Raw genomic sequence first — 57671 nt, forward strand, 5'->3', positions numbered from 1 at the left:
CAGCTGGCGATTAAATTTGGAGATCGGCTTCCACTTGATTTAACCCGGAACACTGATGAATAAAACAAACCAGACAGAGTTCAGCTTACACTCCCTAAGCAATAGCGGTTTAAGTACCAACTTGAACCGCTATTTCTTTCAATTAAAGTATATTGTAACCTGAAAAGTAGTTGCATTGAATCCGCTTCTGCTCATACATGAGACCGTTAGATAATTTCCAATCCCTCCATAAACCGCCCTATAACCAGCGTTTCAACTCGGACATGGTTGTTTATTGTCATTATTTATATATCATAGTGTTGTAGAACGTCCAACTTTTATTAAATTATTTGACAAAAAATAGCCATGCTAGTTAAACGCCAAACCGTTATGTGCCTTTCTTTTTATTGCAATATTCAGCTCTTCTTTTTAGTTTCATTTGTAAACCATAACGAAACCAATTTAATATGCCCAGTATCACCGTAAAAAATATTCCGGATGAAATTTATGACAAGGTACGACAGCAGGCTCAGGCCCATCACCGCAGTATCAACAGTGAAATAATTGCTTGCCTGGAAAAAACCGTACAGGCACGGAGCATTTCACCGAGTGATATTCTGAATGAAGCTCGCAGGCTAAGAAAAAAAGCTAAAGGAAGCCTCTCTTCCAAGGAGATTGAAGAAGCTATCAACCAAGGGCGACCATGATTGTTGTTGATACTAACATTCTCGCTCATTTTTGGCTTCCCTCAGATTCAACAGAGCTTTGCGACTCATTATACCAGCAGGATCCTGAATGGGTAGCTCCCATTCTGTGGAGAAGTGAATTTCGAAATGTGGTTTCGCTGTATCTCAGAAAGGATTTGATTAATTTGGCAGAAGCTCTTCTTATAGTTGAAAAAGCAGAGCTTCAAATGAAAAATAATCAGTTTCAAGTAAACTCAGTTCAAGTACTTCATCATGTGAGCGAGTCAACATGCTCATCATACGACTGCGAATTTATCAGTTTGGCCGAAGATCTTGATCTCGAACTGATAACCTTGGACAAACAGTTGCTAAGTGAGTTTCCTAACTTGGCAAAATATCCTGATCAAATAATCAACACTTAAGGTCCCGGCACATAACAAGCGCTTCAACGGGGACAGGCCTCGCCCCCTCTTGCTCTCCTATCGTTTTTTAGTTAGTATTTCAGTTGTAATCAACTTCAACACGTTGGGGCCTGTCCGTTATGCGCTGGGTCGTTATAGGGCTAATGTAATATCAAAACCTTAAACATCTTGAGCATTGGGTGATGTTGAATCTTTGATATGAACTCCAATTTCTTCTTACTATACTTATTGAAGATAATATTAATGAATATGTAAGAAATAAGGACGTACTCAATTTCATCAATGATTTGCTTGTGGCTTGTGCTGGCCATAATGTCAACCGATAGACTAATAACAAAAAATGATAACCATTGACAACTATTTGGATAGCCATTATATACACCGGAGTAATTGGTTAAGAGCAACTGTTCTTGGAGCAAATGACGGTATAATCTCTATTTCAAGTCTTGCTATCGGAGTAGCAACAGCCAGTGTAACAAGAGATCCAATTTTATTAGCAACCTTGGCAGGTCTCGTTGCCGGAGCATTATCTATGGCCGCCGGAGAATATGTATCTGTTAGTTCACAAACTGACATTGAGAAAGCTGATATTGAACGGGAAAAACAAGAACTTGAAGAAATGCCCGAAGCTGAAATGAAAGTTTTGGCACAGATTTATGAAAGAAGGGGCCTTAAGAAAGAGACTTCATTACAAGTAGCAAAAGAATTAACCGAAGCAGATGCACTAGGGACGCACACTCGTGACGAATTAGGAATCAATGAAATAAGTCAAGCGAAACCAATTCAAGCAGCCTTAGCATCAGGTGCTGCATTTACAGCTGGTGGGCTTTTACCTTTAATTGTTACACTTTTTGCACCTGTTTCACAAATAGAGTTTTTTCTATACGGGTTTACTATTCTATCTCTCATTATTCTTGGTGCTGTATCAGCAAAGACTGGTGGTTCAAGTATTAGTAAAGCGGTGGCAAGAATTGTAATCTGGGGAACCATTGCAATGGGTTTATCCGCATTGGTTGGTTACATTTTTGGTGTCAATGTTTAATTTAACAAGTATTGTATGAATGCAATGCGAACTGAACTATTCTAATGAACAACTTTACTACTTTTAATCTTTGTGGTAAGCTGACAATTAATCGCACGGGGAAACGCATTACACTTATGCTTGTCTGTTAACTTCTGATTTTCTTACATAAAGCGCCCTATAACCCGCCTTTAGATTATCGCGGACACGCTCGCCAGGACTTGCCACTTTTCTGGCTTTTTAGTTCTTCGTTCATTATTTAATAAATCAACAATCATTCGCGTGCAGCTTATGCGAAATGTCGTTATGCAGCCCCCTAGCTTAGGTTCTACATCACACTATGAGTTTAATCATGCGACAAATCTATCTTATTATTCTTTTAGTCTTTCTCACTTCGGGAATCGCCCGCCTATCCTCAAGCCACAGGTGAATAAGGTGACAATGCCTCTACTGCACGACCGGTCGTCGTACCGGTCGGAGAAGGAGACGTGACTGTGGCCGAAAGTAGGACCCGCCTTCAGTTTAAATTGGGTTCCGTTTCGTACGGTGCACTGCTTGACACTGGGAAACCGGGTGATGTCTCCAACCTCAGCCAAAATGGTCCAAGCGCCTACTTTTCCCAGCCCTGGCACCGCCATGAGTCGCTCAGCAGCTTCATCAAAAGTAGCTTGCTGTTCAATTTCTTATTCGATCCGGTGGATATGCTGTTGCAGCTGGCTGAGTTGGGCAACCAGCATCCGAGCCTGCAGCTTTGCTGCCGGAGGCAGCTGTGGTTGGAGCCAGTTGCACAGCTTATCGAGATACCGCCATTGTGATTCGCTGATCTGCACGTTGTACTTGATGGCCTGGCCCCATAACGTGGACTGTATCTTACCCCGCCACTGGATTTATTGGCTAAAAGAAGTTCTCCGCTTTAATTACATTAATTGTCAATAAGGCCAAGCCGTTTAAACGCCAAACCGTTATATGGCTTGGCAATACTTCAATTAATGGAAATTGTCTTATTTGCCCTGTGGTAAAGTCGTAATTCCCCCATGCGAATGGTTTATCCAGCTGATATAATTAAAACGTCCGATTTCTTTGAAGCAATGATAATCTAAATTGAATAAAATAGTATGAGAAAACTAATTGCTGCAATCAATACGACACTTGACGGGATTTGCGACCATACAGCAGGAATTCCAGATGAAGAAATACATCAGCATTATACAGAATTATTAAGACAGGGAGACGCAATTCTGTATGGCAGGACCACGTATGAACTTATGGAGTTTTGGCGAACCCTGTTGGAAAATCCTTCCGAAGAAAAATCAATGAATGACTTTGCTAAGGCTATAGACCAAATTCCGAAAATAGTTTTCTCCCGGACGCTTAAAAATGTAGATTGGGAAAGTGCAACCATAGCAAAGGGTGATTTAAAAGGAACAGTTTTAGAACTCAAGCAACAATCAGGTAAAGACATTTTTGTTGGCAGCCCGAGTTTAATTATACAGCTAATGAAACTTAATTTGATTGATGAATACCAATTTTGTGTTCATCCTGTTGTTGCAGGAAGCGGTTTGCCATTATTTGAAAATATAAACGACAGGACTATTCTTAAACTCATAAAGACTAAAACCTTTAGTAGTGGTGCAGTAACACTTAACTATGAACCGACAAACAAAAAAACAACGAACAGCTAACATTGTATAATACATTCTCACGCAAGTCCCGCCATATAACCCATGTATGGCCTCCAAAGTCAACAGGCAATACCCCTTCTGAGCAAAAGAACTATTCCCTCACCTGGTGTTATTTTTTTCGATACCCATTCCATGGAGCTTGCTACAGGCCGTATTCAACAGCGGTTGACAGCATCGCAGGCTGCACCGCCGGTTTTTGTGAAAGACCACCTTCCCCTCTACTGTCCAGGATACAGATGCAGGTAAATCTTGCGTGTAGATCAACACTTTCGTAGTAAATTAATAAACAGAACAAAGAAAATGAATTAACATCACAAATAAGCTTGTTTTATAAACCAATTCAGCCTGGTGATGTAACGTATAGGGAATTCCTGCCTGAAATCCAGCTCCAGCCGTTTATTTATCCAAAAAATAATTTACAATTTATATTGAAACAATCGGTTTAATATTCTATATTACTTCCATCATGCCAAGACAAAAAGAGTTTGATTACGAAGAAAAATTGAAATGTGCACGAAATCTGTTCTGGGATAAGGGCTATAAAGCTACTTCCATGAATGAATTGGTGGATGCTCTGGAGATCAACCGGAGTAGTTTATACCACACCTATGGCAACAAGCATGAGCTGTTTCTGAAATCTCTTGACAGGTATATTCAAAAAAAGGAAGAAGAATACCGAAAGGCTGCAAAGAAAAGCAAGGACCCAATGAAGGCCGTAGAGAATGTTGTTCAGTCTGTGCTGAAAAGTGTATTGGAAGATGAGAAAACATGTCTTGTCGTCAATTCTACTTTTGAACTTGCACGCACTGACAAGGCTGTAAAGCAGCGGCTTACCAGGCAGACAGTGTCATCCGTAAAACTGTTTCAGGAATTACTGGAAATGGCAAAGGAAAATGGTGAACTCAAAACAGACAGGGAGTCCGGGGTATTGGCACACTTTATCGTGATGAATATAACCTCAATCTGGGCGACGCATATCTTATTTGGTGACGAACAATTAACGACTCAAATGACTGATTTTTTACTGGAAACCATAAAAGGATAATTTTTTTGCCCATTTTGAAACGATCGGTTTAAAACAAAAATATAACTGTATTTAACCCCATAAACCTTAAAATAGAAAATGAGCAAACTAAAAAATAAGGTAGCCATTGTTACAGGTGCTTCGAAAGGAATAGGAGCTTCTATTGCCAAACTCTTGCTTCCGAGGATTCAGCGTGGATTACGGGAGATAAAATATCTGTATCAGGCGGTATTTATGGTCTGTAAAAATGTAAACTCATTAAACAGCCCTGCCAAAAGGTAGCTTGGTAACTAAAGAAAACATATCAATTCAATTTTTTTCAAAACAAACAATAAGTTAACTAAATAAATAATGAAACAAATAAACAACGGAACCTTACAGAAGCCGATCGGGTCAGGATTTGGCGCAACATCAACGGCAGGTGATGTCATTAAAGGAATAGATCTTACAGGAAAAACAGCAATCGTCACAGGCGGTTACTCAGGCATTGGTTTAGAAACCACTAAAACACTTGCGGCAGCAGGAGCCACCGTCATTGTGCCTGCAAGACCCATTGAAAAGGCAAAGGCGCAGGAAAATTTGGCGGGAATTGCAAACATTGAGCTGGAAGAAATTGACTTAATGGACTACGTTTCTGTGAATAGATTTGCAGAACGGTTTTTAGCCTCAGGCAGACCGTTGCATTTACTTGTCAATAATGCAGGAATTATGTTTGTTCCGTTACGCAGAGATAGTCGCGGAATAGAATCGCAATTGGTAACTAACTATTTGGCACCCTTTCAACTTACGGCAAAATTATGGGGTGCCCTGAAAAAAGCCAATGGGGCGAGAGTAGTTAATGTATCTTCCCAGGGACACCAGTTTGCACCATTGGATTTTGATGATCCGAATTTTGAAAACCGTGAATATGAGACGTTATCGGGTTATGGGCAATCAAAAACTGCTGTCAATCTGTTTACACTTGAGTTGGATAATCGTGCTAAAGCATTTGGTGTAAGAGCCTATTCCGTACACCCAGGCAATACTGCAGGAACAGATTTGGCAAAAGAGGCTTCTGTGGAATTGCTCCAACAAATTGGCTTATTAGACGATGAAGGCAATATGATACCAGAAGTTGCTGCATCATTAAAAACCATTCCACAAGGTGCGGCAACAACAATTTGGTGTGCCACAAGCCCGTTGCTAAACGACATTGGCGGCGTGTATTGTGAAGATGCAGATATTGCTGAATTAGCTTCAGGAGAGGGAGTATCAGCAGGTGTAAAACCCTATTCGTTAGATGAAGCCAGTGCCAAACGCTTGTGGAAATTAAGCGAAGAAATGACCGGCGTTACATTTCACCCTTAACTGATAGATGGATTCATTTTGAAGACGAACTCACCATACAAAGAAGGCTTGCCCATGAACGTGATCGGTATCATTGGTGCAGGTGAGGTGGGCAGCCAGATTGCTCGTGCAGCAATTGCAAACGGGTACGAGGTTGTTATAGCCAATTCACGGGCCCCAGAGACGTTAAAGGGCCTCATTGAGGAGCTCGGTCCTTCAGCACGCGCCGCTACGGCGGCCGGGGCTGCAGAGGCTGGTGATTTTGTTGTCATTGCCGTTCCCCTCAAGCTGGATAATGACATGCCTGTGGAACAGCTCGCGGGCAAGATCGTGCTGGATACAAATAATTATATGCCCTGGCGGGATGGCCATTTCCCCATGATTGATTCGGGTGAAAAGACCGTTCATGAGCTCCGCCAGGAGCAACTTCCTGATTCGAAGGTAGCGAAGGCCTTCACCCACATCCAGGCTCCCCGGTTCTTTATTTCAGGTAGCCCGGCCGGCACCCCCGACCGCCATGCACTGTCGGTCTCAAGCGACTTTCCGAAAGCCGTTGAGCTCGTGTCCCGGTTATATGATCAGTTTGGGTTTGATACTGTCGACAACAGCCCGCTCAGCGAATCATGGCGCAGCGGCCCCGGTCAGCCGGCTTGGATGGCGCACAAGCACCAGACCCGAACCCAACTGATGGCTAATCTTGCCAAGGCACGGCGGCGAACCATCCGGGTGTGAGTATAGCATCAATTTTAATAACAAGAATTTAAAAATTTTGCCTATATCAATTATAACTTACTTGTTACTATGGAAGAGTTTATAGAATATGTTTTACAATTTGGTGATTTGAATCAGCAGCAAATAGATTTAATCACCAGGAAGGGCACTGAGTTAGACCTTCCCAAGGGCGATTATTTTTCGGAAGCGGGAAAAGTTCCAAGGCAAGTGGGTTTTATTGTTGAAGGTGTGTTTCGGATCTGCTATTACAATAACAAAGGCGAAGAAATTACCCGCCATTTTCTCGATGAAAACAATTTAATGGTGGATTATCTTAATTTTAAGGCAAATACCGCGGCTTCCGAATATCTGCAAGCCGTTACCGATTGCAGGCTCATTGTTTTTTCCAAGTCCAATTGGGAAGAAATTTCAGATACCATTGTTGGCTTCGATCAAATCATGGATAAAATGTTTCAAAAGTGCTTGATTCAAAAACTGAGAAAAAGCCCGGAAATTTCACAGGATGCTACCACACGCTATCTGGAATTTATGGAAACCTATCCCTCGCTTACTAATCGTATCCCATTAGCTTTTATCGCGTCCTACTTGGGAGTTACGCAACAATCATTGAGTAGGATAAGAAAAAATATCCGATAGCGTACTTTTTACCATATGGTAACTGATTTCATTTGAGCATTTAGTACGTTTGCTGTGTCATCAAATGTTAATGAAAAGAATGAATAGCAATGAAATCAGTATTAATAACAGGAGCAAACAGAGGTATTGGCCTGGAAACAGCAAAACAACTTTCCCAAAAAGGATTGTTTGTTTATTTGGGTAGTCGCGATCTTCAAAAAGGAAAGGCTGCCGTAAAAGAATTGAATGACAAGGGCTTTCAAAATGTCAAGGCTGTTAACATAGATGTAACCAAGCCTGAAACTATTATTTCTGCCAAAAACACCATTGAAAAAGAACAAGCACAGTTAGATGTTCTGATAAACAATGCCGGTATCAGCGGAACGGTACCGCAACATGCGCTCGAAACAAGTATTGATAATTTCGAAGACGTATTTGAGGTCAATTTATATGGGGTTGTAAGGGTCACACAGACGTTTATTGATTTATTGAAAAAATCACCAGAGCCAAGAATTGTAAACGTAACTTCCAGTGTAGGTTCCCTTACGCTTCAAAGCGACCCCAACTGGCAAGCATATGACGATGCAAAATTAGCGGTTTATGCTTCGTCCAAATCGGCCCTGAATATGTACACGGTTCATTTGGCTTACGAGCTGCAGGATACGGCTTTCAGAATAAATGCCGTTTGCCCCGGTTATACCAAAACCGCTTTCACGAATTATAACGGAGGCGAGGTTGAAGTGGCCGGCAAACGCATTATAAAATATGCCTTGATTGACCAAAACGGACCTACGGGCAAATTCTTCAGTGAAGAATACAATGAAACAGGGGAATGTCCCTGGTAGAAAAAGCATATAACAACGAATAATAGAGGTTTAGATACGAACCTAAATCGCTATTATATTTTAACGACGGAATTATTAAATTAAATGGAACGTCCTATCGATATATTTACGGAAGGACATTTTAGAATTATCGGTTGTTTTACAGGCCACAGAAGAAGCCGAACAACTGATGGATGCCAATGAATTTGAGGTAAATCCAACACCAGTTCTGAGTCTTGTTTCTGATTCATCCTGTTCGGCCTACGATTGTGAATTTGTGGCATTGGCAGATGATTTAAATGTCCGGCTGGTCACATTTAAAAAAAATATCCGTGAATTTCCTAAAATAGCTATTAGCCCAGAAGAATTTGTCACATAAATCTAACAAAAGCGGTATAATCCGCCTTTAGATTACTCCTAAGATAAAAACAAAATATGTTAGTGGTATAATCCGCTATTGGACCCGCCGGTGCGGGATAGATAACCCGCTATCTTTCGAGCTATCATGCTTATAAGTCCCCGGCAGGTTTCCAGACCAGAAGGCACTAATTAGAATGTAAGCCTCAAGAACTTATAAAGGTAATAGTGGCTGGTCCTATCCAGTGAGCGGGAAACCTTCACTAATTAAAATAGGGGAAAATTTCATGGAAGCCTGCATAGTACTTTTGAATTACCAAACTATTCAGTCAGTGCAAATTTTCAGCATTATAGAATAAAACCGATCATATGAGTTGTCACGAAAAAATAAATTATGTAGAATTTCCTTCTGGTGATTTATTGGCTACAAAGAAATTCTTCAAGGAGGTCTTTGAGTGGTCATTTGAAGACTATGGGCCAGAATATACTTCCTTTTCAAATTCCGGATTAGACGGTGGTTTTTTTAAATCTTCAAAACATGCAACCACAGAGAATGGCTCCGCCTTAATTGTATTATACAGTAACGATCTGGAAGCTACACAAACTAAAATCCAACAAGCTGGTGGTAAAATTACAAAGTCAATCTTTTCGTTTCCTGGGGGCCGTAGATTTCATTTTACAGAACCAGGTGGTAATGAACTATCGGTCTGGTCAGATCAGTAACAGCTAACCCGCGCAGTTATACGAATAGGCAGAATTATCCAACAACCCCTTTTATGTGTCTGGAAATCTCCCCATGGAATTCTAACAAACTGCATACACCATATGATGAAAAAAGGAATATATATCCACATTTTTTCCTTAAGCATACTTGTCCTTTGTTTAGCAGGCTGCCAAGTTAAATCTGAAAAATCAAGTACAACCCCAGCCTTGATTTCATTTGGGGTTATTGCTGACGCTCAATATGCAGATCTTCCTGTACATGGAAATCGTCATTACAGGAGTTCACTGGATAATATGGAAAAAGCGGCGAAACAACTGAATACCTATACTTTGGATTTTGTGGTTCATTTGGGAGATATGATTGAAAGGGATTTTAATAGTTTCGACGATATAATTCCCATTTATAATAAAATCGAGACACAGAAATATGTCGTATTGGGGAACCATGAATTTGCAGTAGCTTCGGAAAAAAAGAATGACGTACCCACGAAATTGGGCTTGGATAAGCGTTATTTTTCGATTTTACAAAAAGGTTGGAAATTTATATTTCTGGACGGACAAGATCTGAGTGTAATGGCTCATCCTCCGGGTTCTGCTAAATATAAAGCATCCCAGGCTATGCTGGATTCTTTAAAAAAAACTGGTCAGGATAATGCCCAATCATGGAATGGGGGATTAAGCTCAAAACAATTAGCATGGTTGAGAAAGCAATTAGATGAAGCCCAAAAAAATGATTACAAAGTGACGGTTTTCAATCACTTTCCCGTTTATCCAGTGGAATCTACTCACAACTTATGGAATGACAGAGAAGTCGTAAATTTATTGGAGCAATATGAGGTAGTCAAAATCTACATGAATGGACATAATCATTCGGGGGGCGATGCCATCCATAATGGCATCTACTACCTCAACTTGAAAGGAATGGTAGAAAATCCTGATGCCAGTACCTTTGCTATCTGTCATATATTTGAAAATTATCTCCTTATAGATGGTAAGGGAAATGAATATGACCGGGTTATACCTATCGAGGATGTAGCAGATTGGTCAAGCTATAGATAATAACAATAATTGGAAATAGCCTACACGATTGAAGGTAAAATTGAATTCAGTCAATTCACGGAAAACTTGATAGGTTCTATTTCGGAAACAGCTGCCTGGTTTTTCGAACCCGGTGCCCAAACTATGGGTGGACTTGGATTTACTGCAGCCGGGACAACATCTAAAACCACCGTAGAACTGCAGCCGGGACAATGCATCGTTGAGTGTTATGTGAAAAACGAAGAGGAGGTATTCCATTCCATAACAGAGGAAAGTGATTCCGGAAGCTAAAGTCAGAGTATTTATAGGGTTATATCTGTGCAATTTTGGAGTCAATGAAGAGGCTTTAGAAACTCCTCCAATTCGCTATACCAGGTGTGGTACCTACCTCTCCTTCAAGCGGACGCGCCTCGCCCTTCCCTGCCGATTTTGGACTGGCCAATTTCCGTAGTACATTTTATATTTATATCAACGGGTGGCTCCCGCCCGTTATGCGCCTGATCCTTCTATCCATTTTACCAATTCAAATTGACACAAAACATGAAAAAAAGTGCTCAACAAATAAATGATCTAATCAATAGGGACTCTTCTGTTTATTCAGCTACCTTTATTTTTCGAGTGAAGAACCATGATTTAGAGTTTGAGCGCTTGAATGATATCATAGACCAGGTTGCCAACTCTAATGCGGGTTTTTTAGGTAAAGAGGGATGGTCGAATAACGAGGAAAACAAAAAATCGGTCGTTTACTATTGGGATAGCATAGATGCGTTAAAAACATTTTCGAATCACCCCGATCATCAGAAAGCGAAAAAAAATTACAAAAAGTGGTATAACGGCTATGAAGTTATTATTTCAAAAGTATTGACATTTAAGTCAGATAATGGTCTTTAACGCCGTGCCTTTAAATCGTTTTATCTTCACAACCCTTTGAGCCTGCGATTCTTTGCTTCAGCATGTTGTTGAATAATTTTCAGTTGATGGCATAAACCAGTCAAGGATTAACCTGCCAAAACCAACGGTTAATACCGTTCCAATGCCAGTTGTTCCATTAGGAGTCTGTAAACACCAGAAGTACGAGATAAATGTCAATCTGCCAGCTGGCGGACCCACCCAGCTGTTCGTTTCATTCATTTCAATAAATCCTTAGTTCAAACCTATTGCTGACGACCAACTTCGTTGATGACACTCGGACTTACCATACCTGCCCTATCTACTTCCTTAAAACTCCGTAGATCGGGAAAGCTTTGGATTGCATGCCTTATGGGGCTTATTCTCCATATTATTAGCTTAAAGATCTATTTCTACGCAGATCACAGATCATGAGGTCCTCCTTGGGTAGTTAGGATTGATTATAGTTAATCTCGGTGAGGCCCTTCTTTTTACATCACTTTAGTACCATAAGAAGACTACTGAGAAAATTAATTTGCATTTTTTGCGTTTTTATTTCTACATTTGTAGAAACAGTTCTAACAATGTAGAATAATATGAAACTATCGCAATCAGAAGAACAGTTGATGCAGTATCTCTGGGAACTTGAGAAAGCATTTTTAAGTGACTTGATTGAAAAATATCCCGATCCCAAACCAGCCAGCAGTACGGTTGCAACACTGCTGAAAAGAATGAAGGATAAAGGCTATATCGACTATGAGCAGATGGGACGTTCACGGAGATACTATCCGCTGGTAAAAAAGTCAGACTACTTTTCGAAGCACATAAATAGTCTGATTAAGAAATACTTTAATGATTCTCCCTCGACCTTTGCTTCTTTTTTCACGAAGGAAACTAACTTATCTGATGAAGAACTGGAAGAGCTTCAGGACATTATCAACAACGAACTTAAAAAGAGAGACCAATGATTCCTTACCTGATATACTCAACAGTATGCATGGGATTAGTCCTCCTGTTTTATCATGCTGTTCTTGCCCGGGAAAAAATATATCAGATCAATCGCTGGTATCTGCTTGGCGCCCTGCTATTTTCATTGACCGTACCATTGATGCCCTTTGGAATATTTGACTCTTTATTAACCTTAAGTAGCAATACTGAAATATCACAAATACTTTCAGGTGAGATTGAGAACACCAATGCTGAGTCTGTTTATCAGGTGTCGGATAATCCTACAGAAAAAGATTCTGTGAGCCACACCTCATACTTTGAATGGATTACCCCATTCCTTCTTTGGGTTTACGGTATTGTGACGCTGATCCTGTCTTTTCGAATGATTCGACATTTGTATCGTATGCAGCTTAAGTCAATGAAGAACCCAGCTACCTCTTTTAAAGACCACAAAGTGGTTTTGGTAGCTAAGGAAGTAGTCCCCCACACATTCTGGAAAACCATATTTGTAAATAAAAAGCAGTACGAAAATAAAGAAATCAGCGAAGAGGTAATGATTCACGAACTCATCCATGCCGAGCAAAATCATTCTTTAGATATTATCATCGTAGAGATTTTGAAAACCATCTGTTGGTTTAACCCGGTCCTGTACTTTTATAAAAAAGCGATCCAGGTCAATCACGAATATATTGCAGACGATAAGGTCTTGTCTAATGGTGCGGATATTGCAGACTACCAAACATTGTTACTAAAAATGCGAACTGCTAAATCAGCCCACTATCTTAGCACCAGTCTAAATTTTAATATCACAAAGAAGAGGTTCCAGATGATGACTCTTAACCATTCAACAGCCCGTTCTTCCTTAAAACTAGCATTGATTATACCGTTCTTTGTTCTTCTTGGCATCACCTTTGGTTGTGAACCAGCCAGTATGGAATCGGATAATCAAGTTGAAGATATAGTAAGTCTGGAAATAGTAGACGCTGAGACCATAAAACTGAATGGCGAAACAGTTTCGGCTTCTCAATTTGAATCTGTTTTTGCTGACCTGGCGATGGATCCGGAGCAGACAATTATTGATTTTAAAGTGCATAAGAATGCTACAATGGGTTTAGTTACGGACGTACAAAAAGTTCTTCGGGAAAAGGGTACCCTGAAAATCAATTATTCCACGGTGCAATCGAATGATGGTCAGTCTAAAAGGACTTGGAGGTCCAAATCAGGCAGTTGAAATGTGCTGAGTATACTCATGAATGAAGCGGGACATTTGTTAATTAATAAAGAACCCGCCACGCTTTCTTCAGTTGATAGATTAACAAAAAAATTCTTATCTAACAACGAAGAATCTGCTAATATAACAGAAAGTCCGGGAGAGGCTATCATAACAATAAAAACTGCTAAAAAGACACCTCGCGACACGTATATCAGTGTCATTGATAAAATTATGGGGGTCTATGAGGAAGTGAGGAATCAAGCTTCAATGGAATTATTCGACAAACCTTATAAAGCGCTTGAAGAAGGAAGTGAAGAGAGAAAAATAACCGAGATATGAACACGAAGTTTTTAATGGTGGCAAGCGCCATCGCACCATCTTCATCAATTTGTTCCAGGTATGTTTGAGCAAGATTATATAATGAGGCAAATAAAACAATTTATTCAAGCCTTGGAAGAAGTATTGTTTAAAAAAAAAAGAAGGGGAACAACAAGAAGCTCAAGATATTATCGAATCTTCTCTTAAAGAGTTACTTGGTGAACCAAATGATCATTTTCAACAACTTTCACTTGATGAAACCATTTCCGCATTGGAACATGATGGAATCTTCAACGCGGCCTCGCCGTTGGTTAATCTTATAATGAATACACAAAAGATGAATAGTGAAAGTGGTTTTATTCAGCTTATCAACGCCATTACCAGTCTTCCTTCTGAGCAGGAAGACAGCTTCAGAGCTCTTCTCTCAGTAGAGAAGATTAAAAAAGGAAATCATTTTGTCAGAGCAGGAAGAATGTCCAGAACAATTGCCTTTGTAAAAAAAGGATTGTTCAGATATTTCTATACCAGTGAAGATGGAGTTGAGTTCACCAAGGGTTTTTTTAATGCCCAATCAGTACTTAGTGCCTATGATGCCATCCTTGAAAACAGTCCGGCCCATTACACCATCGAGGCGCTTGAGGATTCTATTATCGAGACGGTAGATTACAATAAATTTCATCAGTTATTATCAGAAGCACCCTGCTGGAATGAGTTTCTTGTCGCTTTACTGCAGAAGGGATACCTGGCCAAGGTACGGCGGGAACGTGAATTTTTATTGCTGGATGCCGAACAGCGATACCGTGCTTTTTTGGAGCGATATCCTGGTCTTGAAAAGAGGATTAAACAGCATGTCATTGCCTCCTATATCGGAATCACTCCCGAATCCCTAAGCAGAATCCGTAAAAAAATTGGACCTCTTAACATAGATCAATGATCTCTTAGCGAAGGATGCATACGTTGTATCAGAATTTCAAACTGATACAACGATTATGCAACTTCATAATAATACCATTCTTATCACCGGAGGAAGTTCCGGCATTGGCTTAGAGCTGGCCAGGCAACTTCTTAGGCAAAATAACAACGTCCTGGTTTGTGGTCGGACACTCGAAAAGCTACGCCAAGCTCACCAGGAATTGCCCAGCCTGCATTACCTGCAGTGTGATGTATCAAAGTCGTCTGATTGTGATCAACTACGCAGCTGGGTTCAAGAAAACCATCCGGATTGTAATATTTTGATCAACAATGCTGCCATTGTTCATGTCGAAAACTTTTTCCAGGATGAGGACATTCTCGAAAAGGCCGAGGCGGAAATCCAAACTAACCTGATGGGCCCGATCAGGCTGGCAAAGCTTTTCGATCCTATTCTGAGCCATCATGAAAATTCCGCCATCTTTAACATCACAACCGGACTGGTTTACGTACCGCGTGCTATCTATCCATTCTATAATGCTACGAAGTCCGCCTTGCATTCCTTTACCCAGGTGATGAGATCCCAGTCCGAAAATAGATCTGTGAGTATTATTGAGGTTCTGTTTCCGGCGGTTGATACCCCCTGGCATAAGGGAAATCCTCCCGACATTGCGATTTCGGCAGAGGAAGCTGTAACAAAAATGATAAAGGGAATAGAGAAAGGAGATAAGGAGATACACGTAGGCAAAGCCAAATTGTTATATATGCTTTCCCGTATTGCGCCGAAATTCGCCTTTCAAAAACTAAATAGCTTATAACCCATGAACCAGGAGAACATTCAAAACGACAATGCCAACGCAACACGCAGCGCCTTCTGGGCCAGCCTGATATTCTACGGGCTTATAGCCTTCGAGTTCTTTTACATGTTCAGTCCCTTCGCAGCCTATGTTTATAGTATCTATGGACCGGGATTGCAGGTGCTCAACCTTTCGGAATCTACAAGCTGGCTTATCCGTTTTTTTATGCCTCATATTGCCCGTGAAACGCAATCGTTATTTATCACCCGGCATGAGGTGATCGGGATGGTATTCTTTGTGGGCGGATTTATCGCGTTTCTGGTAGGCGCGGCACAAATTTACTGGAACAAGCTAAAAAAGAAAGGAGGCGTATTTGGCGGTATTTATCGTCAAATTCGCCATCCACAATACCTTGCACTAATGATTTCCAGTTTTGGGATAGTATTAGTCTGGCCCCGATATCTGGTATTATTTGGATTTGTGACCGTTTGCTTCGCCTACTTTTTTCTGGCCCGGATGGAAGAACGGGAATGCGAGCGAAAGTTTACGGACTATGATGAGTATTGTTCAAACACAGGGATGTTTCTCTTGCCCGGCATCGAAAATATATTTAACCGGTTTACATGGCCCGAAAAGAAAATGGGTAAAATATTGAGTGTGATTGGTCTTTATATAGTTATCATGCTGATGGGTTTTGCGGTGGCAAGGGGCATACATAGCTATGCGATTAATAGTCTTTATACCTACACCACACAGCAAGAAGTGTATCTTTCGCTCGGGCAGATAACTCAGGAAGAAATTGCTGACATGGTCACTACGGTGAAATCAGATTCGGTAGTTGCAGCATCCTTAAATAAATACTGGAATACTAATAATCGGTTTATTAACTATATGATGCCCGCTTCCCTTTTCGTATCAGAAGTACCGATGCATATTCCGGAGGGTAAGGTGCCCACCCATGAGCGGCCAGGCGATAAAGACCAAAGTCACTTTAAAGTTATTTTTTCTTTGGCTCAATTTGGTCCGGACGGACCCGTTGACGGACAATATATATTGTATCATGCAGTAAATAAAACACCTGTGTTAGAAGTCTGGATAAACCGGGATACCCAAAGCGTTGAAAAAATATTCAATCCTCCAATGGATAAGTATTATGAAGGGATGCCTGTTCCGGTTTTTTAATTACGTATTTATTTTGTTGAGTTTTATTGAATGACCACAGATCGTATAACCCCTAACCCCTTTAGAAAGGGATGAAAAGAAGACAGCCCTCACCCAGTTATTTGTTTATTCATTACCTTGTAATTATAATTTTGTTTTGCCAGAAAAAGTCACTCTCGGAGCTTGAATTAAGATGAAAATGAAGAAAAGGCAGAGTCTTTTTTGGACACATGAGGTAGAATAAGCGTGTTGGGCCTTCCCGCCGTCACTTAAGCGTGAAATCGTCAGCCTCGTTCCTCGACCACTCTTTCATAGGCAGCCTTTACTTTCTTGCCGGCAATGGCTTCATTTACATTGAAAAGGTGATCTCCGATTTTCTCTAACCGGTTCAGGTAATCCAGGAATACAAATCCCACCTGGTTTGAATAGCCATTATCCTCAAGTTGAGCATAATGAAACTCCAGCAGCTCATCCCGATATAAATCGATGCTGTTTTCAAGGTGCATGGCTTTTTCCAGGTCAACACTTCCGTTATCCCTGGAGAGGTTCTCTCGGACATTGCGAATGGCATCGTGTACCCGGTCAAGCATCTTGCCGATCTTTTCTAATGCATGTCTGGGTAATTCGTTCTCTTCCGACCGCATTCGCTCGCAAGTTTTTGACATTTGAAAATAGATATCTCCTATTCTTTCCAAATCGTTTATCATGCTGTGCATTCCGCGAATGCGCCGGGTGGCTTCTTCTGTGAGCGTAAAGCTGGAAATTTTAGTCAGGTACTCAGCAATTTCAAGCTCAATGTTATCGGTTATTTTTTCCCTTTTCTCAATCTTCTTCAGAAACTGCTCTTGCTTATTCTGCTTGTTAAACAGCAGTCCCTGCATGCTGAAGTGCATTTTTTCCACCAGCTTGACAAACAGTTCTATCTCTTTGTGAGCCTGGGACATCGACAGCTCCGGAGAAGACATCATCCCGGATGATATATACTGCAGCCGGTGCTGTGTATCCTCCTTTTCTTTTTGGTACTTCTCAACCATCCGAACGATATGCGGTACAAAACCAACAAGCAGCAACACGTTGATCACATTGAAGGCCGAATGGAACAGCGAAACGGCCAGCGTTGCATTGGCCCGACCCAGTTCATCGGTCGCGTGGAGAATCGAACCGGCCTCCGGGGAAAAATAGCTCATCGTTGCATCGATCCCCATAAGGAATGGCTGCATCAGGATCAGCATCCACAACACCCCGAATATATTGAACACAAAATGAAAACGGGCCGCGCGCTTGGCGTACACATTTCCGACAACGGCAGCGATATTGGCGGTGACCGTGGTCCCGATATTTTCACCGAGGACCATGGCCGCCGCAATGGGAAAATCAATCCAGCCCTCAAACAGCATAACAAGCGTAATAGCGGAAGCCGCCGAGGAAGACTGGGTGATCAAGGTTAAGACGGTGCCGGCCACGACAAAAATTAAAATAGAAGCGAAGCCGAATTCCGTGAACTGATCCAAAAACATGAACATCTCGGGATTATCCTGGATGTTCGGTACCCCGTTTTTTATGAAATCCAGTCCGATAAACAGGATTCCGAAGCCGATCATCGCTTCGGCAAGGTTCCGCAGCTTTTCCCGGCCAAAAAATATAAAGGGAAAAAAAATGCCGATTAGCATCATTGCCAGGGGCGTTATCTGCATTTTAAATCCAAAAATTGAGATCATCCAGGCGGTGACCGTTGTTCCGATATTGGCCCCCATTATCACTCCCGTGGATTCTATAAAAGTAATCAAACCGGCATTTACAAAACTAACAACCATAACCGTGGTGGTTGAGGAAGACTGGGTAATCGTTGTGGTGGTAAAGCCGGTGAGGATTCCTCGAAATCTCGTGCTGGTCATCCCCTTGAGAATAGACCGCAGCTTATTGCCTGCAACTTTCTGAAGACCGTCGCTAAACACTTTCATTCCATAGATGAAGATTCCCAGTGCACCGATCAGCTGCAGAAAATCCCAAAAAGTATAAGTCATCTTTGATTTATTAAAGATTTTGAAAGGGCATAGAGAACTATCTCATTCCCCAAAATAAAGGTAGCCAATATAACAATATGTTTTTAATCTTTTGAATGGACTTGGAGGATCTCTTTTAAAATAACGACATGCTACTATCGGCGCAAAAAGGCTTGCACCACCCTGTCAGAATGCCGTACTGCTGTTGGAACCCGTAGCTCCGCTACAAGGTATGGAATCTGCTGATAACTTTGTGGGTAAGGTCGGTAATGCTTAACCAGTTAAGCGGGGATGTTGTGCGATGTTCATTCTCCGGCCCCAGATCCGGAAGCGAGAAATGCAATCGGAATACGCACCTCGGTCCGGTCCCACTGTAGCACGATATTGGTAGAATCATCCACCACATCGGTAAACTGAATGGTGAACGCTTCGGCAACAGATTCCTTTTGCTCGGCGGGAACGTCGACGCGAAGCACGTCATGTTCCTGCTGGTAATCAAAATCGCCCCATAACCCGAGTTCTTCATTTAAGATAACCGTCCACGGCTCGCCCTCCCTCGGAATCGTAAACAGAGAATAGGTCCCCGCCTCCAGTTCTTCTCCCGCAAAACGAATATCGTGAGTGGTAGTCAGTTCGGTCGCCTCATTGGCCCCGGTGCGCCAGATATTATCGTAGGGCACCAGTTGACCGAAGATATCACGCTCCCGTTTGTAAGGCTGCCCATATATAACTTTAATGTACGTATCAGAAGGATGGTGTAGAACCTTGGCAATAGCAATAGGACTCTTTCGACGGAGCGTCTCCGGTTCTTCCGGCTCTGACTGGGTACAGCTCCCCAGGAGAAGCAGGATTAACAGAGAAGACAGAATATAAATTGTTCTGGTCGTCATAACAGAGCTAAGTTGAACATGGAGATTACGATATCATAGTGTAACAAATAATAACCTTAAAAGCTTCCGAAGTAAATATGGTGATTTTGCCGCGTGGGTTCGTACCCGTAGCCGATCCCAAGATCGAAAGACAAGTTGGAGATCCGGAATCTTGTTCGCAGCTCTAACCCAAAAACGGACCGCGACTGTTTGTTCCAGTCCGCAACCGCAGGATCCGTCACCGAACTGGAGAATGCAACCATATACAGGTTGTTCAGGTAGAAAGGTAGCAGAAAGCCGCCGTCATCGGCAAAAAGAAGGGGGATGGTATAGCGGGCTGACAGGCTCATCAGGTTGTCGGAAGTAGCGAGAACCGGTTCGGAGAAGGCGTCCGAGACCAGCGACTGGTTGTTGAAAACAGGACCCGACTGGGTAAGTCCCTCTATCTCCAGGCGCAGCGACTGATTCCATCGTCGAAGCGGGGACAGAAAACCAATAACACCGGCCTGTAGAGCCGTAGGCCGGCGGGAGGTCAATTCAACATCATCCTGTCCGTTCGAGAACCGAAGATCAGAAGCACTCCAGTAGTGCTCGAGCTCCGAAAAGAGCACCAGTCCGCTGTTGGGTTGAACATCCCGGATATTCTGTTGCAGCCGAATATTAAACTGCCCGTAGAGATTACTGACAGCGCTATTGGCAAAGTCGGAAACGGTATTGGCCAGTCCGACATCACGAAACCGTATCTGTGAGTAACGAAATTCGGGCTCAATAAAAAAGGAGGTGGAAAAGACGTTTTGATTCAGCTGAAAATCGAGTGGGACGCTGAGAGCGAGGGACCGGTTCTCGCGGAGGAGGGTGATGAACCCGTTTTGCGTCGTGCTGAACCTGAAATAGGAGGGTTCGCTGTAGAGGCGCAGGTTGAAGCCGGGATAAAATTGCTTGTTTTCGTAGGACAGGTCGTACCACAGTTGTTCCTCCAGGTAACTCATTTCTGCGGAATACGCCTGACTTTGCAATAAGTTATTACTGTGCAGGGAGAGCCCCAGCTGGTAGCGGTCCCTGTTGGAAACCTTATTGACGGTCGGCAAAACCGTGCGTGGTTTTAGCCACCCGGAACCGGGAGAATAGGGCTCCCGGCTCCAGGTTTCGGAGGCAGTGACAACGGAATCGGAGACGACAGTATGCCGCATTTTAGCTGTTTTGATTTTCGAAGGTCTCCAAAGCGATGGAGAAACCGTATCCCTGTCACCGGCTGCGGCGGACCGCCTGAGAACCGCGGGGAGGCGTTCATTGGTATGCTGCCGAATAAAAGCTATGCGGCTACCGTCGGGACTGTAGGCTCCCTCAAAGGCATTGAATCGCGCTTGTGTGATTCGGGTCACCGATTCATCCCGGAGGTGATATTCATAGAGCTGGTGCGTGCCGGAAAACCCGCTGCTAAAGAGCAGTTTGTCGCCATCCGGGTGCCATTCCGGGTCAAAAACAGCGCCGTTTTCAAAGGAGATATCCGGTGCGCCGGATAAAGCCGGTGCCGCACTGTCACGCCCTGTGATCCACAGTCCCTGCAGACCTCCTTTATTGGCAATAACAGCCAGCTGATTCTCATCCGGATGCAGGGAGACCGCGGTAATTTCATAGGCCCGGGAAGAGAGCAATGGGTTCGCTTCGGAGCGGCTGCCGTGACGGGGGACCGACACCAAGGCCGCGGAAGCCGGTCGCGTTTGCAGGGCCAGCAGCCGGTCATGGTCATACTGCGGCGCGTATAATCGTCCCCCTTCGGTGAGCTGCCGGCGCTTGCCGGTGGAAAGCTTGTATTCCACCAGCTCCGCTTTATAGGTACGGTCGTAGATGGGATCGGAATCATAATAGCTGTACACTATGGCCGACCGGTCCTCGGACAGATCGTAGCGGTAGTCGCCGACCGAGTTGGTCGTTACGAGCTGCTTTATATTGTCCGACTTCAGGTTATAGCGGTAAAACCCGGGACGTGCATTGTAAAACGAGCCATAGAAGACGAGCGTGGAATCGGACAGCCATTGGGGGCGCCGAACCTCGCGCCCTTTGAAAGGAATGGATAGGACTTGTACCTGCGCCGCGGTAGGAGATTCCGGCCGGTCGTTTAAGGCTTGCTGCCTGTCATCTTCAAACTGCTCGTACAGCTGGCCCGGCCAGGAGCCGGTCGTATGTCGCAGTGCCATGCCGTACCCCAGGAAAGGATAGTCCATGTAAAAGCCGAGGGCCTTGCGGGTGGTTTCGTAGCCGTAGGTCTCCTGGATCCAGGCGGTGAAAGCGTGTCCGCCGATATAATGGCGATTAAAGGGACGCGTGCTGGCGGAGGCCTGTACCATCTGTCCCATGGACCAGCGCTGATCGCTGTCAAACACTGCATTGAACTGATTGGTAAAAAAAGGAAATTGTCCTCGTCCCCCATCCGGGGACACCCCCTCTGTTTCATGGTAGACAGCGATCCCTTCGGTAATGCCGGAAGGGATCGCCCCGTGAACAGAACGTGCCAAATCGGGCGAAAACAGGCTGAGGAGACGGGGTATATTATTTTTGCCGAGGTTATTGAACTGGAGCGCGTGGACCAGCTCGTGGGGACCCACATTCTCGAGCCACCCTCCTGTTTGAGGGTTCAGCGATTTCCCCTTGATAGGCGGCAGCTCGATTTCCGATCGAAAATGGACAGGAGTGACGAAACCGTTAGAGCGATCATTATAGTCATTAAGGATGACGGGAAATCCGGAAAGCTGTCCCCCCACCAACTGCTGAACGTCGGGGTATTGCTCTTCGAGTATCTGTCCCATTTCCAGGGCGGTGGAATCGTTGCCGCGGGCGTATACCAGGTTGAAGTGAGGGGTTGTCAGCTGTTCCCATTGCTGTGGCGGACGGTATTGGGTGGGATAAAATTGCGCCTGGGCAGAGGTAACGGTATGTATTCCACAAGTGAACAACAGCAGCAATAAGGTTGTACGCATACGTATACCAGCATTTCGGAGTCAAATAGGCAGTAATCTAAGAAATATTAACAGATGTTTTTACTTAAAATCTTCCTGCAATAACGCACGAGAACTGCCTGCTCGATTAAATCATTAAGCTGCTTTAAACTCTGACTCGGAATGTTTAGGCGAACACAAAAGTTGCGGAATCTATCCCGCATAACCGGGCAGATAGTAATAGATAGCCCAGAAGTGCGAGAATGTGCCGGCCAGTACAAACAGGTGCCAAATTTCGTGATGCCCGAACCATTCGGGAACAGGATTTGGTTTTTGAAGGCCATAAATAACCGCGCCCAGCGTGTATGCGAGTCCCCCCGCGGCGATCCATACCAGAAAAGCCAGCGGAAGCTTCTCCATAAGGGTGGGAAATGTAAAGACGGCCAGCCACCCCATCCCCAGGTAGAAAGAGGTGGAAAGCCAGCGGGGCGCATCTATCCACAGGAACTTCTTGATAATACCGATAACAGCCAGGGTCCAGACGGTTGCAAAAAGTCCCCATTTCCAGCTGCCGTCGAGCACCAGCAGGCAGATGGGGGTATAGGTACCGGCAATGAGCACATAGATCATGCTGTGATCCAGCTTCTGCAGGAGTTTCAGCGTCTTTTCCTTCACCGGGAGGGCATGGAAGAGCGTGCTGGAGGTGTAGAGGAGGACCATACTGAGCCCAAACATCGAAAAAGCGATCAGGTGGCTTACCGAACCCCGGGTGATCGCTTCATACACCAGTAAAATAAGCCCGATCACAGCAGCGATGGCCCCGAGGCCGTGCGTCAGGCTGTTAACCGGTTCTCGTAAATACCGTTTGATAGCTTTGTAATTCATAGATAGCATAAGATACGAAATAATGTATAGTTAAAGAACCCAAATTATGGTCCGGCGAGAGTTTAAGTGATTTCCGACAATTGGTCTTTTATTTAATCGTATCTTTTGTAGATTACAGGTTCAAAAGAATGAGAACAAGAGGGCTTTGCAAAATCAGTATTTTTTGTTCAAAGTCAAGGCCGGGGGGAGGTTGGAATCGCAGCATATACCCTATATGTGTGGACGTCAACCGATTGATAACGCCGGCATTGGGCAAAAGAACGGTTTTGCAAAGCCCTCAAAAACTAATAAAAAGGGAGTTTATCATGAGATATCTTATAGTAATACTTGCAGCCGGCCTGATGTCGGTCACCTTTACCATCGAGGCTGAAGCCCAGCTCTTTAACCGGCTGAAGGATAAGGCAAAAAAGGCAGCGGCGGAAAAAGCGGAAGAAAAGCTAAGCGAAAAAGTGGAAGAGGCGTCCCGGCAGGCGGTGGAGGATTCCTGGAACGCAGTTTTCGGGGACATGTCTGCAGATAGTGCCTCGGGGGGCATGAGCGTACCTTTTTCTATGGGCAGCAATGTGGATACAGAGGAGGCCTATCACTTTGACACCATTACGACGATGGAAATTGAAACCACCAGAGAAAATGGGGAGTCCGATCCGCCCGTCATCATGGATATGCATTTCAATACCGAGGAAAGGTATACCGGCACTCGTTTTTCCGGGGAGGGGATGAAGCGGGAAGAGGGAAACCTGTTTATTATCTATGATTTCAACAACTCGGCCATGCTGATGCTGATGGAGAATGAAAAGGACAAATTTTCTTTTGCCTACGACTGGAAGCAGGCCTCAGAGTATACGGCAAACAGTGCCGAAGCCCGGCAAGCGGAGGACGTGGACTGGGATGAAGTCGACGAATGGCAGGGGTATACCAAAATCGGAACTAAAACCATTCAGGGCTATGAATGCGACGGTTACCGGTCGGAAAACAGCGATGGCGTCGTTGAAGTGTGGGTGAGCCGCGATGATACGTTTGGAATGCAGAACATGTTCAAGGCCAATGCCAATGCCAAGCAGATGAGGGGCAAGATTCCGGAAGACTACCCATACGGCATGATGATGGAAATGACCTCCGAAGACCGGCAAAGCGGGGACAAGACCGTTATGAAGGTAACCGATATCCAAAAAAATGCCCGGGTGACGTACGAAATGGCTGATTATCCTACCATGAGCCTCGGCGGGAAAAAGGCGGGGAAGTAGTATTGTAGCCCTGGGTTCGAGTCAGGGACCCGGAGGACTGTGTTATTTGTTTTATCTTGGCTATCTGTGTGATTAACATAGTTGGATTTATATTCCGACATACCTTTTTATTATGTGGTCTATAATCAGACGGGAAGGTGGTGTGATGTCCCGAAAACAGGGAATGTTTTCGAAATCCGGGGAGCATGGGCAACGGGACCGCCGGCCGCTTATTTCCCCTGGTACGATCGCGGGACCGGCCCGGCTCAGGATAATATAAACCCAAATGGCATGAAACTGTATAAAACCAGCGAAGGGATTATTATTGAAAAGGAACGTGCACTTTATCTGCTGGAAGGCAGGGACTGGGATCGTTTTGTGAACGACGATGATCTCCGGGCGAAGATGACAGGGCTTACAGAGCGGATGGATCCGGTCCCGGATGCCGTCCGCCTGCTGGAAGACGGACTCCAGGCCCCGATTCAAAGCCAGGAAGTCTGGGCCAGCGGAGTGACCTACTACAACAGCAAGCTGGCCCGAGAGGCTGAGTCGAGGGATGCCGGTGGCGGACAATTTTATGCCCGCGTGTATCAAGCCGAACGCCCGGAGCTGTTTTTCAAAGCCACGCGTCACCGTACGGTGGGATCGGGAGGCAAGGTAGCGATCCGGGAGGATTCCACCTGGGATGTACCTGAACCGGAACTCACGCTTGCAATCACTTCCTCGGGAAAAATTATCGGCTATACTATTGGCAATGATATGAGCTCCCGTAGTATTGAGGGGGATAATCCACTGTACCTGCCCCAGGCAAAATCATACGACGGCTGCGCGGGTATCGGTCCCGGTATCTATGTGACCGACGAGCCGCTTTCGGGGGAGACGGTGATTCGTATGAACATTATCCGGTCGGGTAAAACAGTCTTTGAAGGAAGTGTTCCCCTTGATCAGATGAAACGTACCGTCGAGGAGCTTGTTTCCTGGCTTTACCGGGCGTGCAGTTTTCCGCACGGATGCCTGCTGATGACGGGCACCGGCATCGTACCCCCGGCCGACTTTACCCTGCAGTCCGACGATGAGATTCAGATCACCATTGATCCCATCGGAACGCTGGTAAACAGCGTGGGGTGATCGTCCACCCTTCAAACAGGAAGTGATGCATTCCACAACCATTCGGGCGGCGGACCAATCCATTTTGGATTGGTGAACAATACGTAAGGGGCGTCCTCTTTTTTTATAATATCTTTGAAAAACCAGAAATTATGGTCAATATCAATCCCTGACCGAATTCCGGATCGTAGCGTAAATATAAGGCTAAGGCAGAGCGTGAGTGAAAATGTTGAAATTCGCTGGAATGCAGTAATTGCCTGAAAGAACGTTTTGAGAAGGGCATCCGAAAAATGAAGACCGGAGAGCCATGGAAGAAATATGTCACTTGACGTTCTTTTTCATAAAAACCCTCTGAAAGTCCTTTTGACATTGCCATAACTTACAAAATGGCCCTAACTTAAAAAAATAGAACAACAGATACCATGAAACAGCCACTTGTTATTTTGATATCCTTTCTGATCGGCCTGGTGTTTTTGCTACAGGCAGAGATTGCTTGGGGACAAAGCGGTCATAGCCATAGTCATGACCACAGTCAAGATCAGGGCCACGCTGATAAAGGCCCCACCCACCTGCAGGTCGACTACAGCTTTCGGTCTGATGCGGGACAATATACGCCCCCTGAGCCGGATGAAGACGGCTATTACTGGTGGAAGGGCAACCTGCATACCCACACGCTCTGGAGCGATGGCGACCAGTTCCCGGAGGTGGCAACCCAATGGTATTATGAACACGGCTATCACTTTCTGGCGCTCTCCGATCACAACATCCTGCAGCGGGGAAAACGGTGGGTCCGGCCGGCCGGCGATGACTTCGTCCGGGGCGGCATGGAGGTCTATGAGCTGTACCGTGAGCGGTTCGGTGACGAGTGGGTGGAAACCCGCCGGGTGGATGGTGAGCTGGAAGTACGTCTCAAGCCCCTCAGCGAAGTTCGGGCCCTGTTCGAGCAATCCGGCCGGTTCCGGATGATTGATTCGGAAGAAATCACCGAACGCCGGCACGTAATCCACGTGAACGCGACCAACATCCGGGACCTTATTGAACCGCGGAGCGGGGAGACGGTCGAGGAGACGATCCGCCTGAATATGGATGCGGTGATGGAGCAGCGCAAAGAAACGGGCCGGGACATGCTGCCCCATCTGAATCATCCCAACTTTGCCCGGGCGGTCACGGCGGAAGATATGGCCCCGGTCGAAAACCTGCGCCTCTTTGAGATTTATAACGGGCATCGCGGCGTCCTCAACTTTGGCAATGATGACGGGATCAAGGGATTGGATCGGGTCTGGGATATTGTGCTGACCAAACGGCTGGGAGAGCTCGGTCTCCCCCCGGTTTACGGGTTGGCGGTGGATGATGCCCATCACTATGAAGAAAGTGACTCCGAGACGGCGCGACCCGGCAGAGGCTGGGTCCGGGTCCGGTCGCGGTATCTCACGCCTGAACATATCGTACGCGCACTGGAAAACGGGGATTTTTATGCCAGCAGCGGGGTGGAGATGCAGGAGATCAATTCTGACGGCAGCCGGTACACGGTAAAGGTCGATCCGGAAGAGGGCGTAGAATACAGGATCCGCTTTATCGGCACCCGCGAGGGATACGATCCGTCGAGTGAACCGTATGTGGATGCGGAGGGCCGGGCGCGGGAAGACCGAACCCGGCAATACAGCGAAGATATTGGGATCGTACTGCAGGAGACAACAGGCAGCGAGGCAAGCTATGAGTTCCAGGGAGACGAGCTGTATGTACGGGCCAAAGTGATCTCCTCGAGACCTAAAAAGAATTACTTTGTGGAGGGAGAACATGAGATGGCCTGGCTGCAGCCCCTGCTGCCCGGAGAGCACTATGGGATGGAAAACTAAAGGAATTCAATTTCCCTGCACTCCTCTTCTCCGTGGATTGTCCCTGACACTTTCGGGGAGAGACCTGATAAATTATCAACCTGACAAACGCATTATTCTAATATAAACCGTTAGTATCTATGGAAATTACAGGCAAACATCTTATCGGCAAGACGCTGTCATCGGAAGGAAACACAGATTTTCGAGCTGTAAACCCGGCGACGGGTGAAGAAATAGAGGGATCATTCAGTGATGCCACCGCCGGGGAAGTGGATGAGGCCATCCAGAAAGCCGAGTCCGCTTTCCGCAACTACCGGAAACGGCCCGGGAAAGAGCAAGCCACCTTTCTCGAAAAGATCGGCGAGGAGATCATGGCACTGGAGGATCTGCTGATCAGACGGTGCATGCGGGAGACCGGCTTGCCTGAAGGCCGGTTGGAGGGTGAGAGGAAACGAACCGTGAACCAGCTCAAGCTATTTGCTGAGCTGCTGAGGGACGGTTCCTGGGTTGATGCCCGGATCGACCGGGGAGCATCTGCAGCTAAACCGGATGTTCGCCGGATGCAGATGCCATTGGGACCCGTGGGCATTTTCGGGGCCAGTAACTTTCCCCTGGCCTTTTCGGTGGCCGGCGGAGATACCGCTTCGGCCCTGGCGGCCGGATGTTCCGTGGTTATGAAAGCGCACCCGGCGCATCCGGGCACCTGCGAGCTGGTGGGCCGGGCCATTATGAAAGCCGCAAAGGATGCGGGCATGCCTGACGGGGTATTCTCGCTGATCCATGGCCGGTCTCATGAAACGGGTCAGGCGATCGTGCGCCATCCCCTCATCAAAGCCATCGGCTTCACCGGCTCGTTCAAGGGAGGCAAAGCGATATACGATACGGCCGTTCGCAGGGATGAGCCCATCCCGGTATTTGCCGAAATGGGCAGTACCAATCCCGTCTTCCTGCTGCCGGGTGCGCTGAAAGAAAGGGGGGGTGAGGTAGCAGAGGGACTGACCAATTCGGTCAATCTCGGAGTAGGCCAGTTTTGTACCAAGCCGGGGTTGGTCGCCTATGAGGATTCCGATGACGCCAGAGCGTTTCAGCAACGGGTGGCGGAACAGTTCCAAACCTCGGAGGTGGGTACGATGCTCACGCCCGGTATTCACTCGGCTTATCAGGAGGGACTGGAGCAGCTACTCCGGCAGGATGGCGTGCAGCTCGTAACGACCGGAAAAGAAGGAACCTCGCATACCGCCGGACAGCCTTACCTGCTGCAGGTGGATGCCCAACAATTTCTGGCCAGCGACGTGCTCGAAGAAGAGGTTTTTGGTCCCTCTACCCTGACGATTACCGCCGGTGGCAAACAGGACCTTATCGAGATAGCGGAGAGCCTGGAGGGACACCTTACTGCTACCTTGCATGGGACGGAAGAGGATCTGAAAGCGTATGAGGATCTGGTGGCGGTACTGGAACGAAAGGTGGGCCGGCTGATTTTTAACGGATACCCCACGGGCGTGGAAGTAGGTCACGCCATGATGCATGGGGGCCCCTTCCCGGCTACCACGGATGTGCGAACGACCTCTGTGGGAACGGCCGCCATCCGCCGATTTTCCAGGCCGATCTGTTACCAGGATTTTTCGCAGGAGACCCTGCCTGCGGCGTTGAAGGACCACAATCCTCTGGATATCTGGCGGCTGGTCGACGGAGATTTTACGCGGGGGGCTGTTTGATCGAGAGTCTGGGTCCTTATATCCAATTATAAAAAGTATACCTGAGTAACAAAGGAATTCAACGTCCGTCCATTTCATCAGGGAGTTCCGCAGGCCGTATGGACTGTCCTCTCCCCTCAAAAGCAGTAAGTCCCCCTCCCCAGCTCTAACTTTCAGGGCTGCGAAAATAGATTGCGGTCTTCTCCATCTCCTCTTACCGATGGCTCAAAAGTGGGGAGTCTCGAATTCGGGACAAGCCGGTAAAACATGTCCGTTTTTAACAATACATCAGAGTCCCCAAAAAAAATATTTGCGTAACTGATCAGTTACATGTAAATTAGTAACCATGCGGTTACGTAAATATTAACTTGATTCCTGATGTATATGCAACGAGATGTGTTCCAGGCCATTGCCGATCCGACGCGGCGGGAGATTATTGATCTGCTGGCGGGTCAGTCGCTTCCGGTTAAAGATGTAGCCAGCAACTTTGAAATGTCGCGGCCGGCCGTTTCCAAGCATCTGAAGATCCTGGATGAGTGTGGATTGGTTGTAATCCGTAAAAAAGGCCGTAAACGGTTGTATCGGTCCGATCCCCGGAAGCTGCAGGAGGTAGCGGAGTGGACGGCCCGTTACCGGAGATTCTGGTCTCAGAAACTGGATGCGCTGGAAGCTGCATTGGCCGAGGAGGACAACCAAAATGAATAATCAATAAAACAAACAGATTGATGAATATACAAAATCACCCAGTCGTAGAAGTTCAAATGCTTATCCGAAAGCCCGTTGAAGAGGTCTTTGAAGCGATGGTCAATCCGGATATCACTTCAAAATTTTGGTTCACCAATAGTAGTGGCCGGGTTGAACCGGGAAAAACCCTGGAGTGGGAATGGGGACAGTTCGGTGTAAAAGACACCGTAAATATCAAGGAGCTGAAAGCCAACGAATACATCTCCCTTGAATGGGAACTCGGGGAGTTGAAAACGCTTGTGGAAATGTCCTTCGAACCTCATTCCGATACATCTACCCTTTTCAAAGTAACCGAAAGCGGATTTTGGGACTCCGTTCCCGCCGAAGATGAAAAACTTGAAGAAAAGATCAACCTGATGCTCGGTCAGAATGGCGGTTGGAACTTAGTGCTCAGTAATATGAAGGCATGGCTGGAGCATAAGATCAAACTAAATTTAATAAGTGATCACAAACCGGAATAAAAAACGATAGGTAACGAGGAAAAGATCTTGCTTACAGAGAACCTGATGAAGATAAAAACCTGATGGAAGCTGCCTGGACTGAAGGATAAAGAGATCCGACCATTTTCAGGATATATAACATTCAACAACCACGACAATGACGCTATTATGAAGCGTAACGTACTGATTTTCGGATTAATTATCGGAGCCATTCTTGTAATGCATATCATGTATATGGTGCAGCTGATTTACAACAGGCCGGATTTTCAGAGCAATGATGTCTTAGGATATATTTTCTTATTTGGCGTGTTTTCCCTGGTCTTTTTCGGGATCAGGAATTACAGGAATAAGGAATTGAACGGTTTTATATCCCTTGGAAAAGCATTTAAAACCGGGGCTTTGATTGCCTTGCTTGCGTCCACTATTTATGTGGCTTTCTGGTTGTTCTACTATTACTTGTATGTGCCCGATTTCCTGGATAAATACATTGAACACGTAATGCTTGAAGCCACCCGGCAGGGGGCCACGGAAGCTGAACTGGCCGCCAAATCTGAGCAAATGGACCAATTCAGTGCAATGTATCAAGGCCCGTTCATGGTTGGGTTGATTACTTACATGGAAGTACTGCCCATTGGACTGGCTGTGGCTTTTGTGAGTTCACTGATTCTGAAGAAAAAGCCTGAGAGAATAGATAAGACTGAACAAGCTATTAATAGATAGTTAAAAAAATAATTCTACACAAGATGGACACCCAACCCATAAGAAAGCTATATAAAGAGCTCCTTGACTCCTGGAACGAGCAAGACGCGGCAAAATATGGTTCCTGTTTTACTGATAGCGGCTGTGTTATTGGTTTTGACGGCAGTCAAATGAACAACAGGAATGAAATTGAAACCGAAATCGGGAGGATTTTTGCTGACCACCAAACCGCGGACTATGTCAGCAAAATACAGGAAGTGAAATGCTTAAGTCGGGATACTGCCCTGCTGCGAGGCATCGCCGGAATGATTCCGCCGGGTGCAACTGACATCAATCCGGATGCAAACGCCATCCAATCTCTTATTGCTTCAAGGAATAGTGATACCGGACAGTGGCACATTGTACTTTTCCAAAATACGCCCGCTCAATTTCACGGGCGCCCCGAATTGGCAGAGGCGTTAACCCAGGAATTGCAGGAAATGGTTTCAAATAAATAACAATTATGAAAATAGAACAGAAGGGAAATTTAATTCACAAGCCATGAATTCAGAAGAGAAAAAGCATCGTATCTATACCACGAGCTTTGCAAGTGTGTATCCCCATTATGTCGCTAAGGCTGAGAAAAAGGGGCGGACGAAAGCCGAAGTGGATGAAATTATTCGTTGGTTGACGGGATATAGCCAGAAGGAGTTAGAAGCCCAACTGGAAAAAAACACAGATTTTGAGACTTTCTTCGCGAACGCACCCCAGCTGAATCCTTCACGAGCTTTAATTAAAGGCGTGGTTTGTGGTGTCCGGGTGGAAGAGATCAAAGAACCAACCATGCAGGAAATTCGCTATCTGGATAAGCTGATCGACGAGTTAGCAAGGGGAAAAGCGATGGGTAAGATTTTGCGAAAACAATGAATATTCAGGCAGGGAATAAGGCTGGACTTATCTTGGAAAATTCAAGTTCGGCTGGGTGAACGACCGGTTTGGGGTTTCCTGGCAGTTGAATTTCGGGCCGTTGACCTTTGAGTAGCCAATACAGGACAGGCAGTGGGAACCAATCAGACAAGCCCCGTTTAACGGTCTATAAAGCACCTTTGTACAGAACGCAATAGTAAAATGAAAAAGAAAACCAATGAGTAATTACGGCACTTTTACTGATCCGGGGACGATCCGTTTCGAGCGCCTGCTGCCCGGGCCGATCGAGCGGGTGTGGGCGTATCTGACGGAATCCGATAAGAAAGCAAAATGGCTGGCCGCCGGCGAGGTGGAACCCCGCGTGGGCGGGAAGGTGGAGCTGCGTTTCCGGCACGACACGCTTACTCCCCACGATGAACAGCCACCGGATAAATACAAACAGATGAAAGACGGCACCGGTTTTACCGGCCGTGTTACCCGGTACGATCCCCCCCGTTTGCTCAGTTACACCTGGGGAGAGGGAACGGGCGATGAGTCGGAGGTTACCTTTAAACTAACCCCCGAGGGAGAAAAAGTCCGGCTGATTTTAACGCATCGACGACTGGGTGACGACCCCGACATCCTCGCCAGCGTGGCCAGCGGATGGCATACGCACCTGGGTATCCTGTCCGATCGCCTTAGTAATCGAGTGCCCAAAGGATTCTGGTTGGTGCACACTGAGATGGAGAAGGAGTATATCAAAAGAATACCTGAATCCTGAACTAAAAATCAGAATATTAGCCGCCCATGACTATCAGAGCAGGCCACTTTACGGCTTATAGAGGATGAACTTACTAACCTGCGGCTGCATATGATCATTGGCAACCATATCCAACGAGAAAACGGGCTGAACGAAGTCCCGGAAATGAACTAAAGCTCCTGTCGCAGCCCGGTGTTTCGTTTCTTCCGGGGGAGAACATCAGCGTTAATAGTAACTTGAAACCAGTTCCTGATTTCTTACAACCTGTGCTGTTATGGCAAGGCTGTTTTCGAAGAGCCTGAAGCGGGTGATCCGGGCGTTATAAACCGTAAAGTTCATTGCAAATTCGCTTTTGATTACTTCTTCCGTATTTCCCGCCCGCGACTCCATCACCCCCAGGGCAACGGCCTCGGCCCCGTCTACCAGGATTGACCCGACCTCAAAATCAGTGGACACTGTCTCCTCGTGCAGGTTATAGATAAAATCCGCCACACCGGTGCGTCCGCTCCCTGGTTCCATCCATAGTGCCCGCTTTTCGTGAGCCGGGATATCGAAATCAACGTCTTCACTGAATAAAGCGATGATTGATTCAGGTTCTGCACCCGATTTCAGGCCTTCAAAAAACTGATCGATTACATACCGGGTTACATCGTTTTTGGCCTTGCGTATAAAAGCGTTCCTGAAACGATCAGTAAAACTGTCCGTTTCCGGCCTCACCTTATCTGAATTCACGACATTTTTTGTACCAGGCCCTGCCCGGGTTACTGCTTCTTTTGATTTCAACGTATCCATATTTGTATAGTTCGAAATTTTCTATTCCCTCTCGTCTCAGACATGGATTTGCTGGTCAATCCGAATCCATGATCAAGAGCAATATTCATTATTTCAGAGATCAAATCCCTGATCCCAGTGGCCAAATTACCAGCCCCGGCGGCCATATCTCCGGGAGTTCGTTCACTATATAAAAAACCACAACTTTAGCCGATCACTGTAACATTCAATACACCTGACGGCTTGCTGTTAACTACTCTGGATTTTTTGTGTATCCTATCGCAGTATAACGGGTTAAATCGGCTTTTGCGCAGCGCAAATACGCCAATATCACGGGCCGTATGCGACAGTATCTATTGTGTATTCTCTGCATAGGCTTCCGTTTTTACCTGCCAGCCCCCGCCCAGGGACCGGTAGATGGCAATAAGATCAGTAGCCACTTTAATATCGCTGATGGCCAGCTGATCCTGGGCCTGCAGCAGCCGACGTTCGGCATCAAGCACATCCAGAAAACTGTCGATGCCCGCTTCATACCGCTGACGGGCTAATCGTGCGGCCTTTGCACTGGCCCGGGCCGCTGTAGTCAATCGCCGGCGTCGCTCCTCTTCCCGGCTAAAATCCGACATGGCCGTGGATACCTCCTCCAAAGCCTCCAGGACCGTCCGCCTGTATATGGCAACCCGGGCATCCGCTTCGGCGTCGACGGCATCCACGCGGGCATCCACCCTTCCGAGGTCAAATGCCGCCCATGATATCGAAGGACCTACGGTGGCGCTTAAGGCGCCGCCGGAGAACAGATCTCCGAAGGTCGTCGCAACAAAACCAAGGCTTCCCAGGATACTTATTCGAGGAAAATAATCGGCCGCCTGTACATTATACTGAGCTACGGAAGCTGCCAGAAGTCGCTCAGCTTGCTTGACGTCTGGCCTCCTGCGTAACATTTGAGCTGCATCTCCAACGGCGATGGAAGGAGGTAGGGAAGGTAATGCCTTCTCCTGCTGCAACAAGGAATCCAAGGTACGTGGCGGCTGGCCCGTCAGTACGCTAAGCCGGTTAAGGGTTTCCTTGACCTGGGCCTTCAGCGGAGGGATGGTCGATTGCGTCAGCTCCAGCTGAGCCTCAGCACGTGCCACGTCCAGTTCCGACCCGCTGCCATGTTCCTCCAGCTGTTTGCTCAACGTATAAGTTTCTTCCTGGTTTTTAACATTGCGTCGCGCTACATCCAGCCGGTACTGCGCCCCCCGCAGCTGCATGTAGGTAAGGGCTACTTCGGAGGCCACGCTTACATAGGCTCCCCGGAGCTCGGCAAAGCTGGCCTGGTAGGTAGCCTTGGCGGCCTCCTTTCGCTGCGAAACGCGGCCAAACAGATCCAGCTCCCAGGAGGCGCTCAGTCCCACATCGTAGGATTCCATGTTACGGTCCGACAGAGATACGCCTGTTTCTTCGCTTTGCCGTTGCCAGCTATATCCGCCCTCGGCCCGGACGACGGGAAAGAGTTCGAAGCCCGACTCGCGCAGGTGTGCCCGGGTTTGACGCACATTGGCCACGGCCACGGCAATATCGAGGTTATGATCCAGAGCTTCGCTCACGAGCGAATCCAGATCGTTATCTCCAAAGCGGCTCCACCAGTATGCTACCGGCTCAGCGGCCTCAAACTTTTTGCTTTCGTCCCGTTCGGACGGTTGTTCGGCAATTGGGGATGGCGGCTTCTGGTAGTTTCGTATGCTGCACGAAACAGCTGATGCCGTCAGTACAGCGCCTAAAATAATATGATATACCCAATGATTTTTTGATCGAATCTTCATGTTAATTTTCTTTGGAATTAGATGATTCAACAGCAGGTTTTGGACTTTTGGCCGCTCGCTGATCTTTTGCGAAGCTTCGCGCCACGACGTAAAAGACGGGGGTCAGAAAGAGGCCGATAATCGTCACCCCGAGCATCCCCGAAAACTCGGTCAGCCCGATGGCAAACCGCATTTCGGATCCGGGCGGCCTTAACGGCGGCTTCCCAGCGACTGACCCTTTCGTTTTCTTCAATTTGACGGGCAAACTCCACAATAAGAATGGCATTTTTACTGGCCAGCCCCACTAGTACCACCAGCCCGATCTGAGTTAATACATTCACATCCTGACCCATCAGGCCCAGTCCGGCAGCGGCCGAAAGCACACACATCGGTACGATGAGCACAATCGCCAGCGGCAGCAGCCAGCTCTCGTATTGGGCGGCAAGAATTAAGAAGGCGAATATAACAGCCAGGATAAATACGAGGATCGCCATATTTCCTACCTGTTTCTCCTGGTACGCCAGCTCAGTCCATTCAAAACCAATCCCGGGCGGAAGGATTTCTGCGGCCAGCGCCTCCATGCGCTCCAGGGCCTGTCCCGTACTGACGCCCGGTGCGGTATTTCCGCTTAAAGCAGCCGAGGGGTACAGGTTGAATCGCGGCACCCGTGAAGGCCCCGTCGTCTGGTCTACGTCTGATATGGAGCCGAGAGGAACCATATCGCCGCGATCATTGCGAACCCGCAGGTTCAAGAGGTCGTCGGAGCTGTTCCGGTAGGCTGCATCGGCCTGGGCGGTCACCTGGTACGTACGCCCCAGGTAGTTGAAGTCGTTCACATACGAGGATCCGATCATCAGGTTCAGCGTCTGGAACAGATCCGAAACCTTGACACCCAGCCGTTCAGCCCGCTCGCGATCAACGTCCAGGTCTACCTTGGGCGTACTTGTTTCAAAGGTGGTATACGCATTTACAATACCCGGGTCCTGGTTGGCGGCGCCGGCCAATGCCCAGGTAGCATTCTTAAGCGCCTCGGATCCAACGCCCCCCCGGTCCTGAACCATCATCTTAAAGCCTCCCGCATTGCCAATACCCTGGACGGGCGGGGGAGGAATGACAAAGACGTTTGCCTCCTGAACCTGCTGCGCCGTCTGGTTAAGCGTACCCAGCAGCTGTTCGTATCCGATGTTGTGGTCGTCCCGGTAGGAGAAATCCTCAAGCGGCAGGAAGATCACCGCTTCGTTGGGCGTATTGGTAAAGGTGGCCCCGGAGAGGCCCGTAAAGGCAATGGTATTCTCAACGCCGTCGATGCCTAAAAACTTATCGGTTGTCTCCTGTACCACGGCATCGGTGCGGTCCAGAGAGGCGCCCGGGGGCAGCTGTACGACTGTGATAAAGTATCCCTGGTCCTGCGGTGGGATGAATCCCCCGGGCAGCCGGTTAAAGAGGAAAAAGGCCAGTCCGATCAAAACCAGATAGACAGCCAGGGCGGATCGTTCTCTGTGGACGCCCTTCTGAACGACACGGGCATACTTGCCGGAGATCCGCTCCATGAACCGGTTAAACTTCCGGAACAGGTAGTCGACCGGCTTAAGCCATCCGGATCGTTTTACTCCGGTGGTATCCTTTAAGATAAGCGCACTCAGGGCGGGTGTTAGCGTCAGTGATACCACCAGTGACCACAGGGTGGCTGTCGCAATGGTCAGGGCAAACTGTCGGAAAAATTGTCCCGAAATGCCTTCCAGGAAGGCCGTCGGAATAAATACGCCCGCCAGTACCAGCACCATCGAAACCAGGGCTGTCCCCACTTCATCCATAGTCTTGTGAACCGCTTCGCGGGGTGCCATTCCTTCCTCTATATTGCGAGCCGCATCTTCCACGACGACAATGGCGTCATCTACCACAATGCCGATAGCCAGCACCAGTCCAAAGAGCGTCAGGTTATTGAGCGAGAAGCCCAGCAGGCTCATGATGACAAAGGTACCGATCAGGGAGATCGGAATCGCCAGGATAGGAATAATAGAGGCCCTGAACGATTGGAGGAACAGCACAATCACGATCACGACAAGAATGATCGCCTCCAGAATAGTGCGGTAGACCTCATCCAGCGATTGCTCGACGTATTCTGTCGGGTTATACAAAACCCGGTATTCCAATCCGGGTGGAAAATCGGCGGAGTATTCCTCCATCCGTGCCAGCACTTCATCGGCTGCCTCAAGGGCATTGGAGCCGGGTCGCTGAAATACGCCGATAGCTACGCCGGGATCTTTGCCAAGATAACTCCGGGTCGTATAATTCTGGGCGCCCAGCTCGACCCGTGCTATATCCCCGAGTCGTACAAGGCGTCCCTCTTCTTCCTTGACGATGACCTGCTCGAACTCCTCCGTCGTTTCAAGTCGCCCCCGGGTCTGTACGTTGATCCGGAACGCTCCGCTGCCGGTATTTGGCTCCTGGTTCAGGTTGCCGCTGGCCACCTGAACATTTTGTCCCCGCAGGGCAGCAAGTACATCGCCAGCGGTGATATTTAGCGTGGTCATACGATCCGGATCCACCCAGATACGCATGGCGTACTCGCTTCCTCCGAAGACCATGACGTTGCCGACCCCGTCTATGCGGGACAGCTGATCGCGTATGCGGAGGGTCGCATAGTTGGCGATGTACAGCTGGTCATAGCTTTGATCGGGGGACAGCAGGTTGACGACCATCAGGAAGTTCGGGGAGTTTTTCTGTGTCGTTATCCCGAGCTGTCGCGTCTGTTCCGGAAGCCTCGGCTCGGCGCGGGCCACCCGGTTTTGTACCTGTACCTGTGCATCGTCTACATCGGTGCCCAGTTCAAAAGTGATCGTAATGGTGAGACTTCCGTCGTCGGTAGCCTGCGACTCCATATAAATCATACTTTCGACTCCATTGATCTCCTGCTCCAGGGGAGTAGCCACCACTTCCGACACCGTTTTGGCGCTTGCTCCCGGCAAGGAGGCACGGACTTCAATCGTAGGCGGTACGATGTCCGGGTACTGGTTGACCGGCAGTGAAAAATAGGATAATCCTCCTATGATGACGATCAGCAGAGAGAATACGGTTGAGAGGATCGGTCGATCGGTAAAAATGTGCGTAATTTTCATTGCTGGTGCTCCTCCTCGGCAAGTGCTATATTATCCTGATTGGCGGTTACTTTCTGGCCCGGCTGAACTTTGCCGAGCCCGTTTACAATTACACGATCTTTTTTGGAAAGCCCCTCTTCTATAATTCTAAGATCGTTATGAAGCGTACCGGTTTTGACAAACTTCCGGCTTACCTTGCTGCTGTCATCGACCGTAAGCACATAGCGCTGCGCCTGGTCGCTGCCGATAGCCTTGTCCGGGACAAGCAGCTCCCGGTGTCGGCCGGTGGCTGAAAACCTCGCTTTGGCAAACATGCCGGGGGTCAGCAGCAGGTCATTATTGGGAAAGACCGCCCGTACCCGCAGGGTGCCGGTACTATGATCGATTTCGTTGTCGATGAAGTCGAGGTTTCCTTCGTAAGTAAATTGTTCTTCCCCCAACAACCGGGCTTTCACTGTTTGAAAGCTTTCCCTGGTCGTCGTAACATTCCCCTTGAAGGAGCCGCCCTTCATATATCGTATCAGCTTGTCTTCGCTGGCTTCAAATGTAAAGTAGATAGGATCGAGCGAAACGATCCGGGTCAACAGCGTCGCTGAAGAAAGTCCCCCGCTGACCAGGTTGCCTGTGCTGACAAAATTCTCGCTGATCTTACCGGAGACCGGGGCTTTGACTTCGGTATACTCGAGGTCCAGTTCCGCCGAGTGCACCGAGGCTTCCGCAGAGGATACCGCGGCCTCCGCCGACAGGTATTCCTGGTTTCGGCGGTCGATGAGTTCTTGAGAGACCGCGCCGGTAGACCGCAGGTCTTGAGCTCGTTCCAACTCTTTTTTGGCCAGTTCAAACCGCGTGCGTGCATTGTCAAGGTCGGCATGGGCCTGTTCCAGTGCGATCCGGTAGGGACGCTGGTCAATGACAAAGAGCACTTCTCCTTTTTCGACCATTTCGCCGTCGGTAAACCGGATTTCATCCAGATAACCGTTAATGCGCGCTCGCACCTCTACCCGTTCGATCGCCCGAAATCGCCCGGTGAATTCATCATACCGGGTAATTTCTTCCTCCAGTGGGGTACTTACACTCACTGTGGGCGGCGGCGGTGCCTGAGGCTGTGAAGAAGAACTGCTGCAAGCTGATAAAAGCGCCATAAGTCCTACCAGCACAACAGGAAGTATCGTTTCTTTCCTTGCCTTCCAATAATATTTTTGACGATTGTTCAATTGATTGCTCATTTCTGGTTTTTGTTCTGATACACGCGATAACTTCTGCTCATTCTGAATACCTGTATAGGTATCCCATAATTCTTTGAGTAAGTTTCGATATTCGGATATAAAGCTTTGTAAAATCATAATCCTGGTTGGTTATAAATTGTTCAGCTGAACTAATCGTACTCCAGCTCTTTCAAGATTTTTTTAGTCGTATTTTTAAATGGTAATGAATCAGATCGAACGGGGTATTCTGTTTCATCCCACTCTATCTCATCCAGTTGAAAATGTTCGGGGGTCGAATTGGATGTAATCCCATCCCCCGGGTTATTGTACGTTGCGTCATCCATATATTTGGGGTTTAAGATGCCTGGCGGGCAAATTTATCCCGCCAGGCTTGGTTAAGGGATTGAGATTAAAATCCAAGGAATAACGCGGCTGAAAAGACTCCATTCCTGGCCTCGGGTTCCTGGGACGTATCAAATACGTCCGTCAACCCAAGGGAATAGCGTAAGTCTAAACCAACAGTCCGGATAAAATCTGTTGGATCAGAACCCAGGTTGTAATCTAATCCTGTCCCAAAAGCGATACCGAATTCGGCATCTTGCAGCTCGTCGTCGATATCATTGCTATTCGAGTCACCGTAAAGCTTAAATCCCACTTCGGGACCTGCATACAAGTGGGGGCTGAATAAGGATCCCGTGGGGATATAAAATTTAGCCAGCACCGGTACGTTCAGATAACCGAATTCATAGTCGACCGGCCCATTTTCGCCTATCAATCCGGACGAAACATCGGCGCCTTTCATGTTAAATATTACCTCGGGCTGCAACGCCCAGTAATCGTTAAAGCGATAGTTTAGCAGAATACCGCCGCTAAAACCTCCGCGGACATCCGTTTGGCCGACGTCATCTCCATAAAAATCAGAAACATTAACACCGGCTTTAAGTCCCCAGGTTAACGGTTCTTGTTGGTGGGTTTGGGCGAAAGTTGATGTGACTCCCGCTCCCAAGATGAATATGATGAGTGTAATAAAAGTTAGACTTATTCGTTTTATATTGTTGATTAACATGAGTTGCCTCATTAACTTTAATAATTAATGAGCACGAAAGGTGCTCGTATTTATGATGAGAGGTGCACACATCGCTGTTTAGAGGACTGTGATGTGATGCACCTTTTTTATTTAAGATACTTACCATAAAAGTAAGTACTCACTTACCCTCAGGGGTAAATTTTTTTAAACCTCGTATTTCTGTTTCACAAAATTTATATATTCCTGGTCGCAGCCGTTGTCAGTATTACAATGCTTTCTGCATAGATCTCCGATTATATTCATAAGTAGTTCCGTTTCCATTTCAGGATTGTCATAATCCAATTCTCTAAACGCTTTTTCCAGCATCGTTTCAAACGTATTTATCAGCTCTTTTTTTTCATGATACTGCTGTTTCGCCGGACATTGGTACTTCAAAGAAAATTGCAATTTCCAGAAATCCCGGTTGGAACTGACCAACGGCGGAAAATCGAAGGCCGTTTCAATGACTTTCTTCGGATCATCCTGGTTTTCTATGCGTTTTATAAAATCTCTTATATCATCATTAGCCAGGTTTACAATGGCATGTAGCAGGCCTTCTTTACTTTGAAAATGCTTAAAGATCAATCCTTCAGAAACGCCAGCCTGACACGCAATCTTGCTGGTGGACGTATTTTGATACCCTTCATTTGCAAACAGTTCCAGGGCAGTTCCCAATATTTGTTCTCGTTTCTTCGTCATTTTGCCGACTATAAAAGTAAGTAATCACTCACCAAGGTAAAAAGCCTCAGAATAAGATCCAAAATTTTTTTGAATAATTTATTTCTTACGGGTTACCCGTACTTTTTGGGATTACACAGAACTGTTTTTAACCGGAACGCAGAAGGCGAACGTCCGCCCGAATGCCGTGCATTAGTAGAATAATCATCCCTGACCTGCGGCCTGATGGGACCTGCTATGCGATTACCAGAGGAAATGAAGCGGGGACCATTTATTGTATGGTTCAGCGCTGATCCATTGGCTGTAACAGTTTTACTGTTGTTCATAGCTTGCTTATTGATACGTTATTCAAAAAGAGAACTGGTTGGGGCCGATAGGAAAGCAAATAAAATTGGTTACGGATTCCCATGGCCGCTATTCTTAGAAAACTTGTCCGGTGCATCTTAGGAGCCTGATATTTACAAAAAGGACGTCCTCACCTGCCTTAGAGATTGTAACGAGAGCCAAACCCGACTGACTCACAGTAGATTTTGCTAAGTCCGACAGGCTCTTAGGTGGGGAAATTCTGGGTGACCGTTTTGAACTAACAGCAGCATTCCGCCTGGACGGGTTCTTCTTTTGTCGAAGGATCCGCCGGGGGAGTAAGACTGAATCCTTCATCCGTGTAGTGGTATTGAATACGAATGGCGTTTGCAATAGCAATGAGGGCAACCCCCACATCCGCAAAAATAGCTTCCCACATGCTTGCCATTCCCAGCGTTGCCAAGGCCATCACCAATATTTTAATACCCAGGGCAAAGCCTATGTTCTGCCAAACCACGCGGTGCGTGAATTGAGCTATATCGATAGCCAGGGGTATTTTGGACGGCTGGTCGGTCTGAATGACTACGTCCGCGGTCTCGACGGTAGCATCGGACCCGATCCCTCCCATGGCTATGCCGACATCGGCGAGAGTAATCACCGGGGCATCGTTGACCCCGTCCCCGATAAAACCAACCGTACGGTCTGGCTGCAACGCCTCTTCTACCTGCCGGTATTTTTCATCCGGAAGCAGGTTGCCATACGCCTTGTCCAGCCCCAGCTTCCGGGCTATCGCGTCCACCACTTCCTGGTTGTCGCCGGACAACATGATAAGCTCACTGATCCCCAGCCCGCGAAGATCTTCGATCGCTTTTTTACTGTCTTCTTTAATTCGATCTGCGATACCGATGATCCCGGCGTGGACTCCCTCAACAGCAACATGAACACAGGTGTAGGTTTCATCTAACCCATTTCCACGGTACTGCACGCCATGATCAGCCAGCCAGTCACGGTTTCCCACCAGTATGCTGCGCGAGCCGATCTCCCCTTCCAGCCCTCTGCCCGCGCTTTCCTGCTGCCGCTGTACCGATTGCAACGGTTGTCCATTTGTATAATCCACAATAGCCTTTGCGATCGGGTGAGTGGAGTGTTGTTCCAGGGAAGCCGCTAACAGCAAAAGCTCTTCCCGGTCAAATCCGTTCAGGGGATGGACCTCCTGCACCTCAAAGGTACCTTCGGTAAGGGTTCCGGTTTTGTCCATGAACAGCATATTCATTTTGCGAAGCTGATCCAGAAAGTCAGAGCCTTTGAGCAGGATACCGTTTTGGGAAGCCGCCCCGATACCGCCGAAGTATCCGAGAGGAATGGATATAACGAGTCCGCAGGGACAGGAAACAACAAGGAAAATGAGTGCGCGATAAAACCAGTCCTGGAATACGTAATGGTCCACGACGAGATAGGGAACAAAGGTAAGCGCCACGGCGAGCCACACGACCACCGGGGTATAGACTTTTGCGAACTTAGTCATAAACCGCTGGGTGGGCGCCTTGCGCCGGGCCGCCTCCTGTACCATGGTTAAGATATGCGATAGCTTGGTGTCTTTGTAACCGCTGGTTACTTTAATACGCACCGGCACGTCCTGGTTGATGGACCCTGCCCATATCTCTTCTCCGGTATAGCGTGCGATCGGTTTGGATTCCCCGGTGAGCGCTGCAGTATTAAAGGAGGCCCTTTCCGTGATCAGTTCTCCATCCAGTGGCACCTTTTCCCCGGGCCTGACCCGGATTACCTCACCCATTTTAACTTCAGAGGGATGGACTTGCTCAGTCGATCCCTCCCGTTCGACCGCCGCTACATCCGGCTGCTGGTTTATCAGCTCCCTGATGGAATGTTTGGCCCGGTGCACCGCCCCGTGCTGGGCATACTCGCCGATCATATAGAAAAGCATGACGGCCACACCCTCCGCATACTCGCCGATGGCAAATGCCCCTACGGTAGCGATACCCATCAGCAGAAATTCACTGAATATGGTCCCGTTTTTTATAGAGCTAAAGGCCTTCAGCCAAACGGGTCCCCCCACCGCCAGGTACGACAAACCATATAACGGGAGGTAAAGGTAATGCCGGTTGGGGATGTCTGTGGCGTACTGGACGATCAGCGCCGCAGCAAGCAACAGGCCGCTGATAACCGCTTCCTTGTATTTTTTGATAAATGCGATAATAAACTCCGTTATTTAATAGCGAGCTTCAAACCGTTGTTGTGGCCGGTCTTTGCATTTTCGCAAACCCCACCTCCTCACATATGCCTTATATATGCCGTGATTCAGACTTCGCCAGGCTTTGAAGCCGGTCAAAATGCCTGGTTTTCCAAGCTCTTTGATATTCTGTTGGCAAGATAGGGATAGAGTGGGTAATGGTCTTATATCTTTATGTATATCTTGTGCAGGATTATGTTACAGCTGATCGATGGAGGTGCGCTTGTTCTCCTTTATATTCTTGAAATGGGAGGGCGCCAGGCCGGTTTCTTTCTTAAACTGACGCGAAAAATGCTGCTGGCTGCTGTAGTCCAGCTCATAGGCTATTTCGCTGAGCGTCTTTTCACCGTAGACAATAAGTTCTTTAGCCCGTTCAATTTTCTGGAGGATGAAATAGCGCTCGATAGATTTACCCTCTACCGCCGAAAAGAGCCGGCTGAGCTGCTGATAATCCTTGAGGATACGGTCTGAAAGAAAGTCCGAGAGGTTGCCGTCAAGCGGCTCGCCGGAGCGAATATGATCAATAATAAGATGTTTGATACGCTCTACGATCTGGCTGGCTTCATCATTGATGATATCAAATCCGTTATTGCGTACGACCGCCACCAGCCGTTTATAGGCGGCTTTATCGAGCGTTTCCGCCAGCTGCAGTTCCCCCAGCTCAATTTTTTGGACACGGAAACCGTTTTCCTCCAGTTTTTCCTTCAGTACCTCTGCGCAGTGACTGCACACCATGTTTTTTATGAGGAAATTTTTCTTCGTATCCATATCTGAAGTAGTCGTCCATTAATGCGGTTATGAGGGGGCGTTAAACCGTATTTTCCAGCCGGTCCACAAGCCATTGGAGATGAGAAATCCCCGTTGGTCTCCGATAGTTCTAACTGAATAATACGGCGCATGATTCCAAATTTACAGTGGAGTTTGTGATTAATGTGAATAAGATAAGTACGCAGTGGGGTTTCAAAAGTAAAAATAGATGCTGACAAGTTGTTTTAACCATTAATCGCATAACGTAGTAAGGAAACATTTGGTACGGTCCCTGCAACGGAAGACAGGTGATGGTTGTAAAGAATTGTGCTGCGGCTTTTGCTTTGCACCTCCTTTGGTTATTATTGAGATGATCTATACGGATCTCAGCCGATAAACAAACGGCGGCCCTCTGGCATTGCAGAACCCAACAAAATAATTAACCAAACAAAATAAAATAGACCCATGTACACCGGATTTCAACACCTGCATTCCGGCATAGCCTATATTGTGCTTGCCGTTTTACTGTTTTCCTTTATCTATGCACTTATTAATTTCCTACAAAAAAAGCCCTTCAATGAAAAGGTACGGAAAGCCTCGCTGGCGGGACTTATTGCAGTGCATCTTCAGCTGCTGATCGGCCTGGTTTTGTATGTTATTTCTCCGCTGGGACTATCCAATTTTTCCGGTGAAGCGATGGGGGATGCGATGTCGCGGCTGTATATGCTGGAGCACCCGCTGACGATGATTATCGGAATCATTCTGATCACCGTAGGTTATTCCAAAGCGAAGCGGGGCACCGGCGACGCCACGCGATATAAGAAACTGCTCATCTATTACGGGGTGGGCATTGCACTTATCCTTTTGCGCATTCCCTGGTCCGTATGGCCTCCGATAGGCAGCTGAAGCCTGGGATCCGTGATCAGTGTTGTTTCCAACAGTAACCAGCAGGAACGATCGCCCGGACTTCTTTCTACTTCCCGATATCAACGAGGTGTTCCTTTCGGCGTCGGCGTGCTTTCAGGTATCGCTCATCCTCGGCATAGGTAGTCGGATATACCTTGGGTACCGGCTGGGGCTTCATTTCATGATCGACATTCACGAACGTAAAAACGCAGGTATTGGAAAGGGCCCGGGTCACCTTATCAAGGCTGGTGCGTTCAATGTCAATTTCAATGCTGATTGACGTATCGCCGGTGTAGACAATCCGGCTGGTAAAATCGAGTTTATCGCCGATACGAATGGGCTGGAGGAAGTTAATGCGATTTACCCGTACGAATACCGGCCGGTGGGAGGCGATCTCTTCTGCATGCATCAGGGACAATTCAAAAGCGCGGCGAATGACATACCCGCCAAAAATTTTCTTCGGCACATTTTCCTGGTCCGGGTACATCCGCTCCATGCTGTTGCGGATCAGGTTCCCGACCAGCAGCCCGTCAAAATCCTCATTTTCCTGGGCTTTGTGCAGCGCCCGCAGGTGGTGGAACTCCTCTTTGCTCGGCGGGTCCTCCAGCGCATCGATCTGCTCTCGGTACGCTTGTCGACGCTCAATAGCTGCTTCGTACCGCTCCTTTTCGATGTCGCTTTCATATTCCAGCGGCGGAATGGGCAGGCTTTTCGCCGCCTCCTCCCTGCCGGTCCGGGCCACCATCGTAAAATAGCAGGCCGCCAGCGAGTGCCTGGCCTCCTTATCCTGGTCCACACGGATTCCGACTTCCATCGACGTGCGTCCCACATAGTTAATACGCGCCCGCAGGTAAACATCCTTGTTGATATCGCCGGGCACGTGCAGGGCAATATCATCCACCGCGGCGGTTACGACCCGCCCCTCCGGCTCAAACTGATGCACGTAGTCAAGAGCGATATCTTCGGCCAGTTTATCGAGCTCCTCAAGCAGCAGTCCCCACCGCATGTTGCCTGGTATATCCTTGTCCAAGATCATAAAGCGCCGGCGAAGGCTGGGGTCGGTACTGAATGGCAGGGTACGTTCGATAGAAGTATCTACGGGTCTCATAGCGCGGCCAATAATTACAATTGGTTAAAAAGAAAGATAAATAATTTTTGGTTCGTATTTAATATTAGGAAGATAGGGAAGAGGATAAAGGGATTTTTTAGATTATCCCCGGAAATTCAGCAAGATGGATCTAACAGAACATCGGGGAGTCCTGTTGTACAGACATGAAATTCGGGAAGATTCTTTTCAATACCGTAATGAGATAGGTTGGATCAGGGTCTGAACATTGTGCTGGTAACTGCTTAGATCCAGTGAAACAGTCCATTTTAGGTGCGGGTTATTTCAATCGCATGACAAGAAAACACAAATAAATAAGATGTTTTTCTTTCGAAAAAGAGTTTGCAGAGGTAATATTTTTTATTACATTAAGTATGGTTGTCCAAACAACCATATAATACAAGGAATAAGGGCATAACTCTTATAACTATCAGTGTGTTAAAGGGATACAGCGTTGCTTAAACTTTTTCGTGCAAGAATATGAAATTAAAACCTCCTTATTGAAGGGAAGTAATATGTTATAGCGAGTGAAATTTACGCACGAATGAACAGAAAAAGAAACTCTTTTAATAATCCTTTAACATAAAGAAAGGGTATTTCTTTAATATTTTTCTATTGAAATAAAATAAAACCATTATTAATCAATAAACGGGTCTGAAAGTAATTTTTTGTACCGTATTAATGAAGTAAAGGAATGGAATAATAGTGTGATGGTGTGGTTTTAAATTGGTTTATTGGCAGCCAATTGAACGGGTTGGAGAGAAATGGTGTGGGCATTTTGACGATTTCTTATCCATTAACATATGAATATATAGTCGTTGCTACATTTTTCAGGATGTCGGCAGTGCTATTATAAAGCTAACAGTTGAATACCTTAACAATTGAAAGGGAAGTAGATAATAAGCGTATTTCTTCTATCTATTTCGTTTTCTGAACTTTAATCCTATAATATCTTATCTATAGCATGGGGATACAAACAATGAAAAATAAGCTACTGCTTACTTTTGGTTTACTTATTTTCTTATCGTCAACCGCCTTTGCCCAGGAGGAAAGAACGATCCAGGGTACGGTAACCGATTCGGAGGGGAAGCCTCTGCCCGGGGTAAATGTGCTGGTCAAAGGGACCAACATTGGTACTGCCACCAATGTGGAAGGACATTATGAAATAACGATAAGCGAAGAAAATGTGACGCTTATCTTTAGCATGGTGGGATTTGAACAAACAGAAATAAATACACAGGATCAGAGTAAAATCGATGTGGTATTACGGGAAGGAACCGTCGGCCTGGATGAGGTGACCGTAGTCGGTTACAGCGAGGTAGATACGGAACACCTGGCTTCTTCGGTTTCAAAAGTGGAGATGGATAATATACAGACGCGTTCCATTGCCAAATTGCAAGAAGCTTTCAGTGGTACGCTGCCCGGGGTAACGCTCATGCAGGGCAGCAACCTGCCGGGCAGCGTGCCGGGCACCATCTCGATACGGGGGATCAGCACGCTTCAGAATGCCTCTCCCCTGGTCATCGTTGATGGAATGGAGCAGTCCCTGACGGATATCGATCCCAACCAGATTAAAGATATTACCGTGCTGAAAGACGCCGCTTCGGCGGCCATGTACGGCTCGCGGGGGGCCAACGGGGTCATTATTATCGAAACCAAGCGGGGAACTGCAGACCAGTTTATGGTAGATGTGCACAGCTGGGCTGCCGTTGATGATCCCATTAAGTTACCTGACTTTGTCAATTCAGCGAACTATATGCGCCTGAATAACGAAGCTCGCTCCATTCAGGGACAATCGGAACAGTTTACGCAGCAGGAGATCGATTTGGCCGAGCAGGGAGAGTATATCAATACCGACTGGATGGATACCATTATGGAACGAAAGGCCTACACCCATAATACGTCCGCCAGCATCTCCGGTGGTGGGGGCGTTGGTACCTTTAATCTGATGCTCGGGTATATCGAAGAAAATGGGTTAAACAATTATGAGGGGACGCAGAAGTTCAGCGCCCGGTTTAATACGAACATTAACATCGCCGATCAGTTTGAGCTTTTAGCCGACTTTTATGCGCACCGGCTGCAGGTCGACCGCTTATATGCGAATACGGATGGCCATGGGTTATATAGGATGGCCTGGGAAATGAATCCCACGCAAGAAGTATTTTATAACTCGGATCTGGACAATCATTATAAGCTGCATAACGACCAGAATCCGCTCGCCTCTATTCACGAAGGAGGGGCCTGGAATGCCCTGTACGACCGGAGTACCATTAACTTAAGGCCGCGCTACTACATTAATGATAACCTGCACCTGGCGGGGAATGTCTCCTATATCGTCAACAAATCCGCTGATAAATATGAGCGAGACACCTTTAAGTTCTACGACGGGGACGGGGAGCCGGTCGACGTCTGGCAAAATGCCGTGGGATCATCCCAGGGAGTGAGCAGAAGCCAGATAACGGCCCGCGCCCTGATTAATTACGAACAGAATCTCCGGAAGGATAAGGACAAGATCTATTTGATTGCCGGGTCGGAGATCATGAATAATACCTATACCGATTACCGGGAGATTGCGAAATCTTCCTTTTTCGGCAAGCTCAACTATTCTTTTGATAACCGCTATCTGCTGGAGGGAACGGCCCGGGCGGATGGCAGCAGTAAATTTGCTCCCGGCCAGCGCTGGGGGTTCTTCCCCTCCGGGGCCTTTGCCTGGAATATTCATAATGAGAGCTTTATGTCGGGACTGACCGACAGCGGGTTTTTAAACAGGATGAAAGTTCGCTTTTCCTACGGGATCATCGGAAATGAGAATGTAGATCCCTACCTATGGCAGGAGGTTGTAAATACCTGGGGCTGGACCATGCGTGTTCCGAATCCGGATTTTACCTGGGAAAAGCAAAACCAGAAAAACCTTGGAGTTGACCTTACAGTACTTGATAACCGTCTTGACGTTTCGTTCGAAACCTATAATAAACATTCCTATGACTTGATCTATTCGGATTTCCCGGTCCCCCCGCTAACAGGTTCGTACTACCTGACCTCCTCTGTGAACATAGGAGAAGTTGAAAATAAAGGTTGGGAAGTTTCGGCGAGCTGGAGTGACCAGGCCGGTGATTTCTCCTATAAGGTAGGGGGCATGCTTTTTAATAACGAAAATAAAGTATTAAAGGCTGGGTATGCCAAGTCGGACACCCTCATTTTTACCGATGATCCCGATAAAATCTGGTATAGAGGCATTGCCATCGACAACTATTACGGCTATGAAAGCGATGGATACTTCCAGAACCAGCAGGAAGTGGATGAGGCCGATGCCAAGCTGGCGAATACCATGCCCGGCGATATCCGGTATGTCGATCAAAACGGGGATGGCGTGATCAATAATCAGGACAAAGTAAATCTCGGAGACCCGTTTCCGCACTTTAATTATTCTGTTAATATCGATCTGAATTACAAGCGGTGGGATTTCAGCGCTGTAGGGCAGGGGGTCGGCAAGCGTACCGGCCGGTTAAAGGGTCTGGAGGGCTATCCGGTCAAAATGGACGGTTCTACGAATAGCTTGGGAACTCCGAGAGCGTATTATATGAACAATCGATGGACCCCGGAGAATCCCGACAGCCGTTTCCCGAGAGTCTGGACCGGTTCCTCCCCGAATGCCGAGTTGAGTGACGTCTGGCTGAGCGATGCTTCATTCTTCCGTATTAAGACGCTGGAAGTGGGCTATTCTATACCGTCCATAGGTAACAGTATCAGGAACGTACGCATCTACCTGAATGCCCAGGATGCCTTTACATTTACGGATTGGGAAGGAATTGAGCCCGAAAGAGATGAGGACTATAATGGCAATGGCCGATATCCAAGAATGGCCAGCTACAGCATCGGCATACAGGCAACCATAAACTAAGACCCCGTTAGATAGAGTATTGCAAAGCCAAAAAAATTAACAGTAAAGCTTATGTCAGTTATGAGAAAGGTAATATATTTCATAGTGTTTATTTCCGTAGGGTTGGTGGGGTGTGAGGACTTTTTAGACAAGACGGATCCCACGGCAACCTCTTTTGATGAGTTCTATAATGATGAGGAGGACTTACGCCGGGTGGTATACAGCAGTTATTATGATGTTTTTACGCATCATGCCAATCGGACGACCTTGTTTTACATGCAGGACGGTAAATCCGATAACGCCTACAGCCGATTGGAAGGCGACCATCACCAGCGGATAGCCAACGGTGATTTCAACAGCAATACCGAGGCGTTCTCTTACTACTACGAGTTACAGATGAAGCACCTCGGAAGGTTAAATACCTTTATCGCAAACACGGACGTACCGTACGTGGAGGATGAGGCTACGCGGACGAAATACGAGAATATTTTAAAGGGGTTGCGCATCTGGCACTACTTTAAGCTTACCTTCAGATGGGGAGATGTGCCGTTTCATCTGGAACCGGCCGATTTATCCAATGCCACCCAGCCTACCACGCCCAAGGAGGAGATCCTGGAGACCATCTTTCCACAGGCGATTGAAATTGCGGAAAGTCTGCCGGAAGAAGAATACACCACCGATAAATATATGTTTAATGAGTATTCCCTGAAGGCGCTCACGATGCGCTATGCGCTGTACAATGAGCGCTATCAGATGGCCGTTGATCTGGCCCGGGAGATTATGGAGAGTGGGAATTACGAACTGCATCCCAACTACGGCGACCTGTTTCAGTATGAAGCGGATTCTGATAATAATGAATTTATCATACACCAGAACCAGGAAAGTTATAGCGGAAGCACGACATACTCCTTCAGAGATTTAGGCCCTCATTACAGAACCGGGGACGGGCAGTCGTACCTGGTTCCCCTGAAGTCGCTGGTGGATGCGTACTGGACGCTGAATGGATACCGCATCGACAATTGTCCCCAGCATACCAAAAGAGAACATGAGTTAAATCCGAACCTGCACCGGGATCCCCGCTATGAAGCCAGCATAATGGGACACGGTGATCTGTTCTATGAAGATACCATCGATATTTATAATGAGAACAGTCCCATGTATCACGAAAACGAGCGGGCCAGCGAGTCCGGCTACTGGTTTAAAAAGTTTGTCTCAGAAGCTGATGCGTTTAGCAGCGGAAACTTTGAATTTGGCCTGCTGCGGTATGCCGAGGTGTTGCTGACATATGCAGAGGCAAAGATCATGATGAATGAGATAGATGCTTCAGTAAAGGATGCTATAAACCAGGTCAGGGAGCGGGCCGGATTGGATATGTCCGAAGCCGACGTAACCCTGCCGCGTTACAGCGCTTACACACAGGATCAGTGGATTGACCTGATAAGAAATGAACGCAGGATTGAGTTTGCGGCGGAAGGTCTTCGCTATGCGGATATTAAACGGTGGAGAACAGCAGAAGAGGTGTTGAATCAGCCCGCATTGGGACACACCCGGGAAGTCAATGGAGAACTTCAGTCGCTTCATATTGAAGATCGTTCGTTTGAACCTCATAATTACCTGTGGCCTTTCCATGAAAATAGCTTGAAGGTGGAGCCCGGGTTAGAACAGAATCCCGGTTATTAATTGATCGGCCGGTATTGTGATCGGAATTCATTTCTGACAGGCCCGCAAGGTTTCCCAAAACTTTGCGGGCTTTTTTATATGCCTATGTAATTTGCAGCGGTAATAAACAGTGAATGCAGCGATGCTGTCTTCCTCATCCGTACAAGGATAATGCGAGGAAACCCTTGGCCGGATCTATCTCCTCATCCCGGGAAAATCAAATACGGATTAGGGCTGCAGGGGACGCACCTGCACATCGGTGTAGTGAAAGTTTTGGGAGCATTCCAGGATATGCACGGCCGATTGTGCCAGCTCATCGGGTTTCAGTTTATTCTTCTCCGAATCAGAAAAGCCGGTATCCACCGAGCCGGGTGACAGGCAGGTCACCTTGATCCCGAAATCGCGCAATTCCTGGTGCAGCGAGCGCGAGATGCCCACGACCGCGTGCTTGGTCGCCGAATAGCAGCTCATGCCCGCAATGCCGTTGGTTCCCGCACCGGATGAAATGTTGATGATATGTCCCTCTTGCCGCGTTTTCATTGGTGGAATCACCAGACGGCTCACATAAAAAATGCCATGCACGTTCAGATCAAAAAGGTAGCGCCATTTTTCCGGTGGCATCTCGTCCAGATCTCCTTTATAGCCCGCGCCGGCATTGTTAATCAGAATGGCGATCTGTTCTCCCAATGCATCCGCTGTCTGCTGGTAAGCCTGTTGTACGGAGTCTTGCTGAGTCAGATCGGCTTTAATATAATGAAAGTTCTTGTGGCCGAAATCTTCGGGTTCTGAGCGGCTCCATCCGGCCACGGCAGCGCCCTTATCCAGCAACGCCCTGGTGATAGAGCGACCGATCCCCCGGCTGGCTCCCGTTACAATAGCGGCTTTGTCTTTTAAATCCATGAATAATCACTTTTTTTCTTGAAATTATTGGTTTCTATAACTTGAGTTAAGCACAAAACGTTTGATTAATCCTTTCGGCTATATGCGGGGATTACCTTCGCCTATTACTCTTCCGTTGTGAAGATATTTTCGATGATATACTCCTTGAGTTCGCGATCCAGCGTTCGGGTCTCTCCTGCTGTGTTGTAAGCTGCTACGTACGCCATGTTTTGAGACGGAGCCAGATAGATATGAGAGAGAAACCCATTTTGACTACCGCTGTGACTTATCAATTTCATGCCGTCAACATGACTAATAAAAAAGGTCAGTCCCATCTGACTGGCACTGATATTCTCCCGGTTGTCCGCACCGGGGGCAATGGCTATTTGGGGCGTGAACATCTCTTCAATCGAATTCTTTTTGAGCACATGGCGATTCCGGTAAAGGTTTTTGTAACGGAGGCCCAGTGAAAGATGGAGCCTTTGGTGATCGCTTTTTCTTTATCCCGGTCGGCAAGGCCGTAATGAGAGTGGTAAATGGGGTCGCCGTTGCGGATAATAGCCAGGGAACTGCCGACCACTTTTCGCTCTGCGGCTTTTTGCTTATAAAAATCAGTTAAATGGGAGAGTTTTCGATCCATCTGCTTTGACTGGGCTTGGGCTGAGAGTGTATAGTGGCACGAGACAGCCACAAGAATGAGTGATAATGATAAAAATATCCGTAACACCATAGCTTACATTGTCATCGGTGAAAGGGGCAAGTTGTTTTATTTCCATCAATCTTGCAAGCAGCAGCGGTTAGTTGGATTATTTTCACAGTGACCAAAGAAGGTGGTTAGCCCACTGATAATTGTGTACCTTTGGATGTATGAATACGGAGCAAGGTAAGAAAATTATCCTGTTTGACGGTGTTTGTAATCTCTGTAACGGCGCGGTGACATTTATCATCAAGCGTGATAAAGATGATCTTTTCCGGTACGCGGCGCTGCAGTCGGAGATCGGAAGGGAGCTTACCGACAAGCACGGCGTTGACACCTCAATAACGGATAGCATTATTCTGATTGACGACGATCGCTACTACACGAAGTCATCAGCGGCGCTTAGGATAGCCCGAAATCTTTCCGGTGGATATCCCCTGTTATACGGATTGATGATCTTGCCGCCATTTATGCGCGACCGGATGTACGACCTGATTGCTCAAAATCGCTACCGGTGGTTTGGAAAACGGGAAAGCTGCATGGTGCCTACGCCTGAGCTGAAGGCTAAGTTTCTGCACGACTAACTCTTCCATTACTCATATTGCTTCCGCATTCAGTGACCGCAGGGACGAAAACCTTGCCGTAAGGCTTCTTTTTGGGTTTTGAAGAATACCCGGTTTTGGGCATTCATTCTTTTTCCGGAGCTGCAGTTCAGTTTACCATAGATCTTTAAATTACGGTTCCCGGCCAGAGCGATTCGACCCACTTTAATGAGAACAGAACCTTGTGCTTTTAATCGGACTTTGTGGCCCCTGAATCAGTCTGCCTGAGCATGATTTCCCGCGGATGCTTGCGCGACCTCCCATCCTATGATGGCCGTCTTGCGGGTACTTCCCCAGCGATATTCCCCGATGTCCCCTACTTTCCTGATCACCCGGTGGCACGGAATCAGGTAGGCGATCGGGTTGTTAGCCAAAGCCGTACCGACAGCACGAGAGGCGTTAGGGTTGTCTATTACCTGGGCCACGTCGGAGTACGTAACCAGATGGCCGACCGGAATTTTAAGCAGGGCTTCCCATACTTTCAACTGGAATTCAGTGCCCCGAAGGTGGAGTTTGATTTCATCCGGGTCCTCCCAGCTGCTTCCGAGCCTGTTATCCAGGGTTCGGATGTGCTTGTCTTCGCCTTCGGTGATACGGGCCTTCGGCCAGCGTTCCTTCAATTCCCGGATGCTTTCATCCCGTTCTTTCACAAAGTTCAGATTGCTAATGCCCTTGCCCGTGGAGGCAATCAGGATATCGCCAAAGGGACTATTACTGAAATGGTAACGGATATCAAGCGATTGACCCTGGTTCTTAAATTCTCCGGGCGTCATCCCTTCGATATTGACAAACAGATCGTGCAGGCGACTGCTGCTGGACAGTCCGGTATAAAAGGTTGCTTTTTCGATGGTTTGGTTCCTATTTAACAGCTTCTTGGCGTGTTTCAGGCTAATGTACTGCAGAAACTCTTTGGGTGTTACTCCCGCCCACTTCTTAAACATTCGATGGAAATGATAGGGACTGAGATGCACGGCTTTGGCAATATCATCCAGTTTAGGCTGGTCGGTGGAATGTTCTTTGACAAAAGTGATGGCTTTGGCCACTCGCTGGTAGTCTGTCATCGTTTGGTAGTTATTTATGTTTGTTTCAAACATAACAGGAGCAAACGACAGAAAAAATCCGATTCTTGCGGATTATCTCTGATATGCTATTCCTGTACTCCTGCAATCCTGTAGCTTGTAAGTAATCGTAATAGTGTTCCGCTTTTTCCAGTGGTACTACGCCGTGCCAGATTCGTGTTATCATAATCTATATCCCTTTAACACTAATATTTTACTATCTAAAACTGTTTAACAAGTAAAAATAAAAGAAAATATAACTATCAAAATTTATTTTAACAGTAAAAATGAGTATCTTATAAAGACAAACTGGTTTCCGATGACTGGAAAGTGGACAGTGGATGTTTTAAAACCGGAAATGAGTTCTCAGGCCTCGGAGAGGAGCAACGTCTGGGCTTTTCGGTATTTTAGCCTCTTATTTTTAACTTTCGCCATCTAACATCCCTTTAAGCTTGATTTACATGCCATGGAAAAACGTACCATAGAGACCCTTTCGCTTGACGGAGGGGTATTGTGTCTGAACTTTATTAATACCGTGCACGACCGTACGGTTAAGGAGCCCTTTGAATATTTATCCACCTATAGCTGCCTGGTGAATTGGGCGGCCAAAGTGGAGATCCTCACCACATCCGGGCAGAAGAAGCTGAAATCCGTCGCAAAGGATAATCAAAAGAAGGCGGGTCGGGCATTAGGTGTTTGTATCAAAGCGAGAGAGGTGCTGTACCATCTCTTCTGGGCCATTGCAAAGGATGAATCCCCGGATGACAAGACGCAGGCTGCTTTTAACGATCTGTTGGAAAAGGCCATGAGCCAACTGAAGATACGAATTGACGTTGAGCTGGAGGTTTCGCATGAGTGGAAAGACAAAACGGGTCTCATCTATCCGCTATACCCCATTCTTAAGTCGGCCTATGACCTGTTGACATCCGGTAACCTGGATCGTGTCAAAGAGTGCGGCGCCTGCGGGTGGCTGTTTCTGGATCAAAGCAAGAACAGAAGTCGCAAGTGGTGCAGCATGGAGTCATGCGGCAGTAACGTCAAGGCAAAGCGGTACTATCACCGGCATAAAAAGAAATGAATACCCTTGACAGGTGCGCCCACCTGCCAGGGCCTAATGTTTATTAAAACCGTTGCTCATCTGCGCTGGGGCCATAGCTTCCGGGGATGGGAATATCAAGCAGGCGCAGGTATACGCCCAGTTGAGCGCGATGATGGATAACCTGGCTTAACGAGTGGCGAACAACCTCGTGCTTGGGCATGACCATGAGCACTTGATCGCCATTGCGCATGGTCCAGTCAGGCAGCAGGTCGTCTTCACCAGCCTTATTCAGTGCTGTCTTTCCCTTTTGCACCGAAGCTTCATGAAGGTTCAGCAATTCCTGCGTGCTTTCCACAGGTGTGGGTTCATATCCTTCCTCGGCAAAATCAAGCACATCTTTGCTGAGGGCTGACTCTATCCAGCCGGGAATTTCGGCAATATGAACGGTTAGCTCCTTCAGTGACATACTTTTTTCATGGGGCTTCCAGTCGAACTTGTCATCGGGAACAAGGGTAAGGAATTTCCGGGTTGTCTCAGCTTCCTGCTTCAATTCATTAGAAAATAGAGGTATCAGTTCCATTACAGTATCCGTTTTGAGTTTGATAGTATCGTGTCTATTCCAAAGATAACGGAGGCTTGTGACAACCCTGTGTCAACGGTTTTGGAATTAATGATAAAGATGCCTTCCGGCTGAACTTAAACTTCAGTTTTGCTTCAAAATCATTTTGTATCTTTTGAGGTATGAAACTGCTTATTATCGAAGATAATGAAGATTTGCTGCAGAATATCCGTACGTACCTGAAGCGGGAGGGCTATATCTGTGAATTCGCCCGGGATTACAGGGAGGCCTTCGATAAGGTGATGTCGTATACGTACGACGTGGTGCTCATTGATATTATGATTCCCGGCGGGTCGGGGCTGCAGGTTTTGCGTGAGCTCAAATCGGTCAATCCGCAAACCGGTACTATCATTATATCGGCTAAGAACGCCCTTGATGACAAGGTTGAGGGACTCGAACTGGGGGCTGACGACTATATTACCAAGCCGTTCCAGCTGCCGGAGCTGCATGCGCGCATTAAAGCCGTGAACCGTCGCAACCAGCGCGATGGCCGGGAGATCATCAACGTCAATGAAATTGCGATCAATACGGATACGATGGAGGTGACCGTCAACGGCACTGGCGTCGACCTGACCCCCAAA

At 47.1% G+C, this 57671-nt stretch carries 58 protein-coding genes and 3 pseudogenes (1 of these 61 running past the window's edge); 39 read left to right on the plus strand and 22 right to left on the minus strand.

The annotated features are described in order from the left end of the window. Positions 1-446: 446 nt before the first annotated feature. The 3 genes from BUB16_RS13645 (at position 447) to BUB16_RS13655 (ending at position 2129) form a co-directional block, all read left to right on the plus strand. Positions 447-686 (plus strand): FitA-like ribbon-helix-helix domain-containing protein, encoded by a 240-nt coding sequence (locus tag BUB16_RS13645; protein WP_073065437.1) that lies wholly within the window; start codon positions 447-449, stop codon positions 684-686. After that, a complete protein-coding gene (locus tag BUB16_RS13650; RefSeq protein ID WP_073065440.1) occupies positions 683-1087 on the plus strand; it encodes a type II toxin-antitoxin system VapC family toxin in 405 nt (134 codons plus the stop codon). Before BUB16_RS13645 ends, BUB16_RS13650 begins: the two co-directional genes overlap by 4 nt. 340 nt (positions 1088-1427) lie before the next feature. Then, positions 1428-2129, plus strand: a complete 702-nt coding sequence (locus tag BUB16_RS13655; protein ID WP_073065443.1) for a VIT1/CCC1 transporter family protein — start codon at positions 1428-1430, stop codon at positions 2127-2129. Positions 2130-2497: 368 nt separating this feature from the next. Here BUB16_RS13655 and BUB16_RS22235 read toward each other — a convergent pair whose 3' ends face one another. Together BUB16_RS22235 and BUB16_RS22240 are read right to left on the minus strand one after the other, a co-directional pair. After that, a complete protein-coding gene (locus BUB16_RS22235) occupies positions 2498-2746 on the minus strand; it encodes a transposase (protein WP_073065446.1) in 249 nt (82 codons plus the stop codon). Between the two features lie 45 nt (positions 2747-2791). Further along, entirely contained in the window at positions 2792-2938 is a 147-nt protein-coding gene (locus BUB16_RS22240) for a hypothetical protein (RefSeq protein ID WP_170864396.1), read from the minus strand. 285 nt (positions 2939-3223) lie between these two features. Between BUB16_RS22240 and BUB16_RS13665 the strand changes: the two genes are divergently transcribed. The 19 genes and pseudogenes from BUB16_RS13665 to BUB16_RS13745 all read left to right on the plus strand — a co-directional run bounded on the left by BUB16_RS13665 (position 3224) and on the right by BUB16_RS13745 (position 16684). After that, positions 3224-3790, plus strand: coding sequence for a dihydrofolate reductase family protein (locus BUB16_RS13665; RefSeq protein ID WP_073065449.1), 567 nt, complete (start codon positions 3224-3226; stop codon positions 3788-3790). A gap of 466 nt (positions 3791-4256) precedes the next feature. Continuing rightward, positions 4257-4835, plus strand: coding sequence for a TetR/AcrR family transcriptional regulator (locus BUB16_RS13670; RefSeq protein ID WP_073065452.1), 579 nt, complete (start codon positions 4257-4259; stop codon positions 4833-4835). Positions 4836-4913: 78 nt separating this feature from the next. Beyond that, positions 4914-4991, plus strand: a pseudogene (locus BUB16_RS22245) (oxidoreductase); the annotation flags it as partial. Positions 4992-5165: 174 nt separating this feature from the next. Next, a complete protein-coding gene (locus BUB16_RS13675) occupies positions 5166-6161 on the plus strand; it encodes an SDR family NAD(P)-dependent oxidoreductase (protein WP_073065454.1) in 996 nt (331 codons plus the stop codon). 54 nt (positions 6162-6215) lie between these two features. Further along, positions 6216-6872, plus strand: coding sequence for an NADPH-dependent F420 reductase (locus BUB16_RS13680; RefSeq protein WP_073065457.1), 657 nt, complete (start codon positions 6216-6218; stop codon positions 6870-6872). Positions 6873-6941: 69 nt separating this feature from the next. After that, positions 6942-7508 (plus strand): Crp/Fnr family transcriptional regulator, encoded by a 567-nt coding sequence (locus tag BUB16_RS13685; RefSeq protein ID WP_073065459.1) that lies wholly within the window; start codon positions 6942-6944, stop codon positions 7506-7508. An 89-nt stretch (positions 7509-7597) separates the two neighbouring features. Further along, the gene (locus tag BUB16_RS13690; RefSeq protein ID WP_073065462.1) at positions 7598-8332 is read left to right on the plus strand and encodes an SDR family oxidoreductase; all 735 of its coding nucleotides are present in this window, start codon (positions 7598-7600) and stop codon (positions 8330-8332) included. A 169-nt stretch (positions 8333-8501) separates the two neighbouring features. Next, positions 8502-8690 (plus strand): PIN domain-containing protein, encoded by a 189-nt coding sequence (locus tag BUB16_RS13695; protein WP_073065465.1) that lies wholly within the window; start codon positions 8502-8504, stop codon positions 8688-8690. Positions 8691-9037: 347 nt separating this feature from the next. Next, positions 9038-9391: a VOC family protein gene (locus BUB16_RS13700; protein ID WP_073065468.1), complete on the plus strand. Its 354-nt coding sequence runs from the start codon at positions 9038-9040 to the stop codon at positions 9389-9391. Between the two features lie 102 nt (positions 9392-9493). After that, the gene (locus BUB16_RS13705; protein ID WP_084088292.1) at positions 9494-10450 is read left to right on the plus strand and encodes a metallophosphoesterase; all 957 of its coding nucleotides are present in this window, start codon (positions 9494-9496) and stop codon (positions 10448-10450) included. A gap of 9 nt (positions 10451-10459) precedes the next feature. Further along, positions 10460-10720, plus strand: coding sequence for a hypothetical protein (locus BUB16_RS21575; RefSeq protein WP_073065471.1), 261 nt, complete (start codon positions 10460-10462; stop codon positions 10718-10720). 249 nt (positions 10721-10969) lie between these two features. After that, positions 10970-11320: an antibiotic biosynthesis monooxygenase family protein gene (locus BUB16_RS13715; RefSeq protein WP_073065474.1), complete on the plus strand. Its 351-nt coding sequence runs from the start codon at positions 10970-10972 to the stop codon at positions 11318-11320. 593 nt (positions 11321-11913) lie between these two features. Then, complete coding sequence (locus BUB16_RS13720; protein WP_073065477.1) at positions 11914-12285, plus strand: BlaI/MecI/CopY family transcriptional regulator; 372 nt, start codon at positions 11914-11916, stop codon at positions 12283-12285. Further along, complete coding sequence (locus BUB16_RS13725) at positions 12282-13496, plus strand: M56 family metallopeptidase (RefSeq protein ID WP_073065480.1); 1215 nt, start codon at positions 12282-12284, stop codon at positions 13494-13496. The genes BUB16_RS13720 and BUB16_RS13725 overlap by 4 nt, the downstream gene beginning before the upstream one ends. Positions 13497-13514: 18 nt before the next feature. Then, positions 13515-13817 carry a hypothetical protein gene (locus tag BUB16_RS13730; protein WP_073065482.1) on the plus strand — a complete coding sequence of 101 codons (303 nt, stop codon included), beginning with the start codon at positions 13515-13517 and terminating at the stop codon, positions 13815-13817. 60 nt (positions 13818-13877) lie between these two features. After that, positions 13878-14003, plus strand: coding sequence for a DUF6483 family protein (locus tag BUB16_RS22250; protein ID WP_350354140.1), 126 nt, complete (start codon positions 13878-13880; stop codon positions 14001-14003). Between the two features lie 115 nt (positions 14004-14118). Next, on the plus strand, positions 14119-14730 hold the full coding sequence (locus BUB16_RS13735; RefSeq protein ID WP_170864397.1) for a Crp/Fnr family transcriptional regulator: 612 nt from the start codon (positions 14119-14121) through the stop codon (positions 14728-14730). 55 nt (positions 14731-14785) lie between these two features. Next, positions 14786-15523 (plus strand): SDR family oxidoreductase, encoded by a 738-nt coding sequence (locus tag BUB16_RS13740; RefSeq protein ID WP_073065485.1) that lies wholly within the window; start codon positions 14786-14788, stop codon positions 15521-15523. Positions 15524-15526: 3 nt separating this feature from the next. Further along, entirely contained in the window at positions 15527-16684 is a 1158-nt protein-coding gene (locus BUB16_RS13745; protein WP_073065489.1) for a methyltransferase family protein, read from the plus strand. A 263-nt stretch (positions 16685-16947) separates the two neighbouring features. On the opposite strand, the gene BUB16_RS13750 is transcribed toward BUB16_RS13745, so the two are convergent. From BUB16_RS13750 to trhA, 4 genes are all read right to left on the minus strand, one after another. Further along, complete coding sequence (locus tag BUB16_RS13750; protein WP_073065492.1) at positions 16948-18687, minus strand: Na/Pi cotransporter family protein; 1740 nt, start codon at positions 18685-18687, stop codon at positions 16948-16950. 284 nt (positions 18688-18971) lie between these two features. Further along, the gene (locus BUB16_RS13755) at positions 18972-19556 is read right to left on the minus strand and encodes a DUF2911 domain-containing protein (protein WP_073065495.1); all 585 of its coding nucleotides are present in this window, start codon (positions 19554-19556) and stop codon (positions 18972-18974) included. A gap of 56 nt (positions 19557-19612) precedes the next feature. After that, positions 19613-22513, minus strand: a complete 2901-nt coding sequence (locus tag BUB16_RS13760) for a TolB-like translocation protein (RefSeq protein WP_139240313.1) — start codon at positions 22511-22513, stop codon at positions 19613-19615. A 171-nt stretch (positions 22514-22684) separates the two neighbouring features. Then, on the minus strand, positions 22685-23356 hold the full coding sequence (gene trhA, locus BUB16_RS13765) for a PAQR family membrane homeostasis protein TrhA (protein ID WP_073065501.1): 672 nt from the start codon (positions 23354-23356) through the stop codon (positions 22685-22687). 305 nt (positions 23357-23661) lie between these two features. On the opposite strand from trhA, the gene BUB16_RS13770 reads away from it, so the two are divergent. The 11 genes and pseudogenes from BUB16_RS13770 (at position 23662) to BUB16_RS13820 (ending at position 32764) form a co-directional block, all read left to right on the plus strand. Then, positions 23662-24600 carry a DUF4412 domain-containing protein gene (locus tag BUB16_RS13770; RefSeq protein ID WP_073065504.1) on the plus strand — a complete coding sequence of 313 codons (939 nt, stop codon included), beginning with the start codon at positions 23662-23664 and terminating at the stop codon, positions 24598-24600. A 270-nt stretch (positions 24601-24870) separates the two neighbouring features. Then, a complete protein-coding gene (locus tag BUB16_RS13775; protein ID WP_073065753.1) occupies positions 24871-25707 on the plus strand; it encodes a fumarylacetoacetate hydrolase family protein in 837 nt (278 codons plus the stop codon). 401 nt (positions 25708-26108) lie between these two features. Continuing rightward, a complete protein-coding gene (locus BUB16_RS13780; RefSeq protein ID WP_084088295.1) occupies positions 26109-27542 on the plus strand; it encodes a hypothetical protein in 1434 nt (477 codons plus the stop codon). A gap of 119 nt (positions 27543-27661) precedes the next feature. Next, entirely contained in the window at positions 27662-29236 is a 1575-nt protein-coding gene (locus BUB16_RS13785; protein ID WP_073065507.1) for an aldehyde dehydrogenase (NADP(+)), read from the plus strand. A gap of 357 nt (positions 29237-29593) precedes the next feature. Beyond that, positions 29594-29920, plus strand: coding sequence for an ArsR/SmtB family transcription factor (locus BUB16_RS13790; protein WP_211483185.1), 327 nt, complete (start codon positions 29594-29596; stop codon positions 29918-29920). Positions 29921-29940: 20 nt separating this feature from the next. Next, entirely contained in the window at positions 29941-30420 is a 480-nt protein-coding gene (locus BUB16_RS13795; RefSeq protein WP_073065511.1) for an SRPBCC family protein, read from the plus strand. Positions 30421-30567: 147 nt separating this feature from the next. Further along, entirely contained in the window at positions 30568-31119 is a 552-nt protein-coding gene (locus BUB16_RS13800) for a DUF4199 domain-containing protein (protein ID WP_073065514.1), read from the plus strand. Between the two features lie 23 nt (positions 31120-31142). Next, entirely contained in the window at positions 31143-31595 is a 453-nt protein-coding gene (locus BUB16_RS13805; RefSeq protein ID WP_073065516.1) for an SgcJ/EcaC family oxidoreductase, read from the plus strand. Between the two features lie 43 nt (positions 31596-31638). Further along, on the plus strand, positions 31639-32004 hold the full coding sequence (locus BUB16_RS13810; RefSeq protein ID WP_073065519.1) for a DUF2200 domain-containing protein: 366 nt from the start codon (positions 31639-31641) through the stop codon (positions 32002-32004). Between the two features lie 43 nt (positions 32005-32047). After that, positions 32048-32119 (plus strand): annotated as a pseudogene (locus tag BUB16_RS22255) (VOC family protein); the annotation flags it as partial. Between the two features lie 102 nt (positions 32120-32221). Next, positions 32222-32764, plus strand: coding sequence for an SRPBCC family protein (locus BUB16_RS13820; protein WP_073065523.1), 543 nt, complete (start codon positions 32222-32224; stop codon positions 32762-32764). A gap of 204 nt (positions 32765-32968) precedes the next feature. Here BUB16_RS13820 and BUB16_RS13825 read toward each other — a convergent pair whose 3' ends face one another. The 9 genes and pseudogenes from BUB16_RS13825 to BUB16_RS13865 all read right to left on the minus strand — a co-directional run bounded on the left by BUB16_RS13825 (position 32969) and on the right by BUB16_RS13865 (position 44667). Further along, positions 32969-33475, minus strand: coding sequence for a nuclear transport factor 2 family protein (locus tag BUB16_RS13825; protein ID WP_170864398.1), 507 nt, complete (start codon positions 33473-33475; stop codon positions 32969-32971). Between the two features lie 392 nt (positions 33476-33867). Further along, a complete protein-coding gene (locus tag BUB16_RS13830; RefSeq protein WP_073065531.1) occupies positions 33868-35319 on the minus strand; it encodes an efflux transporter outer membrane subunit in 1452 nt (483 codons plus the stop codon). 1 nt (position 35320) lies between these two features. Beyond that, positions 35321-38417, minus strand: a pseudogene (locus BUB16_RS13835) (efflux RND transporter permease subunit). After that, positions 38414-39739 (minus strand): efflux RND transporter periplasmic adaptor subunit, encoded by a 1326-nt coding sequence (locus BUB16_RS13840; protein WP_084088296.1) that lies wholly within the window; start codon positions 39737-39739, stop codon positions 38414-38416. Before BUB16_RS13840 ends, BUB16_RS13835 begins: the two are co-directional and overlap by 4 nt. A gap of 32 nt (positions 39740-39771) precedes the next feature. Then, positions 39772-39945, minus strand: coding sequence for a hypothetical protein (locus BUB16_RS21580; protein ID WP_170864399.1), 174 nt, complete (start codon positions 39943-39945; stop codon positions 39772-39774). Positions 39946-40010: 65 nt separating this feature from the next. Continuing rightward, positions 40011-40667, minus strand: a complete 657-nt coding sequence (locus BUB16_RS13845) for a porin family protein (protein ID WP_170864400.1) — start codon at positions 40665-40667, stop codon at positions 40011-40013. Positions 40668-40832: 165 nt separating this feature from the next. Then, complete coding sequence (locus tag BUB16_RS13850; protein ID WP_073065537.1) at positions 40833-41366, minus strand: TetR/AcrR family transcriptional regulator; 534 nt, start codon at positions 41364-41366, stop codon at positions 40833-40835. A 562-nt stretch (positions 41367-41928) separates the two neighbouring features. After that, positions 41929-43818 (minus strand): heavy metal translocating P-type ATPase, encoded by a 1890-nt coding sequence (locus tag BUB16_RS13855; RefSeq protein ID WP_244545704.1) that lies wholly within the window; start codon positions 43816-43818, stop codon positions 41929-41931. Positions 43819-44097: 279 nt separating this feature from the next. Then, positions 44098-44667, minus strand: coding sequence for a helix-turn-helix domain-containing protein (locus tag BUB16_RS13865; protein ID WP_073065545.1), 570 nt, complete (start codon positions 44665-44667; stop codon positions 44098-44100). A 444-nt stretch (positions 44668-45111) separates the two neighbouring features. On the opposite strand from BUB16_RS13865, the gene BUB16_RS13870 reads away from it, so the two are divergent. Next, positions 45112-45552, plus strand: coding sequence for a hypothetical protein (locus tag BUB16_RS13870; protein WP_073065548.1), 441 nt, complete (start codon positions 45112-45114; stop codon positions 45550-45552). Positions 45553-45619: 67 nt separating this feature from the next. Here the strand turns inward: BUB16_RS13870 and BUB16_RS13875 are convergent, their stop codons facing one another. Beyond that, the gene (locus BUB16_RS13875) at positions 45620-46660 is read right to left on the minus strand and encodes a hotdog domain-containing protein (protein ID WP_073065552.1); all 1041 of its coding nucleotides are present in this window, start codon (positions 46658-46660) and stop codon (positions 45620-45622) included. A 976-nt stretch (positions 46661-47636) separates the two neighbouring features. On the opposite strand from BUB16_RS13875, the gene BUB16_RS13880 reads away from it, so the two are divergent. Together BUB16_RS13880 and BUB16_RS13885 are read left to right on the plus strand one after the other, a co-directional pair. Further along, entirely contained in the window at positions 47637-50558 is a 2922-nt protein-coding gene (locus BUB16_RS13880; RefSeq protein WP_073065555.1) for a SusC/RagA family TonB-linked outer membrane protein, read from the plus strand. 60 nt (positions 50559-50618) lie between these two features. Continuing rightward, the gene (locus BUB16_RS13885) at positions 50619-52217 is read left to right on the plus strand and encodes a RagB/SusD family nutrient uptake outer membrane protein (RefSeq protein ID WP_073065558.1); all 1599 of its coding nucleotides are present in this window, start codon (positions 50619-50621) and stop codon (positions 52215-52217) included. A gap of 207 nt (positions 52218-52424) precedes the next feature. Here the strand turns inward: BUB16_RS13885 and BUB16_RS13890 are convergent, their stop codons facing one another. The 3 genes from BUB16_RS13890 to BUB16_RS13900 form a co-directional block, all read right to left on the minus strand. Further along, a complete protein-coding gene (locus BUB16_RS13890) occupies positions 52425-53096 on the minus strand; it encodes an SDR family oxidoreductase (RefSeq protein ID WP_073065561.1) in 672 nt (223 codons plus the stop codon). 104 nt (positions 53097-53200) lie between these two features. Next, positions 53201-53476 carry a hypothetical protein gene (locus BUB16_RS13895; protein ID WP_073065564.1) on the minus strand — a complete coding sequence of 92 codons (276 nt, stop codon included), beginning with the start codon at positions 53474-53476 and terminating at the stop codon, positions 53201-53203. Next, positions 53458-53715, minus strand: coding sequence for a serine hydrolase (locus BUB16_RS13900; RefSeq protein ID WP_073065566.1), 258 nt, complete (start codon positions 53713-53715; stop codon positions 53458-53460). Before BUB16_RS13900 ends, BUB16_RS13895 begins: the two co-directional genes overlap by 19 nt. Positions 53716-53942: 227 nt before the next feature. Between BUB16_RS13900 and BUB16_RS13905 the strand changes: the two genes are divergently transcribed. Next, entirely contained in the window at positions 53943-54356 is a 414-nt protein-coding gene (locus tag BUB16_RS13905; protein WP_073065569.1) for a thiol-disulfide oxidoreductase DCC family protein, read from the plus strand. 29 nt (positions 54357-54385) lie between these two features. On the opposite strand, the gene BUB16_RS22260 is transcribed toward BUB16_RS13905, so the two are convergent. Both BUB16_RS22260 and BUB16_RS13915 read right to left on the minus strand, forming a co-directional pair. Beyond that, positions 54386-54544 carry an Ada metal-binding domain-containing protein gene (locus BUB16_RS22260; RefSeq protein ID WP_073065573.1) on the minus strand — a complete coding sequence of 53 codons (159 nt, stop codon included), beginning with the start codon at positions 54542-54544 and terminating at the stop codon, positions 54386-54388. A gap of 45 nt (positions 54545-54589) precedes the next feature. Continuing rightward, positions 54590-55435, minus strand: coding sequence for a bifunctional transcriptional activator/DNA repair enzyme AdaA (locus BUB16_RS13915; protein ID WP_073065576.1), 846 nt, complete (start codon positions 55433-55435; stop codon positions 54590-54592). Positions 55436-55898: 463 nt separating this feature from the next. Here BUB16_RS13915 and BUB16_RS13920 point away from each other — a divergent pair, with 463 nt between their 5' ends. Further along, the gene (locus BUB16_RS13920) at positions 55899-56510 is read left to right on the plus strand and encodes a CGNR zinc finger domain-containing protein (RefSeq protein ID WP_073065579.1); all 612 of its coding nucleotides are present in this window, start codon (positions 55899-55901) and stop codon (positions 56508-56510) included. A gap of 43 nt (positions 56511-56553) precedes the next feature. Here BUB16_RS13920 and BUB16_RS13925 read toward each other — a convergent pair whose 3' ends face one another. After that, entirely contained in the window at positions 56554-57051 is a 498-nt protein-coding gene (locus BUB16_RS13925) for a DinB family protein (RefSeq protein ID WP_073065582.1), read from the minus strand. A gap of 161 nt (positions 57052-57212) precedes the next feature. Between BUB16_RS13925 and BUB16_RS13930 the strand changes: the two genes are divergently transcribed. Then, on the plus strand, positions 57213-57671 hold the 5' portion of the coding sequence (locus tag BUB16_RS13930) for a response regulator transcription factor (protein ID WP_073065585.1). It continues 228 nt past the right edge of the window; 459 of the gene's 687 nt are visible here — the first part of the coding sequence; its start codon is at positions 57213-57215; the stop codon falls past the right edge of the window.

It is taken from the genome of Fodinibius roseus (genome assembly GCF_900129315.1).
Taxonomy (GTDB): domain Bacteria; phylum Bacteroidota; class Rhodothermia; order Balneolales; family Balneolaceae; genus Fodinibius; species Fodinibius roseus.

Bases quoted from the DNA above. Each gene is read 5' to 3' on its own strand.
- BUB16_RS13645 (WP_073065437.1), top strand. From the start codon at position 447: ATGCCCAGTATCACCGTAAAAAATATTCCGGATGAAATTTATGACAAG.
- BUB16_RS13650 (WP_073065440.1), top strand. From the start codon at position 683: ATGATTGTTGTTGATACTAACATTCTCGCTCATTTTTGGCTTCCCTCA.
- BUB16_RS13655 (WP_073065443.1), top strand. From the start codon at position 1,428: ATGATAACCATTGACAACTATTTGGATAGCCATTATATACACCGGAGT.
- BUB16_RS22235 (WP_073065446.1), bottom strand. From the start codon at position 2,746: ATGGCGGTGCCAGGGCTGGGAAAAGTAGGCGCTTGGACCATTTTGGCT.
- BUB16_RS13665 (WP_073065449.1), top strand. From the start codon at position 3,224: ATGAGAAAACTAATTGCTGCAATCAATACGACACTTGACGGGATTTGC.
- BUB16_RS13670 (WP_073065452.1), top strand. From the start codon at position 4,257: ATGCCAAGACAAAAAGAGTTTGATTACGAAGAAAAATTGAAATGTGCA.
- BUB16_RS13675 (WP_073065454.1), top strand. From the start codon at position 5,166: ATGAAACAAATAAACAACGGAACCTTACAGAAGCCGATCGGGTCAGGA.
- BUB16_RS13680 (WP_073065457.1), top strand. From the start codon at position 6,216: ATGAACGTGATCGGTATCATTGGTGCAGGTGAGGTGGGCAGCCAGATT.
- BUB16_RS13685 (WP_073065459.1), top strand. From the start codon at position 6,942: ATGGAAGAGTTTATAGAATATGTTTTACAATTTGGTGATTTGAATCAG.
- BUB16_RS13690 (WP_073065462.1), top strand. From the start codon at position 7,598: ATGAAATCAGTATTAATAACAGGAGCAAACAGAGGTATTGGCCTGGAA.
- BUB16_RS13695 (WP_073065465.1), top strand. From the start codon at position 8,502: ATGGATGCCAATGAATTTGAGGTAAATCCAACACCAGTTCTGAGTCTT.
- BUB16_RS13700 (WP_073065468.1), top strand. From the start codon at position 9,038: ATGAGTTGTCACGAAAAAATAAATTATGTAGAATTTCCTTCTGGTGAT.
- BUB16_RS13705 (WP_084088292.1), top strand. From the start codon at position 9,494: ATGATGAAAAAAGGAATATATATCCACATTTTTTCCTTAAGCATACTT.
- BUB16_RS13715 (WP_073065474.1), top strand. From the start codon at position 10,970: ATGAAAAAAAGTGCTCAACAAATAAATGATCTAATCAATAGGGACTCT.
- BUB16_RS13720 (WP_073065477.1), top strand. From the start codon at position 11,914: ATGAAACTATCGCAATCAGAAGAACAGTTGATGCAGTATCTCTGGGAA.
- BUB16_RS13725 (WP_073065480.1), top strand. From the start codon at position 12,282: ATGATTCCTTACCTGATATACTCAACAGTATGCATGGGATTAGTCCTC.
- BUB16_RS13730 (WP_073065482.1), top strand. From the start codon at position 13,515: ATGAATGAAGCGGGACATTTGTTAATTAATAAAGAACCCGCCACGCTT.
- BUB16_RS22250 (WP_350354140.1), top strand. From the start codon at position 13,878: ATGTTTGAGCAAGATTATATAATGAGGCAAATAAAACAATTTATTCAA.
- BUB16_RS13735 (WP_170864397.1), top strand. From the start codon at position 14,119: ATGAATACACAAAAGATGAATAGTGAAAGTGGTTTTATTCAGCTTATC.
- BUB16_RS13740 (WP_073065485.1), top strand. From the start codon at position 14,786: ATGCAACTTCATAATAATACCATTCTTATCACCGGAGGAAGTTCCGGC.
- BUB16_RS13745 (WP_073065489.1), top strand. From the start codon at position 15,527: ATGAACCAGGAGAACATTCAAAACGACAATGCCAACGCAACACGCAGC.
- BUB16_RS13750 (WP_073065492.1), bottom strand. From the start codon at position 18,687: ATGACTTATACTTTTTGGGATTTTCTGCAGCTGATCGGTGCACTGGGA.
- BUB16_RS13755 (WP_073065495.1), bottom strand. From the start codon at position 19,556: ATGACGACCAGAACAATTTATATTCTGTCTTCTCTGTTAATCCTGCTT.
- BUB16_RS13760 (WP_139240313.1), bottom strand. From the start codon at position 22,513: ATGCGTACAACCTTATTGCTGCTGTTGTTCACTTGTGGAATACATACC.
- trhA (WP_073065501.1), bottom strand. From the start codon at position 23,356: ATGAATTACAAAGCTATCAAACGGTATTTACGAGAACCGGTTAACAGC.
- BUB16_RS13770 (WP_073065504.1), top strand. From the start codon at position 23,662: ATGAGATATCTTATAGTAATACTTGCAGCCGGCCTGATGTCGGTCACC.
- BUB16_RS13775 (WP_073065753.1), top strand. From the start codon at position 24,871: ATGAAACTGTATAAAACCAGCGAAGGGATTATTATTGAAAAGGAACGT.
- BUB16_RS13780 (WP_084088295.1), top strand. From the start codon at position 26,109: ATGAAACAGCCACTTGTTATTTTGATATCCTTTCTGATCGGCCTGGTG.
- BUB16_RS13785 (WP_073065507.1), top strand. From the start codon at position 27,662: ATGGAAATTACAGGCAAACATCTTATCGGCAAGACGCTGTCATCGGAA.
- BUB16_RS13790 (WP_211483185.1), top strand. From the start codon at position 29,594: ATGTATATGCAACGAGATGTGTTCCAGGCCATTGCCGATCCGACGCGG.
- BUB16_RS13795 (WP_073065511.1), top strand. From the start codon at position 29,941: ATGAATATACAAAATCACCCAGTCGTAGAAGTTCAAATGCTTATCCGA.
- BUB16_RS13800 (WP_073065514.1), top strand. From the start codon at position 30,568: ATGAAGCGTAACGTACTGATTTTCGGATTAATTATCGGAGCCATTCTT.
- BUB16_RS13805 (WP_073065516.1), top strand. From the start codon at position 31,143: ATGGACACCCAACCCATAAGAAAGCTATATAAAGAGCTCCTTGACTCC.
- BUB16_RS13810 (WP_073065519.1), top strand. From the start codon at position 31,639: ATGAATTCAGAAGAGAAAAAGCATCGTATCTATACCACGAGCTTTGCA.
- BUB16_RS13820 (WP_073065523.1), top strand. From the start codon at position 32,222: ATGAGTAATTACGGCACTTTTACTGATCCGGGGACGATCCGTTTCGAG.
- BUB16_RS13830 (WP_073065531.1), bottom strand. From the start codon at position 35,319: ATGAAGATTCGATCAAAAAATCATTGGGTATATCATATTATTTTAGGC.
- BUB16_RS13840 (WP_084088296.1), bottom strand. From the start codon at position 39,739: ATGATTTTACAAAGCTTTATATCCGAATATCGAAACTTACTCAAAGAA.
- BUB16_RS21580 (WP_170864399.1), bottom strand. From the start codon at position 39,945: ATGGATGACGCAACGTACAATAACCCGGGGGATGGGATTACATCCAAT.
- BUB16_RS13845 (WP_170864400.1), bottom strand. From the start codon at position 40,667: ATGTTAATCAACAATATAAAACGAATAAGTCTAACTTTTATTACACTC.
- BUB16_RS13850 (WP_073065537.1), bottom strand. From the start codon at position 41,366: ATGACGAAGAAACGAGAACAAATATTGGGAACTGCCCTGGAACTGTTT.
- BUB16_RS13865 (WP_073065545.1), bottom strand. From the start codon at position 44,667: ATGGATACGAAGAAAAATTTCCTCATAAAAAACATGGTGTGCAGTCAC.
- BUB16_RS13870 (WP_073065548.1), top strand. From the start codon at position 45,112: ATGTACACCGGATTTCAACACCTGCATTCCGGCATAGCCTATATTGTG.
- BUB16_RS13875 (WP_073065552.1), bottom strand. From the start codon at position 46,660: ATGAGACCCGTAGATACTTCTATCGAACGTACCCTGCCATTCAGTACC.
- BUB16_RS13880 (WP_073065555.1), top strand. From the start codon at position 47,637: ATGAAAAATAAGCTACTGCTTACTTTTGGTTTACTTATTTTCTTATCG.
- BUB16_RS13885 (WP_073065558.1), top strand. From the start codon at position 50,619: ATGAGAAAGGTAATATATTTCATAGTGTTTATTTCCGTAGGGTTGGTG.
- BUB16_RS13890 (WP_073065561.1), bottom strand. From the start codon at position 53,096: ATGGATTTAAAAGACAAAGCCGCTATTGTAACGGGAGCCAGCCGGGGG.
- BUB16_RS13895 (WP_073065564.1), bottom strand. From the start codon at position 53,476: ATGTTCACGCCCCAAATAGCCATTGCCCCCGGTGCGGACAACCGGGAG.
- BUB16_RS13900 (WP_073065566.1), bottom strand. From the start codon at position 53,715: ATGGATCGAAAACTCTCCCATTTAACTGATTTTTATAAGCAAAAAGCC.
- BUB16_RS13905 (WP_073065569.1), top strand. From the start codon at position 53,943: ATGAATACGGAGCAAGGTAAGAAAATTATCCTGTTTGACGGTGTTTGT.
- BUB16_RS13915 (WP_073065576.1), bottom strand. From the start codon at position 55,435: ATGACAGACTACCAGCGAGTGGCCAAAGCCATCACTTTTGTCAAAGAA.
- BUB16_RS13920 (WP_073065579.1), top strand. From the start codon at position 55,899: ATGGAAAAACGTACCATAGAGACCCTTTCGCTTGACGGAGGGGTATTG.
- BUB16_RS13925 (WP_073065582.1), bottom strand. From the start codon at position 57,051: ATGGAACTGATACCTCTATTTTCTAATGAATTGAAGCAGGAAGCTGAG.